Genomic DNA, 56,161 nt, shown 5'->3' with positions numbered 1-56,161 from the left:
CCTTCCTGCCCCGCGCTCGCGGCGCAGGTCCGCACCCACCGCAGAAGGACATGTCATGGGGTCTTCCCGAGCCAAGGAAGAGCGCGCCGCCCGCCGCGCGAAGATAGAGGAGATGCGCCGGGCCGAGGCGGCCCGCGAGCGCCGCAACCGGATCATCACCTGGACCCTCAGCGGTGTCGTCCTGGCCGCGGCCGCCGGCGGCGGCTGGTACCTCGTCCAGGACGCCCGCAAGGAACAGGACGCCAAAGCGGCCGCGGTCGCCGCGCCCGTGAAGGGCGTCAAGACCCTCAAGGACCTGACCCAGAACCACGTCAGCACCCCGGTCGACTACACGACGTCACCCGGCGTCGGCGGTGACCACAACCCGGTGTGGATGAACTGCGACGGCGACGTCTACACCGAGGAGATAGACGAGACCAACGCCGTCCACTCCCTCGAACACGGCGCGGTCTGGATCACGTACAACGATCAGGCGGCCGCCGCCGACGTCAGCACCCTCCAGGACCGGGTGGAGCGGACGCCGTACACGCTGATGAGCCCCTACGCCGGCCAGAGCTCCCCGATCACCCTGTCCGCCTGGGGCAACCAGCTCGGCGTCGAGACGGCCTCGGACCCGCGGGTGCGGCAGTTCCTCGACAAGTACGTCCAGGGCGAGCAGACCCCGGAGCCGGGCGCCGCCTGCACGGGCGGCAAGTCCGCGTGAGTCACGGCCCCGCCCGCCCCCGCGCCCCGGCGCCGGCGGGCGGGGCACGCCCGTCCCGCCGGCGGACACTTCGAGTACTTGAGTACGCATGTGATTACCCTGTGTGTCATGACAGCTGGACCGGCTCCACGCGGCCACCGCTCCGCACGGCCGGGTCCGCGATGGTCCACCCGGTCGAGACGGACACCGTCGTCACCCTGTCGGGTCGTCGCCTCGTCGCCACGCACCACGGCCTCCACCACACCGTCTCCGGCCTGGGCATCACGCTGGGGAACCTGGCCACCGGCGCCCTCCGTGACCTCGCCCGGCGCCATGACGCGCTCTGGCCGACCTGGGTCTTCCTGACCGTCACCGGCCTGGTCCGCGCGGCCTCGGTCGCGGCCCTCGCCCGCACGGGCCGCCCGGCCGCCCCGCGCCTGCGGCCGGCGGCCGCGTGAGCGACGACACCGGGCCGCACCCGCCCACCCCCTCCCACCCCGGGCCCGCGACCGTGCGTAACGTCCCGGATACACCGTCAAGACCATCCGTTTCCCTGGGCTTTGCCCGCGCCTGGTGGTCTTGCCTCGCTGCGTCCCGCACCACGAGCGGGACGCCGGACGCCCGAGGAGTCGTACCCATGGCCAGACCCACCCGCCGTCACCTCACGGTCGCGACCGCCCTGGTCGCCGCGACCACGGCCGCGGTGGCGGTCACCACCGCCGCCGGCGCCTTCGACAACGCCCAGCAGGCCAGGAACGCGATCCAGGGCGGGAAGGCGAAGAACGTCATCCTGCTCATCGGCGACGGCATGGGCGACTCCGAGATCACCCTCGCCCGTGACTACACGGTCGGCGCGAACGGCCGCCTGAACATGGACAGGTTCCCGCTGACCGGCGCCTACACCACGTACGCGGTGCACGCCGACGGCACCCCGGACTACGTCACCGACTCCGCGGCCAGCGGCACCGGCTGGGCGACCGGCGTCAAGACGGTCAACGGCCGTATCTCCAAGACGCCCGGTACCGACAAGGCCGTCCGCACCATCCTGGAGCTGGCGCAGAAGAACGGCTACGCCACCGGCAGCGTGACGACCTCCGAGCTGACCGACGCCACTCCGGCCGTGCTCGCCTCCCATGTCACCGACCGCTCCTGCCAGGGGCCGGCCGACATGGCCAAGTGCCCCACCGACAGCCTTGCGGCCGGCGGACCGGGCTCGATCGCCGAGCAGTCCGTCAACCACAAGGTCGACGTCCTGATCGGCGGTGGCAAGCAGCGCTTCGACCAGACGGTCACCGCCGGCGCGTACAAGGGCCTGACCGTCACCCAGCAGGCGCAGAAGCTGGGGTACCAGGTGGTCACCGACAGCGCCGGTCTGAAGAGCGCCAAGTCCGGCAAGCCGGTGCTCGGCCTGCTCGCCACCGGCAACGTCCCGGTCGAGTGGACCGGCAAGGCGGCCGCGGTGGGCGGCACCGACCCCCAGCGCTGCGTCACGTCGAACCCCAACCGCCCCGCCACGACCCCGAGCCTCGCGGACTCCGCCACGAAGGCGATCCAGCTCCTGGAGGCCAAGCAGAAGCACTCCGGCAAGGGCTTCTTCCTCCAGATCGAGGGCGCGTCCATCGACAAGCAGGACCACGCGGCCGACCCGTGCGGCCAGATCGGCGAGACCGCCGCCTTCGACAAGGCCGTCAAGGTCGCCCGCGCCTACGCCGCGAAGCACCCCGACACCCTCGTCGTCACCACCGCCGACCACGGCCACACCAGCCAGATCGTCCCGCTGGAGGCCACCCCGCCCGGCCTGTCCTCGACGCTGATCACCGACGAGGGCCAGCAGCTCAAGGTCAACTACTCGACCAACACCCCGGGCCAGTCCCAGGAGCACACCGGCACCCAGGTCCGGATCGCGGCGCAGGGCCCCCAGGCCTACCGCGTCCTCGGCGTCACCAACCAGACCGACCTCTTCACGACGCTCCGCGAGGCGCTGCGCCTGCGCTGACGTACAGAAGGGCTGACGTACAGAACGGCTGACGTACAGAAAGACCCGCCCCACGGCCTTGGCCGAACGGGACGGGAACCGGTGGAGCGGCGGCCGGGCTAGGCCGCCGTGGTCCGCGGGGCACGCACCCGCACACCAGGTGAGGCAGGCCGCTCCACCTCCTCGGTCAGGAAGGACTCGTCCTCCCCGAAGTCCGGGGCCTGGAAGGGGTTCGTCGCCGGAGGCGGCGATGCCGCAGCGCTCGAGCGAGGTTGCCCTTCCAGGGCGGAGAACAGAAACGTCGAATCGATGAGAGGACTCCTTGCGTGACAGGTCCCTGATGAGACCTTCTGCGCTTCTACAGCTTGGTCATCTTGGCGTACGGGCTCAGGATCCGCATTTGCGCCGAGCCGAAATCCACGAGCGCTGCGATTCCTTCCTCGACGCCGATCACTCGGCCGAGGCCGTACATGTCATGGGTGACCTGGTCGCCCACGGCGAAGTGCTTGGGAGCCGGCGCGACAGGGGCCTTGAAGGGACTGGTGGGCAGGTGACGCTTCGATGCAGCAGGCTTTGTCATTGCCCCCAGTATGCGCCTGCCGGGACCGCCCGGAGGTGCCGGAGGACGACAGCATCACCGAGCTGTGATCTGTCGACCCGTCGTTCGCTCATGTGCCCGTGCCGTCGGCGGCCGGCAGAAGCGCGGCCAGTTCGGCGTCGTCCGGGCGGTGGACCGCCTCGGCCGCCTGACGCAGAACGGCGCGGTCGACGTCGTCGGTGTCGGCGATCAGATGAACGACCACGCCGTCATCGGGCACCGCGTACTCGTGACGGGCACCTGCCGTGCGGTACCAGGCGTCGCCGTCGTGCTCACAGGTGACCTGCTCGCCCGACCCCTCGCCCAGCGGCTGCTCGGTGCAGTTCTCCGCGGTCAGCGTGCCGTGATCCACGAAGAGACCGAACGTGGCGGCACCCTTCTCGGACCGGTACGCGGCGGCGAACTGGCCGTCGTACTCGCCGACCGACGCCTGGAACACGCGGTAGCCGGAGACCTCGGTGACATGGACGAGCTCGGGCTCGACCCCCCAGTCCCGCGCGGCGTCATCGAGCCCGGCGGCAGCCCCGCCGTCCTCGCCCGCGCCACACCCCGTGAGAAGAACCGGCAACAGGAGAAGGGGGAGCAGCGCACGCGCGGGTCGCATCATGCACCCATCCTTCCGCATGCCCATGCCACACCCACAACCGATTTCCTCGACCAACACCAGAGGACCCTCACCGATCCGGTAAGGGCCCTCTGCAATGCCGTCCAACTGTCGGGGTGGCGGGATCTGAACCCACGACCTCTTCGTCCCGAAGCAACTTTGGAGAAGGCGGTACCTTGGGTTGACGTGGCTCTCACCTGCGCGGATGGTCCGCAGACGTTCGCGCTTGTTCGCCGATGTGCGTGGGCGTTGTCACGCAGTTAGACACCCAAGGTGCGGGCGAGGCCCCGTGGCAGGAAGACCGAGCTGGGACCCGCTCCCCCTCTAGATTGGAGTCTTGTTCCCCTTGCTCAGGGGAGCAACATCAGCTCACGTACGCGGCCGGTGTTGTCGACGATCTGCAGCCGGCCACCGTCGGCCGTCTCTCGGTCCACAAGGTCGTAAAGAGTAATGGCGCGGCGGACGACTTCAGTGATCGACAGGTTCTTCGCCTTCAGCCGCTCCAGAGCTTCTTTGGTCTCCTTGTTGATGTTCACGCTAAGACGCGTGACCGTCTGGGTGCCCGGCAGGCCTGTCGTGTCGCTCATGTCGGACCTTCTTTGATCGCTTTTAGTAACTGACCGAACTCGCATAGTCGCGACTTCGGTATATTTTCGTCCTGTTTCCACCATTAAGGTAGAGGCTGCCACAGGTTGGGCGCCTCCATGCTGCATGAGACCACACCAGATGTCAACATCTTACGCATCCGATGTGCATCTCGTGTGTACGGCGATAGCGTCCGGTTCCGATTGGTCATGTCAAGTGATAACATGAAAAGTGCGATATGCCCCTTTGGGTGGCCAAGGATGGCGCATATGACGACGCACTCAGGCGACCGCAGTGACGCGTCGAGAGATCCTTGCTATTACCGACACTACGTCCGTCATGGCCTGGGTGAAATTCCCGTGAAGGTGGAATTCGTCTGTCCTCGTTTTGGTAGTCCTGATCATGTACCAGAGATTCTCTTCTCTGATTCTTCGGCATGCGCAGATGGCGCCCCGGTGGACGATGAATATAGTGAGGATGTAGTTCCTCTCGGCGGAACCGACTGGTTCAAAATGGTCTCGGTGGAATCCTTGGTCTGCCCGGAAGGGAGCGGCTGTCGTGGGGAATCAAGATCACTCAGGAGCGGGAATCGATGAAGGTCACGAACCGGCAGAGGGAGACCCTTGGCAGCTGGGTGACGCAACGGGCAGCGCTGAAGATCCTGGTGGATGGGCTGCTGGAGAGATCAGTGAACACGTCGTTCCTGCTACTGGTAATTTTCTGGGACCCCGGCCGGGCGTTGCCTACGGTTTTAAGGATGGACCGCACCCGGATGAAACGAGACACCAGATCGCAATGAGGCTGCTTTGGCTAGTTGCGGCCCTTGCTGCGTTGCCCACCGTGGCCCTTATTCTCGGGCATTGGACCCATTTTACGGACGCCCAGTTGCGAGAGCTGAGTATCATTTTTACGCCGATCGTAGCCCTCGCCAGTGCCGCATTCGGATTTTATTTTGGCAGTGATCTAGACAAGAAGTAAGGAATTTTTCGAATCTTCTTTATCCTTGCCAGGTTGACCACCGTCGCCTGTTTGTGTGCCAGGTCAGGTATCCATCCCCGAGGCTGGTCGTCCCCTGTGAACCTCTTGCCGAGCCGACAGCTGCTTTTCTAACCTCAACTCACCACCCACCCAAGCTCCCATCCCGTTGCTCCCTCGCCCGCCACAGGGAACCTGCACTCGGGGACGGCGCCCCCTCCATCCCGGCGTTGGCCGATCCCCCGCCGGAGGCTTGTTCTGACCTCATGCCCGTGTGCTTGCCTCGTGGGCGGGAGCGGGCGGGCGGCGGTGCCGAGCGGGGCGGAGACATGAGCGCGGGCGCCGCTGGCTGCCCGCGCCCGCCCGGAGGAGCGAAGCGACGACGGGTGCTTGAACCCGTGAAGAAGGTTGTTACTCAGTCGGTGCTTGTGGCGGCTGTGATGCTGCGGGACTGGGCTGCTGCTCGTCGAAGCGCGTCCGCCACTTGTTCGGCAGCATCGGCCGACAAGAGGATCTCTTGGGTCCAGAGAATCGAGAGCCTGATGTCGCCGTTCAGCAGGTTGGTGGCAACGTCGACTTCTGTGCCGTTGCCGGTGAAGTCGTACACGTTGAGCTCTGGATCACTGGCGTAGGCACTCATGGTGTCCGGCTTGTGTGGTCGCTGTCGACGGCAGTGAGGCTCCACAACGGTGCTGCGTACTGCTCAGGGCGGCTGCTGATGAGCAGCCCGGCGCAGGTCATCGCGCTGCGAGCCGTCGAGGTTCAGGATCTCGGTGAGATGGCAGAACGTCGTGTGCGTGACCCCGCGGGCCTTGGGCCTCTGCCTCGAACTGGGTGAGCCCATGGAGTACTGCTTGGGCGTCGAGCCTCGCCGGCTGCTGCTCCTTCAGCCAGAGGGCCTTGTTGCGCTCGTAGTCGATTTCGGAGAAGCCGCAGACCTCTCCTCGTCCGCTGCAACAACCGGCGGGCCACGCGTTGTGCGGCCTGCGCAGAGGTCTACCGCCGTGACACCTACCAGCTGATCACCGCCGGACTCCGGGGCGGCAAGGGCACCGCCGACCAGGTCGCCAACCACCCGCGCGTCTTTGCCACCTTCACCGCCCCCGGGTTCGGGCCGGTCCACAACCGCTGGACGGACGGCCGTGCCTGTCGCTGCGGCCTCCATCACGACCAGGAGGACGCCGCCCTCGGCACTCCGCTCGACCCCGACACCTACGACTACGAAGCGGCCGTTCTTTGGAACGCGCATGCTGGCGCTCTCTGGCGGCGCTTCTCGATCTACCTCCGCCGTGAAGTCGCCAAGCGCGCCGGCCTCACCCAACGCACCTTCCGCGACCACGCCCGCGTCTCGTTCGCCAAGGTGGCCGAGTATCAGAAGCGCGGCGCGGTCCACTTCCATGCGGTGATTCGCCTCGACGGTTAGGAAGGCGGCGACACTTCCGCATGACCGCGGCCGCGCCCGAACTGCTCACTGTCCCGGAGGTCATGACCCGGCTCAAGGTCGGCCGCACCAAGGTGTACGACCTCATCCGCACCTGCTGCCTGGTCTCCATCAAGGTCGACGGATGCCGCCGCATCCCGGACGACGCCGTACGCGCCTTCATCCGCCACCAGATGGGAGAAGCGGCCTGATGACCAAGCGCCGTAGCCGCGGTGATGGCGGCCTGCACTGGGACGAGAAGCGAGAGCGGTGGATCGCCACGGCCAACCTCGGCTTCGACCCGAGCGGCAAGCCGATCGTGAAGCGGGGGAGTGGCAAGACCAAGACGGAGGCGAAGAACAAGCTCAAGGAGGTGTTGCGGGATCACGAAGACGGCCTCGCCATCTCACCTACCAACTACACGGTCAAGGACGCGGTCACAGACTGGCTCGCCTACGGCCTGGCCGGCCTCGACCCCAACACCCTCGAAACCACCACGCTCCTCAGCAAGAAGCACGTCATTCCGTCGCTCGGCGCTCGCAAGCTTCGCGACCTCAGTGCAGACGATGTTGACCGCTGGCTGGCCACCAAGGCCAAGACGCTCAGCACCCGCACCCTCCAGTCGCTCCACTCGTACCTGAACCGCGCGGTCAAGCGGGCCATGGCGCGGGACAAGGTGAAGCGCAACGTCGTCGAGCTGTGCTCGGTCCCTCAAGGCAGGCAGGGCGGCCGTCCAAGGCGCTCACCTTCGCCCAGGCTGAGGCCGTACTCAAGGGCGCCGAGGGAACCTCGATGCACGCGTACATCGTCCTCGCGCTGCTGACCGGGGCCCGGACTGAAGAACTACGAGCCCTCACCTGGGACCACGTCTTCCTGAAAGGCCGTCCCGAAAAGGACCCGCAGCAGCCTCCCCACATCGCCGTGCGGCGGTCGGTCCGGCGCACCGGGGACACCAAGACCCGGAAGTCCCGGCGCGCCCTCGCCCTGCCGGCGCGCTGCATCGAAGCCCTATGGCAGCAATTCGAAGATCAGGGCTGGGATCGGCTCGCCGCTGACGAGAAGTGGGAGGAACACGGCCTCGTGTTCTCCTCGGCCGTCGGCAAGCCGCTCGACGCTGCCAACGTCCGCCGCGCCTTCCGCCAAGCACTCAAGGACGTCGACGGGATCAACGGAGACGAGTGGACGCCGCGGGAGCTCCGGCACAGCTTCGTGTCGCTGCTCTCCGACCGGGGCGTCCCGCTGGAAGAGATCTCGCGGCTCGTCGGATACTCCGGGACGGCCGTGACCGAGGAGGTCTACCGGAAGCAGATCCGGCCCGTGATCCAGACTGGCGCCGTGGTCATGGACGGCATCTTCGGCACCGACCGACAGCGGCCGTAAGCACGCAGCCAAAGCACTCAAGAATCGATAGTCACGCAGTTAGACACGCAACAACGCCAGAGAGCCCTTACCGAGTCGGTAAGGGCCCTCTGATCTGCTACTTAGCTGTCGGGGTGGCGGGATTTGAACCCACGACCTCTTCGTCCCGAACGAAGCGCGCTGCCAAGCTGCGCTACACCCCGATGTCGCTGCTTGTCCTGCTTGTCGCGGCGACGTCGTTTACTTTAGCCCACTGGTGGCTGGAGACGAAATCCGGTTTTGGCGCGGTGGCGGATCGGGTTGGGGCGGGCGTGGTCGAGGGCCACGAGGAGGACGGCGAGGGCGTAGAAGGAGAGGCCGAGGAGGAGGGCGTTGGCCAGGGTGTGCTTGAAACCGTGGGCCTCGGCGTCGAGGAAGGGGTAGAGGTAGCGGCCCGGCGTGGTGGGGGTGATCAGCTGGGCGCGCAGGAGGAGGAAGAGCAGGTAGGCCGTGGGGTAGACCATCCACGTCGCCGCCCGGCGCAGGCGCAGGCGGCCCGGTGCGGTCAGCAGCAGCCAGTCGAGGACGGCGGCCGCCGGGGTGACCGTGTGGAGGAGGTGGCCGGTCAGCGATACCCAGACCGTCGGGGTGGTTGTTGAGTCTGTTGCGAGGAACCGGGGGGCCGGGTCGGTCAGGAGCAGGTGGTACACCAGGCCCGTGATGGTGATGTAGAGCAGCGCGGCGCCGGTCAGGGCGGAGGGGAGAGGGGCCCGGGCCGACCAGGCGCGGCGGGCCGAGAGGAGGGTGACCCCGGCCAGCAGCACGTTGCTCTGGAGGGAGAAGTGGCTCAGGGCGCGCAGGGGGTCGTCCGTGATCAGGAGCGCGAGGGTCACGCCTGCGGCTGCCGTGCAGGCCAGCACCAGGCGCAGCACGGCGGCCAGGGGGCGGCGTACGGGAGGCACCACCGCGGAGGCGGGGACGAAGGAGGGCAGGAGCGCGTGGGTCCGCGGAATCGCGGGCAGCTCCGGAATGTCCCGGGGTATCGGCGCGGTCATGCCCCCAAATTAGGCAAATGGGGGAAATGGGGCGATATGGGTGGGCCGGATGGGGGATACCGCCGCTCACCTTTCCGGCGGCCGCCCGGCTTTCCCGTTCCCCGGCTTTCCCGTTCCCCGGCCTTCTCTTTCCTTCGACCGGTTCCCTCGATCGGTTCCTTCGACCGGTTCCCTCGATCGGTTCCTTCGATCAGTCCTTTGCGACCAGCGTCAGCAGCGTCACTTCCGGCGGGCACGCGAACCGCACCGGTGTGTAGCGGCTTGTGCCGCAGCCGGCCGAGACGTGCAGGTAGGACGTACGGCCCTCCGCCGTGTGCGTCGACAGGCCCTTCACGCGGTCCGTGTCGAGGTCGCAGTTGGTGACGAGGGCGCCGTAGAAGGGGATGCACACCTGGCCGCCGTGCGTGTGGCCGGCGAGGACCAGGGGGTAGTCGTCCGCCGTGTACGCGTCGAGGACGCGGAGGTACGGCGCGTGCACCACGCCCATCGAGAAGTCCGCGGAGGCCGAGGGGCCGCCGGACACCTGGGCGTACCGGTCCCGCTTGATGTGCGGGTCGTCCACGCCGGTCAGCTCGATCGACATGCCGTCGATCTTCAGGACGCCCCGCGTGTTCGTCAGGTTGAGCCAGCCCGCCCCGTCGAAACCGTCCCGCAGGTCCTCCCACGGGTTGTGGACGACGCCGACGGCGGGCGGGTTGCCGTTCAGGCCGTGGCGGCCCTGGACCTTCTCCAGGAGGTAGCGGGCCGGGTTGCGCAGGGTGGGGCCGTAGTAGTCGTTCGAGCCGAAGACGTACGCGCCCGGGAAGTCCATCAGGGGGCCCAGGGCGTCCAGCGTCTCGGGGACGCCCTCCGGGTCGGACAGGTTGTCGCCCGTGTTGATCACGAAGTCGGGGCGCAGACCGGCCAGCGAGCGCAGCCAGCGCTGCTTCTTGCGCTGGCCGCCGACCATGTGGATGTCGGAGACCTGCAGTACGCGCAGGGGGCGCATTCCGGAGGGGAGGACGGGGACCGTCACCCGTCGGAGGCGGAAGGAGCGGGCTTCGAATCCCGCCGAGTACACCAGACCGGCGGCGCCAGCCGCCGCGATGGACAGAGGTACTGCGTATCGCGCGCGCATGCCTCCATCGTGTCAGACCCGTTGGGCCCGGCTGACACCCCGTCCGCCCTCGGCCCCGAAATGAGCGGGCGTCGGAGCCGGGACACCTGCGACAATCACACCCATGACCACGCTCAAGTCGAAGCTGCAGGAAGACCTCAACGCCGCGATCAAGGAGCGCGACGAGCTGCGCTCCTCGACGCTCCGGCTGACGCTCGCCGCGATCACCAAGGAGGAGGTCGCGGGCAAGGAGAAGCGCGAGCTCTCCGACGACGAGGTGCAGAAGGTGATCACCCGGGAGGCGAAGAAGCGCCGGGAGGCCGCCGACGCCTTCGCCCAGGGTGGCCGTCCCGAGTCCGCCGAGCGGGAGAAGGCGGAGGGCGTGGTGCTCGCCGCGTACCTGCCGAAGCAGCTCAGCGACGAGGAGCTGAACGACATCGTCGCCCAGGCCGTCGAGGAGGCGAAGGCGGCGGGCGCCGAGGGCCCGCGGGCCATGGGTGCCGTCATGAAGATCGTGAACCCGAAGGTGGCGGGGCTGGCGGAGGGCGGACGCGTCGCCGCGGTCGTCAAGAAGCTGCTCGCGGGCTGATCCCGGCCGCGGGTCGAGGGGCTGATCCCCGCCGCGGCTCACACCACGGCCTCCGGGCGCCGTACACGCGAAACGGCCCCTGTTCCTCCTCGTACCGCGGTACGAGGAGGAACAGGGGCCGTCCCCTTTGTCGCCTGACGGCGGCGTTCATGCCTGACGGCGGCTTCAACGCCTCACGGCGGCGTGGCGCTCAGCCCCGCCCGCCCCCGTTGCCGTTCCCGTTGCCGTTCCCCTGGAACAGGTTGCCGAAGTCGGTCGAGGTGTCCCCGCCCGTCGAGGAGGAGCCGCCGTCGGTCGAGGTGCCACCGTCGGACGTGCCGCCGTCGAAGAGGCCGCCGATGAAGCCGTTGTCGCCGCCGTTGTTCCCGTTGTTGTTGTCGTCGTTGTTGTCGTCGTCACCCTTGTCCTGGTTGTTGCGCGGGATCGAGACGATGTTGAAGTCCGGGGCGTCCTTGCCCTCCAGGGCGCCGTTCATCGCGTCGCGCCAGATCGGGCCGGGGGTGTCACCGCCGTAGACCTGGGAGTGGTAGACGCCGCCGATGTAGATGTCGGTCATCTGCACCTTCTGGGTGGCGCTGCCGACCCAGACGGCGCCCGCGAGGTTCGGCGTGTAGCCGACGAACCAGGCGTTCTTGCGGGAGTCCGTGGTACCGGTCTTACCGGCATTGTCCCGGCCGGAGAGGCCGGCCTGCTGGCCCGTACCGGAGTCGATCACGCCGCTGAGCAGGGTGTTGATGGTGTCCGCGGTCTTCTCGCTCATCGCCCGCGAGCAGGTCGACTTCGGGACCTCCAGCGACTTCTTCTTGCCGCCCGAGGTCTGGGTGATCGACTCGATGGCGACCGGGGTGCAGTACATGCCCCGGCTGGCGAAGGCCGCGTACGCGCTCGCCATGGTGAGGGGGGAGAGACCGGTCGAACCGAGGGTCATCGAGGACGGCACCTCGGGCACCTTGTCACCGTTGCCCTGGACCACGCCGAGCGCGTCGGTCATCTTCACCACGGGGCACATGCCGATGTCCGCGAGCATCTGCACGAAGTAGGTGTTGACCGACTTCGCCATGGCGGTCTGCAGGTCGTACGGGCCCTTCTCGGACTCGCTCTCGTTCTCCAGCTTGTAGCCGCCGTCGTTGCGCCAGGACTTGCCGCTGCACGTCTGGACGGTCTCCGGGTACGACATCTCGTACGGCGCCGAATACGTCTGGTTGGCCGGGCGGCCCTCCTCGATCGCGGCCGCGGCCACGAACGGCTTGAACGTCGAACCGGTCGGGAAGCCGAAGTTCGAGCCGCCCATGGAGGCGTTGACCGAGTAGTTGTACTCGGTCTCGTTCTTGCCGTAGCCGTACGGCTTGGACTGGCCCATGCCGAGGATCTTGCCGGTGCCGGGCTCGACGAGCGTGGCGGCGGCGGCGACCTTGTCCGACTTGTAGACGTGCTTCTTCAGGCTGGACTGGACGGATTTCTGGGCCTGCGGCTGGAGGGTCGTCCGGATGGTCAGGCCGCCCTGGTTCCAGAGCTTGGCCCGCGCCTCCTTCGTCTTGCCGAAGACCGGGTCGCTGAGGAAGACCCGCTCGACGTACTTGCAGAAGAAGCTGGCGCCCTGGACGGCGGTGATGCAGCCGTTCTTCGGCTGGGTGACCTTCAGACCCAGCGGGGCCTTCTGCGCCTTGGCGGCCTCGGCCTCCGAGATGTCGCCGACCTCGGCCATGCGCTGGAGCACGGTGTTACGGCGCTTGGTCGCCTCGGTCGCGTCGTTGACCGGGTCGTAGCGGCTCGGCGACTGGACGATGCCGGCCAGCAGGGCCGCCTGCGGGAGGGTGAGGTTCTTGGCGTGCGTGGAGAAGTAGCGCTGGGAGGCCGCCTCGACGCCGTACGCCTGCTCGCCGAAGAACGTGATGTTCAGGTAGTTCTCGAGGATCTTCTTCTTGCCGAGCTCCTCCTCGACCTGGATCGCGTACTTCAGCTCCTTGATCTTGCGGCCGATGGTCTGCTGGGTGGCCTGCGCGACCTTCGTCGGGTCGTCGCCGGCCTCCTCCACGAAGACGTTCTTCACATACTGCTGGGTGAGCGTCGAGGCGCCCTGGGAGACGCCGCTGCTCTGCACGTTCTTGTTGAGGGCGCGCAGGACGCCCTTCAGGTCGATCGCCCCGTGCTGGTAGAAGCGTGAGTCCTCGATCGCGACGATCGCCTTCTGCATGTACGGCGAGATGCTCTTGAGGTCGACCACCGTGCGGTCACGGGAGTAGACCGAGGCGATCTGGCCACCCTCGGAGTCGAGGATCGTGGTGCGCTGGCTCAGCGGCGGTGTCTTCAGGTTGGCCGGGAGTTCGTCGAACGACTCGACCGACCCCTTGGCGGCCAGCCCCAGCGCGCCGAACGCGGGCAGCGCGATGCCCGCCAGCACGGCTCCGGAGAGAACACTGACACCGAGGAACTTGGCGGCCTGCTGCGTGGCGGACAGGCCACCGCCCGAGCGCTTGTTTGGCATGAGGGCAGCCTACGTTCTCATTCGCCGGACACGCGTATATGCCTTGGCCTAAGCTGCTCCCAACTGTCACAGCAGTAGGGCCACGTATCAATACGTCCGGCGACCCCGAATCGTTCCGGAGGTTCCCCAACTTTTTTGGTGGGGGCGTGCCCGAATCCGCCTTGTGTGTCATCCGGCGTCCGTTGTGACCCAAGTGAACTGTCCCGTTTGCCGGGAAGGTCATGCATGTCGCAGGCTCACTCCCCCGGGTGATCTGCCGCTTACCCATAGTCCGTTCGGGCCATTCAAGATTGGGCCCGAAGGGGGTGTTGCGCTGTGCCCACCTTCCGTAACGTCCTCAACTGGCGGCGGTGAATATGCCGCTGCCGCCGTGGGGGAGCCTCGATTCGGGAGAGGACGGCGCCGGTATGGGCTGGGTTACCGACTGGAGTGCGCAGGCTGCCTGCCGCACTACCGATCCGGATGAACTGTTCGTTCAGGGAGCAGCGCAGAACAGGGCCAAGGCGGTGTGCACCGGATGCCCGGTACGCACCGAATGTCTGGCCGACGCGCTCGACAACCGCGTCGAGTTCGGCGTGTGGGGAGGCATGACGGAGCGCGAGCGCCGCGCCCTGCTGCGCAGGCGGCCGACCGTCACCTCGTGGCGCCGGCTGCTGGAGACCGCACGCTCGGAGTACGAGCGTGGTTCGGGCATCGTGTCGCTCGACGACGACGAGATGTACGAGAACTACGCGGCGGTGAGCTGAGAAGAGCCCTTCCGCACGGGGGATCTTCCTGTTCGGCGTAGGCGTTGGCGATGGCGTCGGCGGTTCTCGGAAGGCTTCGGTCTTCGGCGGTCTCGGGCGGCTTCAGCCGTCGGAGGTCTCGGGCAGCTCCGGCCGATTGGCCGCGAGCCGGCTGCCGATGTCCCGCAGTCCCACGAGGTCGTGTACGTCACCGGGCAGCGCCGCCACTTCGGCCACCGCCACCTCCGGATGGAGGGCGGTGAAGCGATCACGGGTGCGCTGCTCACGGGAGAGCAGATGCATACGCTCGGCGTGCAGCCTCAGCAGACCTGCGGTCAGCTGATCGGCGCTGGGGGAGCCGGACCCCGGATCGGTCGCGGGGCCGGTGGCGGGATCGGTTGCGGGTGGTTCTGAACTGCCGTGCGTGTCGGGAGAGTTACGAAGTCCAGCTTTCCCGCCGTCCTGATCCACAATGCGGGGCTCTTCAAGATTTTCCGCCGAGGGTGCATCGGTGGCGGGGGAATCAGGAGCGGCGGCGGTACGCCCGTCGTCGCTCGAGTCGGTCTCGGTGTTGGCGTCCGTGTCGGGCTCGGCGTCGGTGTCCGTGTCGGGCTCGGCGTCGGCCAGGTCGAGATTCTCCGCGGCGGCCAGTGCCCGCTCGGCGGACAGCTGGGCCGCGCCGCTGCCATGGACCCGGTTGAGCACCAGACCGGCCAGCGGCATGCTCTCGGCGGCCAGCCGCTCCACGAAGTACGCGGCCTCCCGCAGCGCGTCCCGCTCGGGGGCCGCCACGACGAGGAACGCCGTCCCCGGCGCCTGGAGCAGTTTGTAGGTGGCGTCCGCGCGCGTGCGGAACCCGCCGAACATCGAGTCCATCGCCGCCACGAACGTCTGCACGTCCTTCAGCAGCTGCCCGCCCAGCAGCTTGCCGAGCGCGCCGGTCATCATCGACATCCCGACGTTCAGGAACTTCATCCCCGCGCGGCCGCCGACCTTCGCGGGCGCGAGCAGGACCCGGATCAGCTTGCCGTCCAGGAACGAACCCAGCCGCTTCGGCGCGTCCAGGAAGTCCAGCGCGGACCTGGACGGGGGAGTGTCGACCACGATCAGGTCCCACTCGTCCCTGGCGCGCAGCTGGCCCAGCTTCTCCATCGCCATGTACTCCTGCGTGCCGGCGAAACCGGCGGAGAGCGACTGGTAGAAGGGGTTCGACAGGATCGCGGACGCCCGCTCCGGATCCGCGTGCGCCTCGACGATCTCGTCGAACGTGCGCTTCATATCGAGCATCATCGCGTGCAACTCGCCGTCGCCCTCGACGCCCTTGACCCGGCGCGGGGTGTTGTCGAGCGAGTCGATGCCCATCGACTGGGCGAGCCGGCGCGCCGGGTCGATGGTGAGCACCACCACCTTGCGGCCCCGCTCGGCCGCTCTGAGCCCCAGCGCCGCCGCCGTCGTCGTCTTGCCGACCCCGCCGGAACCGCAGCACACCACGATCCGGGTCGCCGGGTCGTCGAGCAGCGGGTCGAGATCGAGCACGCGCGCGGGCGAGAGCCGGTGCTGTGCCTGGCCCTGGTCCCGACTCATACCGTCCCCCTCATGCGATCTGCTGCTTGCGCAGCTCGGTGGCGAGGTCGTAAAGGCCCGCCAGATCCATTCCCTCGGCGAGCAGCGGCAGTTCGTGCAGCGGCAGGCCCAGCTCGCCCAGGACCGCCCGCTGCTCCTGCTCCAGCGCATGCCGCTCGGCGTACTCCTCGGCCTGCTGCAGGAGCGGATCCACCAGCCGCTCGGCGTGCCCGCCGCGCCGCGCCCCGCCCAGCCCGGCCGCCGACAGCGACCGCGCAATGGATGAACGTGTCACGGTTCGTACGAGTTCCAGCCCATCCGTGTCCAACACCTCGGGCCGCACCATGTTGACGATGACCCGGCCCACCGGCAGCTTCGCCGCCCGCAGCTCGGCGATGCCGTCAGCGGTCTCCTGGACCGGCATCTCCTCGAGCAGCGTCACCAGGTGCACGGCCGTCTCCGGCGACTTCAGCACCCTCATCACGGCCTGCGCCTGATTGTGTATCGGGCCGATCTTGGCCAGCCCCGCCACCTCGTCGTTGACGTTCAGGAAGCGGGTGACGCGACCGGTCGGCGGGGCGTCCATGACGACGTAGTCGTACACGAACCGTCCGCTCCTGTCCTTGCGCCGGACCGCCTCGCACGCCTTTCCGGTGAGGAGGACGTCCCTCAGACCGGGGGCGACGGTGGTGGCGAAGTCGATCGCGCCCAGCTTCTTCAGGGCCCGTCCGGCGCTCCCCAGCTTGTAGAACATCTGGAGGTAGTCCAGAAGGGCCAGTTCGGGATCGATGGCGAGCGCGTACACCTCACCACCGCCCGGCGCGACGGCGATCTTGCGTTCCTCATAGGGCAACGCCTCTGTCTCGAAGAGCTGCGCGATGCCCTGCCGGCCCTCCACCTCGACGAGAAGCGTCCGCTTCCCTGCCGTGGCGAGGGCCAGCGCGAGGGCGGCGGCGACCGTGGTCTTTCCGGTCCCGCCCTTGCCGCTGACGACCTGGAGCCTGCTCACGTCTTCGAGCGTAACCAGTCCGTGCCCGAGGCAATCGGGAGGCTGTGGACAACGGGGGGCGGTATCGGCCACATGGCCTGTGGACAACCGGGCCGGAACCGGCCGCCCGGCCTGTACGGAAGCCCCCGGTCGACAGCGGATACAGTCGCCCCATGACCAAGTGGGAATACGCAACCGTGCCGCTGCTCGTCCATGCCACGAAGCAGATTCTGGACACCTGGGGCGAGGACGGCTGGGAGCTCGTCCAGGTCGTGCCCGGGCCGAACAACCCCGAGCAGCTCGTGGCCTACCTGAAGCGGGCCAAGGCATGAGCGGCGTCGAGGCGAAGCTCGCCGAGCTGGGGCTGACCCTGCCGGCCGTGGTGCCGCCGCTCGCGGCCTACCAGCCCGCCGTGCAGTCGGGGCCGTACGTGTTCACCTCGGGTCAGCTGCCCATGGTGGACGGCAAACTGCCCGTGACCGGCAAGGTAGGCGCCGAGGTCACCCCCGAGGAGGCCAAGGAACTGGCGCGTACCTGCGCCCTGAACGCCCTGGCCGCCGTGAAGTCGGTCGCCGGTGATCTGGACCGCGTCGCGCGCGTGGTCAAGGTCGTCGGCTTCGTCGCCTCGGCCGCGGACTTCACCGGCCAGCCCGGCGTCGTCAACGGCGCGAGCGAGCTGCTCGGAGCCGTCCTCGGCGACAAGGGCGTGCACGCGCGCAGCGCGGTCGGCGTCGCGGTGCTGCCGCTGGACGCCCCGGTCGAGGTCGAGATCCAGGTCGAACTGGTCCCGTAGGGACACCCCGGGGGTGCCCTGACCTCGGGCACCTCTCGAACATTCGCTCACCAGGGGATAGCCTCGCGCCCATGGCGAATGGGCAGTGGTTTCCCTCGGACTGGCCGGAACGCATCCGCGCGCTCGCGGACGGGACCCTCACGCCCGTCACGCCCAGACGCGCGGCCACCGTCATGCTCGTGAAGGACGGGCCGGCCGGGACGTTCGTCCACATGCTGCGCAGACGCGCCTCCATGGCCTTCGCCGGAGGCGCGTACGCGTATCCGGGCGGCGGAGTCGACCCGCGCGACGACGAACGCCCGGTGCGCTGGGCGGGCCCCACGCGCGCGTGGTGGGCGCAGCGGCTCGGCGTCGAGGAGACGGTGGCCCAGGCGATCGTCTGCGCGGCCGTCCGGGAGACGTACGAGGAGGCGGGCGTCCTGCTCGCCGGCCCGGACCCCGACTCGGTCGTCGGTGACACGACCGGCCCCGACTGGGAGGCGGACCGCGCGGCCGTGGCCGCCCGTGAGCTGTCCTTCGCCGAGTTCCTCGACCGCCGCGGCCTCGTCCTGCGCGCCGACCTGCTCGGCGCCTGGACGCGCTGGATCACCCCGGAGTTCGAGTCCCGCCGCTATGACACCTGGTTCTTCGTGGCCGCGCTCCCCGAGGGCCAGCGCACCCGCAACGCCTCCACGGAGGCCGACCGCACGGTGTGGATCCGCCCGCGGGAGGCGGCGGACGGCTACGACAAGGGCGAGCTGACGATGATGCCGCCCACGATCGCGACCCTGCGCCAGCTGACCCCGTACGCCACGGCCGCCGAGGCCCTCGCCGCCGCCCCCGGCCGCGATCTGACAGCCGTCCTGGCCGAGGCGCGGCTCACCGACGACGAGATCGTCCTGAGCTGGCCGGGCCACGGCGAGTTCACCAAGCACATCCCGATCCCCGCCGGTGGAGGCCCCGCATGACCGACGCAGCAGCCCTCCCCGGCCAGCCCCGCGGCGGCGTCCTGACCGGACCGGCCACCGCGCGCGCGGTCAACGTCCTCGCGCCGAACGCCTCCGCGATGACCCTCGACGGCACCAACACCTGGATCGTCTCCGAGCCGGACTCCGAGCTGGCGGTCGTGATCGATCCGGGCCCGCTGGACGACGGCCATCTGCGGGCGGTCGTCGACACCGCCGAGCAGGCCGGCAAGCGGGTCGCCCTGACCCTGCTGACCCACGGCCACCCCGACCACGCCGAGGGCGCCGTCCGGTTCGCCGAACTGACCGGTACGCGCGTGCGTGCCCTGGACCCGGCGCTGCGGCTGGGCGACGAGGGACTGGGCCCCGGTGACGTGATCGCGCTGGGCGGCCTGGAGCTGCGGGTCGTGCCGACGCCCGGCCACACCGCCGACTCGCTCTGCTTCCACCTGCCGGCCGACGGGGCCGTCCTGACCGGCGACACGATCCTGGGGCGCGGCACCACCGTCGTGGCGCACCCCGACGGCCGGCTGGGCGACTATCTGGACTCCCTGCGGCGCCTGAGGTCCCTCACGGTCGACGACGGCGTCCACACGGTCCTCCCGGGCCACGGCCCCGTCCTGGAGGACGCCCAGGGCGCCGTGGAGTTCTACCTCGCGCACCGCGCCCACCGCCTCGCCCAGGTCGAGACGGCCGTCGAGGACGGCTTCCGCGCCGCCTCCGAGGTCGTCGCCCATGTGTATGCCGACGTCGACCGCTCCCTGTGGCCGGCGGCGGAACTCTCCGTACGGGCGCAGATCGAGTATCTGGAGGACCACGGGCTGATCTAGGCGCCGTCGAACTGGGCGCCGTCGATCGGGGCGCCGTCCTCCGGCCGGGGAGCCTTGATGCCGTGCACGCGCGCGTACTCGTCCGCGAGCCAGGGTCCCAGGTCGTCCACGAAGGACGTGAGGACGGCCGCGTCGCCCGTCGGCTCGTAGCCCAGCGCCGCCGCCCTACGCACCTGGCCGGCCCGTTCCGGGTAGTAGCCCGCGAACGCCTCGGCCATCTCGTGCAGATCGCTGGTCCAGCCGTTCCAGCGGGGCATGACCAGGGTGAACGCGGTGCGCACGAGGTGGCGGGACATGTACCGGACGAGGGGCCTGAGGGCCTCCTCCGTGCCGGCCGTCCCCGCGATGCGGGCCCGCCAGCGCGGCAGCAGCAGGGCGAGCTCGCCGTTCGTCTCGCGCGCGAGGAGCGAGTCGGGACGGTAGCGGGGCAGCTCCTCGGCGAGGTCCTCGCCGAGGAGCGGGGTGCACAGACAGGCGACGAAGAACCCCAGGTCGTACCGCTCCAGGTCGCTCAGCACGCGCCTGCGGCTCGACAGCAGCACTCCGCCGCCGTCGATCTGCGGGAACTCCCGGTCGAGGGCTTCGAGCAGGGCCCGGGCGCCGGCCCGGTCCGCCCCGGCCGGCTCGTCGTGCAGGACGGCCAGCAGGTCCAGATCGCTGCGCCCCACGCGCGCGGTGCCGCGCGGGATCGACCCGTAGAGGTACGCGCTGTGCAGCCGCGCCCCGAACAGCTCCAGGATCCCGTCCCGGGCGGCCGCGACGACGTGCCGGAAGGCGTCCGGCACGCGCGCGAGGGAGCCTTCGCGGACGAGGCACCCCTGGGCGTCGAGCCCCCGTAGAGGAACCGTTTCAGCCATGGGGCCACTCTGCCAGGGGCGCGGAGGCGGCAGCCCCCGACGGCCCTGGTGCCGTCGTTACCGCGACCGCTTGGCGAGCCGCTCCACGTCCAGCAGGATGACCGCCCGCGCCTCCAGGCGCAGCCACCCGCGCTGGGCGAAGTCGGCGAGCGCCTTGTTGACCGTCTCGCGCGAGGCGCCGACGAGCTGGGCCAGCTCCTCCTGCGTGAGGTCGTGGACGACGTGGATGCCTTCCTCGGACTGCACGCCGAAGCGGCGGGAGAGGTCCAGCAGGGCGCGCGCCACACGGCCGGGGACGTCCGAGAAGACCAGGTCGGACATGGCGTCGTTGGTCTTGCGCAGGCGCCGGGCGACGGCGCGCAGCAGCGCGGCGGCCACCTCGGGGCGGGCGTTCAGCCAGGGCTGGAGGTCGCCGTGGCCGAGGCCGAGCAGCTTGACCTCGGTGAGGGCCGTCGCCGTCGCCGTACGCGGGCCCGGGTCGAACAGCGACAGCTCGCCGATCAGCTCGCCGGGACCCACCACGGCCAGCATGTTCTCGCGGCCGTCGGGGGACGTGCGGTGGAGCTTGACCTTGCCCTCGGTGACGACGTAGAGCCGGTCGCCCGGGTCGCCCTCGTGGAACAGGGAGTCGCCACGGGCGAGGGTCACCTCACTCATGGAGGCGCGCAGCTCCGCGGCCTGCTCGTCGTCGAGTGCCGCGAAGAGCGGGTTGCGCCGCAGAACGTCGTCCACGAGTTCTCTCCTTGTCGCCTGCTCAGGGGATCTTGTCCCCCGCTTACCAGGGGACCTGGTTCCCCATTTTGCCGGACGGTCCAAACAGTGTGATCTGTCACAAGGATGCCGCACACATGTCCCGAGGTAAGCGGCAGGGGTCCAATTGGGGGCCGATCTTCGGGGTCCGGGGCGGATGTCGGTGCCGGGCTTTAGGCTGGCCGGGTGTCCAAATCGCCGGTGAGAGCACAGGCCAAGGGGGCTGGGCGGGTGGTTGTACGTCGGGATTCCGCTGTGGGCGAACAAGAATCCGGTGAGGGTAAGAAAAAGGCAAAAGTGACGGCAAAGGCAACAGCGGGTAAATCGGTAGGAAAGACCGAGTCGCGGACCGCGCTCGTCCGCCGGGCCCGCCGTATCAACCGGGAACTCGCGGAGGTCTACCCCTACGCCCACCCCGAGCTGGATTTCGAGAACCCCTTCCAGCTTCTGGTCGCCACGGTCCTGTCGGCCCAGACCACCGACCTCAGGGTCAACCAGACGACTCCCGGCCTGTTCGCCAAGTACCCCACCCCCGAGGACCTGGCCGCGGCCAACCCGGAGGAGGTCGAGGAGATCCTCCGCCCCTGCGGGTTCTTCCGGGCGAAGACCCGGTCGGTCATAGGGCTCTCCCAGGGCCTGGTGGAGCGGTTCGACGGTGAGGTCCCCGGCCGCCTGGAGGACCTGGTCACCCTGCCCGGCGTCGGCCGCAAGACCGCCTTCGTGGTCCTGGGCAACGCCTTCGGGCGCCCCGGCATCACCGTGGACACGCATTTCCAGCGGCTCGTACGGCGCTGGCGGTGGACCGAGGAGACCGACCCCGACAAGATCGAGGCGGCGATCGGCGCGCTCTTCCCCAAGGGCGACTGGACGGACCTCTCCCATCACGTCATCTGGCACGGCCGCCGCATCTGCCACGCGCGCAAGCCGGCCTGCGGGGCCTGCCCCATCGCCCCGCTCTGCCCGGCTTACGGCGAGGGCGAGACGGACCCCGAGAAGGCGAAGAAGCTCCTGAAGTACGAGAAGGGCGGCTTCCCCGGCCAGCGGCTGAACCCGCCGCAGGCCTACCTCGACGCGGGCGGGCGGCCGGCCCCGCCGCTGGGGGCCGGATGACCGGGGCGACGACGGAGGCGGAACCGGCGGCCGACGGGGCGCGGCCGACGGAACGATCTACGGGTCCTCGCGCGTTGGACCCGGCAGAACGGGGGGCGGTGCGGCGATGACACGGGTGAGTGACACGGCGAGCGGTACGGTGAACGAGACGGCCGACGGGACGGCGAGCGACGCGGTGGGGGGCGCGGCGGGCGCGATGGACGCCGGGGCCGGGGGCGCGGCGCGGGCCCGTTCCGGTGGTCCGGCGGGTGCCGGGGCGGAGGGTGCGACGGGAGCCCGTTCCGGTGGTCCGGCGGGCGGCGTTCGGCCCGGAGCCGGAGCCGGAGCCGGAGCCGGAGCCGGAGCCGCCGGTGGCGTTCGGAATGGAGTCGTGGGCGGTGCCGGGGAGGGTGGTTCGGGCGGAGTCCGGGGTGGCGCGGTGCCGCTTCGCAAGCACGGTCTGCCCGGCTGGCTCGACCCGGTCGTGACGGTCGTGGAGACGGTCCGGCCGCGCCAGCTCAGCCGCTTCCTGCCGCCGCAGGACGGCGCGGGACGCCAGTCCGCGGTCCTCGTGCTGTTCGGGGAGGGCGAGCAGGGCCCCGAGCTGCTGCTGATGGAACGGGCCGGCTCCCTGCGCTCGCACGCGGGACAGCCCTCCTTCCCCGGCGGCGCCCTCGATCCGGAGGACGGCGATCCGCAGGGCGACGGACCCCTGCGGGCCGCGCTGCGCGAGGCCGAGGAGGAGACCGGACTCGACCCTGCCGGCGTCCAGCTCTTCGGCGTCCTGCCCAAGCTGTACATCCCGGTCAGCGGTTTCGTCGTGACGCCCGTCCTGGGCTGGTGGCGCGAGCCGAGCCCGGTGGGAGTCGTCGACCCGGCCGAGACGGCCCGCGTCTTCACGGTCCCCGTGGCCGATCTCACGGACCCGGCCAACCGGGCCACCACCGTGCACCCCAGCGGCCACCAAGGTCCGGCATTCCTGGTCGAATCGGCCCTCGTCTGGGGCTTCACGGCCGGCATCATCGACCGTCTGCTGCACTTCGCGGGCTGGGAGCGCCCCTGGGACCAGGACAAGCAGGTCCCGCTCGACTGGCGGTCATGACAGGGTGAACCCCGTGAACGTGCTGGACATCTTGTTGCTGGTCGCGGCCGTCTGGTTCGCGGTGGTCGGCTTCCGCCAGGGCTTCGTCGTCGGCATCCTGTCGGTGATCGGCTTCCTGGGCGGCGGCCTGGTCGCCGTCTACCTGCTGCCGCTCATCTGGGACTGGCTCACCGACAACGCCGAGGTCAGCACCACGGCCGCCGTCGTCGCCGTCGTCGTCGTGATCGTCTGCGCCTCGGTCGGACAGGCCCTGACGACCCATCTCGGCAACAAGCTGCGCCGGTACATCACCTGGTCCCCGGCCCGCGCCCTGGACGCCACCGGCGGCGCGCTGGTGAACGTCGTCGCCATGCTGCTCGTGGCCTGGCTGATCGGCTCCGCCCTGGCCGGCACCACCCTGCCGACCCTCGGCAAGGAGGTCCGCAACTCCACGGTGCTCCAAGGGGTGTCCCGGGCGCTGCCCGCCCAGGCCGACACCTGGTTCGCCGACTTCTCCTCCGTCCTCGCGCAGAACGGCTTCCCCCAGGTCTTCAGCCCGTTCGCCAACGAGCCGATCACCGACGTCCAGCCGCCCGACCCGGCCCTCGCGGGCAGCCCCGTCGCCACGCGCGCGCAGCGCTCCATCGTCAAGGTGATGGGCACCGCCGAGAGTTGCGGCAAGGTCCTGGAGGGCACCGGCTTCGTCTTCGGCGAGCGCCGCGTCATGACCAACGCGCATGTCGTGGGCGGCGTCGACGAACCGACCGTCCAGATCGGCGGCGAGGGCCGCAAGTACGACGCGACGGTCGTCCTGTACGACTGGAAGCGCGACATCGCCGTGCTCGACGTACCGGACCTCGACGCGCCCGTGCTGAAGTTCACCACCGGCGTCGCGTCCACCGGCGCCGACGCGATCGTCGCCGGGTTCCCGGAGAACGGGTCGTACGACGTCCGTGCCGCGCGGGTGCGCGGGCGCATCACGGCCAACGGCCCGGACATCTACCACCGCGGCACCGTGCGCCGTGAGGTGTACTCGCTCTACACGACCGTCCGTCAGGGCAACTCCGGCGGACCGCTGCTCACCCCCGACGGGCGGGTGTACGGCGTGGTGTTCGCGAAGTCGCTCGACGACGCCGCCACCGGGTACGCGCTCACCGCGGAAGAGATCCAGCAGGACATCACCGAGGGACGTACCGCGGGTCAGCAGGTGGACAGCGACCGCTGCGCCCTCTAGGGGCGGGGCGGTCGGCTCGTCGAGACGGTCGGGGGCGTCAGCCTCGAGGGTGACGCAGGCGTACCGAGACCCAGCGGGCCCGGCGGCGCAGGATGCGCGGAATGCCCACCCGGAGGTCGGAGCCCGTCAGCTGCGGGTCTGCACCTCGTTGGTGGGAGCTCAGGCCAGCGGCCGAGCGGCGGTTGCGTGCTGCGTCACTGTAGTCGTGCGTCCAGCCCATACCCCGACGTCTGCCCCCGCCCCAAGGTCGATAACCGCCCCGAGGCCCGCCAATTGGCCTATGCGCCGGGCAATTGGCCGCTTGTCGTACAGGCGTTTCCCGCGGCATCCGGCGGTGGACACCGGGCGCGACAGGTCGGTCACCGATCCGGTTCCGGATCCTTCAGCCAATTGACCAGTTCTGTGGAGAAAGCGACCGGATCCTCCTCGTGGGGGAAGTGGCCCAGTCCGTCGAAGAGCCGCCAGCGGTACGGCGCCTCCACGTACTCGCCGGAGCCGGCCGCGCTGCGGGTGCGCATCACCGGGTCGAGCGACCCGTGCAGGTGGAGCGTGGGGACGCGCACGGGCCGCTTCATGCGCCGGTAGAACTGGACGCCGTCCGGCCGCGCCATCGAGCGCACCAGCCACCGGTACGGCTCCACCGAGCAGTGCGCGGTGGAGGGGATGCACATGGCGCGCCGGTACGTCTCCAGCACCTCGTCCTCCGGCGGCCGTGGCCCGGACCACTCCCGGATCAGCCGGGCCACCAGTTCGCCGTCGTCGGCGGTGAGCTGCCGCTCGGGGATCCACGGCCGCTGGAAGCCCCAGATGTGGGAGCTCGCGGCGGACTGCCGGACGTCGGCGAGCATCGCCGAGCGCCAGCGCCGCGGGTGCGGCATCGAGGCCACCGCGAGCCGCCGGACCAGCTTGGGGCGCATCACGGCGGCCGTCCACGCCAGATAGCCGCCCAGGTCGTGGCCGACGAGCGCGGCGTCCGGCTCGCCGAGCGAGCGGATCACGCCGGTGATATCGAGGGCGAGGTTGGCCGGGTCGTAGCCCCGGGGCGTGCGGTCGCTGCCGCCCACGCCCCGCAGGTCCATGGCGACGGCCCGGAACCCGGCGTCGGCGAGCGCGCCGAGCTGGTGCCGCCAGGTCCACCAGAACTGCGGGAAGCCGTGGACGAGCATGACCAGCGGTCCGTCACCGGCCTCCGCGATGTGGAAGCGGGCGCCGTTCGCGGCCACCTCACGATGGGTCACCTTGGTGCCGGCGGCGTATTCCGGTCGTACGACCGAGGTGGGCTGCGCCGAAGGGGTGGCGGGGTCCGTCATGACGTCGAGCGTGCCACAGCCTCGATGGCCGCGGGGACCCGGTCCTGGGGCAGCTCCGGCCGCGGGTGCGGCTTGGCGTTCTGCAGGACGCCCGCGCTCTCCTTCATCGACGCGGCCACCTTCTGCGGACCCTGGCTCTTCTTGGCCTTCTTCGCGAACACCACGCCGATCAGCACCAGGACGAGCGCGACGAGCACGTTCGCCGCGAAGGACAGCAGGAAGCAGATCGCGAGGTTCCAGTCGCTCCAGGTCCGGATGCCGTACGCCAGCGCGAAGTTCAGCATCGGCAGGGAGAACACCAGGACCGCGCCGGCCACCGTGAACGCCCCGCCGCTCGCCGCGCCGCGCTTCACGTCCTGCTTGAGCTGCGCCTTCGCCAGCGCGATCTCGTCGTGCACCAGCGCCGACATCTCGGTCGTCGCCGAGGCGAACAGCTGGCCGATGCTGGCTTCGGCGCCGACCGGGCTGCCGTCGGGTGCGCTCATCGCGGTCTCCCTCACTTCTTTTGTACCGTCCCGTCAGATCATGCCGGACTGCGGCCGTCCTCGCCCGCCCCGCCCGGCACTTCGGCCGCCATCCGGTGCGCGGGATCCGCCTCCGTGTCCGTTCCCGTGTCCGTTCCCGCGTCCGTTCCCGGGTCTGTTCCCGGGCTCGTTCCCGCGGCTGTCCCGGCGGCCCTCTCGCGGGTGATCTCCGCGGCGATACGGCGGTGCTCGGCGGCCTTGCGGTCATGGATCCCGGCCATCCGCAGGTGGTACGCCGGGTCGTCCTGCTCGTAGACGTCCGGGATGCCGTCGCTGTCCTCGTCGCGCTCCTCGGTCTCCTGGATCCGGCGGTAGCGGGCGTTGCGCAGCTTCAGCAGGACGGTCGCGCAGGTCGCCGCGATGAGTGAGCCCGTCAGGACCGCGGCCTTGACCTCGTCGGTGAGGGTCGGTTCGCCGACGAAGGCCAGTTCGCCGATGAGCAGCGAGACGGTGAAGCCGATGCCGGCGAGCGAGGCGACGGCGAGGACGTCCGCCCAGGCCAGGTCCTCGCTGAGGGAGGCCCGGGTGAAGCGGGCGGTCAGCCAGGTGCCGCCGAAGATGCCGACCGTCTTGCCGACGACGAGTCCGAGGACGACCCCGAGGGTCTCCGGCCGGGTGAACACCTCGCCGAGCGCCCCGCCCGAGAGCGTCACCCCCGCGCTGAACAGCGCGAACAGGGGCACGGCGAGACCCGCAGAGAGCGGGCGCACCAGGTGCTCGATGTGCTCGCCGGGGGAGTGCTCCTCGCCCTCGCGGGTGGTGCAGCGCAGCATCAGGCCCATGGCGACGCCGGCGATGGTCGCGTGGACGCCGCTGTTGTACATCAGCGCCCAGATCACCAGCGCGAGCGGGACGTACACGTACCAGCCGCGCACGCCCGTGCGCAGCAGCACCCAGAAGACGGCGAGGCCGGCGACGGCGCCGCCCAGCGCGGCGAAGTGGATCGTGTCGGTGAAGAAGACCGCGATGATCAGGATCGCGAACAGGTCGTCGACGACGGCGAGGGTGAGCAGGAAGGCGCGCAGGGCGCCCGGCAGCGAGGTGCCGATGACGGCGAGCACGGCGAGCGCGAAGGCGATGTCGGTGGCGGTGGGCACCGCCCAGCCACCCGTGTCGCCGCCTCCGGTGAGGTTGGTGACGGTGTAGACGAGCGCCGGTACGGCCATGCCGCACAGCGCGGCCGCGACGGGCAGGGCAGCGGCCCGAGGGTCCTTCAGCTCCCCGGCGACCAGCTCGCGCTTGAGTTCGATGCCGGCGACGAAGAAGAAGACCGCGAGGAGGCCGTCGGCGGCCCAGTGCTCGACCGACAGGTGCAGTCCGAGGGCCTCGGGGCCGAGGTGGTAGTGGCTGACGGTCTCGTAGCTGTCGTGCAGCGCGGGGACGTTCGCCCAGAGCAGTGCGGCCACGGCGGCGAGGAGCAGCAGGACACCGCCGACGGTCTCGGTCCGCAGGGCGTCCGTGACGTACGTGCGCTCGGGGAGGGAGAGCCGTCCGAAGAGTCGGCGGGCGGTGCTGCGGGGCGCGGGCACGGTGGTGACCTCCGGTCGTGGGCATGGCGGAACGCATGCCGACCAGACTTCCCGGCGCACCTGTTTTGTTTAGTTTACCTAAAGTGCGCGTGGTGCGCTCGGTGCGCGCGGTGGGCTCGGGTCTGTGGTCAGGTGATCCCCACGATAGGCGCGAAACAGGCACCCGGCGCGGTCCTCGCGTCGCCGGATGCCCGTCCCGGATGCCCGTCCCGAGGCGCTCGGCCCCGGGGTCGTACTCAGTCCTCGCTGGGTGCGGACGGGAGCTTTGCCTGGATAAGGGACATGACTGATGAATCGGTCAGGGTGGTCACGTCGCCGAGTTCGCGCTTCTCGGCGATGTCCCGCAGCAGCCGGCGCATGATCTTGCCGGAGCGGGTCTTGGGCAGCTCGGTGACCGGGTGGATCTCCTTGGGCTTGGCGATCGGGCCGAGGGTCGCGCCGACGTGGTTGCGCAGCTCGGCGACCAGGCCCTCGGACTCGGCGGCGGTGCCGCGCAGGATGACGAACGCGACGATCGCCTGTCCGGTCGTCTCGTCGGCCGCGCCGACCACGGCCGCCTCGGCGACCGACGGATGCGACACGAGCGCCGACTCGACCTCGGTGGTGGAGATGTTGTGCCCGGAGACGAGCATCACGTCGTCCACCCGGCCCAGCAGCCAGATGTCCCCGTCGTCGTCCTTCTTCGCGCCGTCGCCCGCGAAGTACTTGCCCTCGAACCGCGACCAGTAGGTGTCGAGGAAGCGCTGGTCGTCGCCCCAGATGGTGCGGAGCATCGACGGCCACGGCTCGGTCAGGACCAGGTAGCCACCGCCGCCGTTCGGGACCTCGTTCGCCTCGTCGTCGACGACGGTCGCGGAGATACCGGGCAGCGGGCGCTGGGCCGACCCGGGCTTGGTCTCGGTGACGCCCGGCAGCGGCGAGATCATCATCGCGCCGGTCTCGGTCTGCCACCAGGTGTCCACGACGGGGGTCAGGTCGGCGCCGATGTGCTTGCGGTACCAGACCCAGGCCTCGGGGTTGATGGGCTCGCCGACCGAGCCGAGCACCCGCAGGCTGCTCAGGTCGAACTTCGCGGGGATGTCGTCGCCCCACTTCATGAACGTACGGATCGCCGTCGGGGCGGTGTACAGGATCGTCACCCCGTACTTCTGCACGATCTCCCAGAAGCGCCCCTGGTGCGGGGTGTCCGGCGTGCCCTCGTACATCACCTGCGTCGCGCCGTTCGCCAGCGGCCCGTAGACGATGTACGAGTGCCCGGTGACCCAGCCGACGTCGGCGGTGCACCAGTACACGTCGGTCTCCGGCTTGAGGTCGAAGACCGCGTGGTGCGTGTACGCCGCCTGGGTGAGGTAGCCGCCGGAGGTGTGCAGGATGCCCTTCGGCTTACCCGTCGTGCCGGACGTGTAGAGGATGAAGAGCGGCTGCTCGGCGCCGAAGGCCTCGGGGGTGTGCTCGGCGGACTGGCGCTCGACGATCTCGTCCCACCACACGTCCCGGCTGTCGTCCCAGGCGACCTCCTGGCCGGTACGGCGGACCACCAGCACGTGCTCGACGTCGCCGGCCTTGCGGATCGCGTCGTCGACGGCCGGCTTGAGCGCGGACGGCTTGCCGCGCCGGTACCCGCCGTCCGCCGTGATGACCACCTTGGCGTCCGCGTCCTGGATCCGGGTCGCCAGCGCGTCCGCGCTGAAGCCGCCGAAGACGACGGAGTGTGCGGCGCCGATGCGGGCGCAGGCCAGCATCGCGACCGCCGTCTCCGGGATCATCGGCATGTAGACCGCGACCCGGTCGCCCTTGCGGACGCCCAGTTCCAGCAGCGCGTTGGCCGCCTTCGACACCTCGTCCTTGAGCTCGGCGTAGGTGAGCGCGCGGCTGTCGCCCGGCTCGCCCTCGAAGTGGATCGCGACCCGGTCGCCGTGCCCGGCCTCCACATGACGGTCGACGCAGTTGTACGCGACGTTGAGTTCGCCGTCCTCGAACCACTTCGCGAACGGCGGGTTCGACCAGTCCAGCGTCTGCGTCGGCTCCTTGGCCCAGGTCAGCCGACGGGCCTGCTCGGCCCAGAAGCCGAGCCTGTCAGCCTTGGCCTGTTCGTACGCCTCCGCCGTGACGTTGGCGTTCGCGGCCAGGTCGGCGGGCGGCGCGAACCTGCGCTCTTCCTTGAGCAGGTTGGCCAGGCTTTCGTTGCTCACGACATCTCCCTCTCGAAGGGTGTCCGTTGTGTCCCAGGCCACAGCTCATCAGAACCGGGGGCCCGGTGACAAGGCCCGACCGAAAATTGGTTTAGACCTATTCGTGTGTGTCGGGTCATCCGTACCCACGGACGGGGGCCGGACGGAGTTCAGCCGGTGTAACGCCTTTCACACTCGATGGCCGACATGATCGAACAGCTCGCTGCCGTCGTTCCCGGTGAGCAGATACGTCTGGGCCTCGCCCACATGGAAGTACAGCCCGTGCAGCTCCAGCGCCCCGGCCCGCAGGGCGCGCGCCACCGATGTGTGGGCCCGCAGATGATCCAGCTGCTGGACCACGTTCGTCAGACAGAGCTGCTCGACCGCGTCCGCCGGTGACCGGCCGGCCAGCCGGGCCCAGGGCCGGTCGTCGTCGGCCATCCGCTCCAGGCTCGGCAGCCCGTGCCGCAGCCACCGCTTCAACGGCGTCTGCTCCCCGCCGGGTTCGGAGCCGAGCAGCGCCTGCATGGCCCCGCACCCGGAGTGCCCGCACACCGTGATGGACCGCACCTTCAGCACGTCCACCGCGTACTCGATGGCGGCCCCGACCGAGTCGTCCCCGCTCTCCTCGTCCGGCGGTGGCACCAGGTTGCCCACGTTGCGCACCACGAACAGGTCGCCCGGACCACTGGAGGTGATCATCGAGGTGACCAGCCGCGAGTCGGCGCACGTGAGGAACAGCTGCGTCGGCTGCTGCCCCTCCCGGGCCAGCCGCGCCAACTCCCCGCGCACCAGCGGAGCGGTGTTCCGCTGGAAGGCGCTGATGCCGCGGACCAGGGGGTGACTCCCGTCGGCCCCGGGTCCTGCGGGCCCGGCCGTGCCGCTCGCCCGGGTCGGCTCGTGCGCCTCACCCGGCTCATGCGGCGTGTCGGGTCGGACGGGCGCGCTGGGCCCGCCCGGCCGGCTCGAGGCCTCGGAGGCGGAACCCGTGGCCGGTGCGGGGCGCGGCAGCTCGCACTGGTGGTTGCGCCAAGGCGTCCAGGGCCGGCAGCGGCAGTCGGCACCGGCGCCGGTGGGGGGCACGGCGGTGGCCGCCGTGCCGAGTCTGCGGCCGGTCAGTTCGACGGTGCCGCCCTGGGCGGTATGGGTCTTCTGCCAGTCCTGGAGGGCCTCGTACGCCGCGTGGTCCATGAAGGAGCCGTCCAGCTCCACCACGACGGGGGTGCCGTGGGGTACGAGGTGCAGGGCCCGGCTCAGCCGTGGCACCGCGAGGAACGTCAACTGGCCGCGCACATGGACGTGATGGACTCCTTCCTGTTCGTCGTGGGTGATGCGGGTGTGGGTGAGGCGGTTGAGGGCGACGGCGACGGCGACCGCGATCCCCAGCGTCACGCCCTGGAGGACGCCGAGGAACACCACGCCGAGGGTGGTGACGGCGTACACCAGCACCTCCCGGTGGCGGGTCACCGTACGGATGTGGTGCAGGGACACCATCTGGATGCCGACGGCCATCACCAGGGCGGCGAGCGAGGCGAGCGGGATGAGCTCCAGGACCGGGACCATCAGCAGCGCGGCGATCACTACGAGAACGCCGTGCAGCATCGTGGAGTTCCGGCTCACGGCCCCCGATTGGACATTCGCCGAACTGCGCACGGCCACACCGGCGACGGGCAGTCCGCCGAGCGCGCCGGAGACGATGTTGGCGGCCCCCTGACCGAGCAGCTCACGGTCGAGGTCGGAGCGGCCGACACGCGGGGCGCGGCCCGTGGGTGAGGAGATGAGGTCGGCGCGGGAGGAGATCAGCTTGTCGACGGCGACCGCGCCGAGCAGCGACTGCACGCTGCACACCAGGGTGATGGTGAGGACGGCCGCCGCGACGCCGAGCGCCGGACCCTCGGGAAGACCGGCCAGGGCGTGGCTGCGCCAGGCGGGGAGGTCGACCTTGGGCAGGGTGAGGCCGGCCAGGGACGCCGCGACGGTGGCGCCGGCGACGGCGACGAGTGCGGCGGGCACCCTGCGCAGCAGCCGGCCCGCCCGGCCGGGGATCCGTGGCCAGAGCATGAGCAGGCTCAGGGTCAGGGTGCTCACGGCGAGAGCGGCGGGCTGGAGTCCGGCCAGCTGGGCGGGCAGGGCGCGGAGGTTGGCCGGGACGGAGCTCTGTGGGGTGCCGCCCAGGACGATGTGCAGCTGGGCGACGGCGATGGTGACGCCGATGCCGGCGAGCATGCCGTGCACGATGGCGGGGCTGACGGCGAGCGCGGTGCGTGCCACGCGCAGACAGCCGAGGCCCAGTTGGGTGAGTCCGGCGAGCACGGTGACGGCACAGGTCGTCCGCCAGCCGTAGCGCTGGATGAGGTCGGCCGTGACCACGGTGAGCCCGGCGGCGGGGCCGCTGACCTGGAGCGGGGAGCCGCCGACGCAGCCGGCGACGATCCCGCCCACGGCGGCGGCCACGAGACCGGCCTGGAGGGGGGCTCCGGTGGCCAGGGCGATGCCCAGGGACAGGGGGAGGGCGATCAGGAAGACCGCGATCGAGGCGGACACGTCGGCGCCCGCGAGGCGGAAGCGGCGGTGCGGGCCCGGCGGGGGGCTGTGGGGCGGGTGGGCGCGCCGGGCGCGCGTCGAGTCGGACGTACGAGTGGGGACGCAGGCTGACATGTTCCCGTCTCCTCCGGGGCAGCGCGGTCGCGGAACTGGTGGTCCCCCGTCGATGGCGGGGGCGGTCGCGGCCGTGGGTCACGGCGTACAGCGGCGGGATGAAAATTCAACGCTCGGTAAAACGATCGTAATGCAGAGTAAAGGTCAGGCATGGATTTATGTGGCAAATAGGGCAATGAATCACCCCCTTGGGTGAAGTGGTCATTTCATCGGCTTGTCGTATTAATTCCTTCTCGGTCCCGTGCGACCTTGACCGCGCTGCCGGCTCGCCCCGGCACGCACCGACAGAACGCCCTCGTCGGCGTGGGCCGAGAGAAGGAAGAAGGTGGGCGGAACATGACCGCCACCCAGAGAATCGCCGCGGCCGTCGTGGTCGCCGCGACGGCCGCCGCATCACTCGCCGGTTGTGCGACGGGAACCGACGCCTCCAAGACGGCAAAGCCGACCCCGCGCAAGGGCGCCCCGGCGCCCAAGCACGTGGTCCGGCTGATCGGCGACGGCTCCACCGCGTACACCGGACCGCAGCCGCACCTGCCCCGACCGCAACGCCTGAAGCCCGGTCAGAAGCCCCCGCAGTTCGTGGTGTTCTCCTGGGACGGGGCCGGGGAGGACAGCCAGAAGCTGTTCTCGCACTTCCGCAAGGTGTCCAAGGCCAACCACGCGACCATGACGTACTTCCTCAGCGGCGTGTACATGCTCCCGGAGGAGAAGGCCGACCTCTACCGGCCCCCGCAGCACTCGCCGGGCCGCTCCGACATCGGCTTCAACGACGAGCAGGGCATCGCCGACACGGTGGAGCAGCTCCGGCTGGCGTGGCTGGAGGGCAACGAGATCGGCACCCACTTCAACGGCCACTTCTGCGGAAAGAACGGCGGGGTCGGCGAGTGGTCCCCGGCGGAGTGGCGGGACGAGATCGCCCAGGCCAAGCAGTTCGTGAAGACCTGGAGGACCAACACCGGCATGACGAAGGCCGCCCCGCTGCCCTTCGACTACGACAAGGAGCTGATCGGCGCCCGCACCCCCTGCCTGGAGGGCCAGAAGAACTTCATGCGGGCGGCGAGCCGCATGGGCTTCCGCTATGACACGAGCGGCGTCAACCAGCAGGTCTGGCCCCGCAAGCGGATGGGTCTGTGGGACCTGTCGATGCAGCTCGTGCCCTTCCCGGGACACACCTACGAGCAGCTCACCATGGACTACAACTTCATGGTCAACCAGTCCGGCACCAAGACCCAGGGCGACCCCGCCAAGCGCGCGTACTGGGGCGAGCAGATGCGGGACGGCCTGCTCCGGGGCTTCCATCGCGCCTACAACGGCAACCGCGCTCCGCTGATCATCGGCAACCACTTCGAGTCCTGGAACGGCGGAACGTACATGCGCGCCGTCGACGAGGTCGTGGAGACCGTCTGCAACCAGGCCGACGTGCGCTGTGTGTCCTTCCGGCAGCTGGCCGACTGGCTGGACGCCCAGGACCCGCAGACCCTGAGCAAGCTGCGCTCGCTGGACGTCGGCGAGACCCCGAGCCAGGGCTGGGCGTCCTTCCTGGCCGACGGGCCCGCTCCGGCCCCCAAGGGCGTGCCGGGCGCCCCGACGGCCCGGCGGTAGCCGCCGTCCCGGTAGCCGCCGTCCCGGTGTGTTGGGCCGGGGTGCTAGACGGCGGCGGCCACGCCCTCGCCGAGGACGAAGTCGGGGTCGACCTGGGCCGCCAGGTCGGCCCCGGTGCGTTCGTTGCCCCAGGACTGGGCGTTCTTCAGGTGGAAGTGCACCATCTGGCGCGTGTAGCGGTCCCGGTCGCGGCGCTCGTGGGCGGCGTCGACGGTCGTCCGCAGCAGGCGCAGGGCGTCGCGGTCGGCCGCGTCCAGGTGGTGGAACCGGGGCGGCCGGCCCTTCTCCATGGCGCGCACCCAGTCCGAGTGCCCGACCGTGACGAGCAGGTCGTCACCGACTTCGGCGCGGAGGAAGTCGAGGTCGTCCTGCCCTTGCACCTTGTTGCCGACGACCCTCAGCTCGACGCCGAAGTCGCGGGCGTACTCCTTGTACTGACGGTAGACGGAGACCCCCTTCCGGGTCGGCTCGGCGACGAGGAACGTGACGTCGAAGCGGGTGAACAGGCCGGAGGCGAAGGAGTCCGAGCCCGCCGTCATGTCGACCACGACGTACTCGTCGAGGCCGTCCACCAGGTGGTTCAGACAGAGCTCCACCGCTCCCGTCTTGGAGTGGTAGCAGGCGACCCCCAGGTCGGCGTCCGTGAAGGGGCCCGTGACCATCAAACGGACGGCGCCGCCGTCGAGTTCCACCGGCCGGGCACAGGTGTCGTAGACCGGATTGTCCTCGCGCACCCGCAGCAGCCGGGAGCCCCGGCCGGGCGGGGTCGTCTTGATCATCGAGTCGGCGGAGGCGATGCGCGGGTTGGAGCCGCGCAGATACTCCTTGATCAACGGCAGGTGCTCGCCCAGCGCGGGCAGGGCGGCGGCCTCGCTCTCGTCGAGGCCGAGAGCGGGTCCCAGATGCTGGTTGATGTCCGCGTCCACGGCGAGCACGGGAGCGCCCAGGGCGGCGAGATGGCGGATGAACAGGGACGACAGCGTGGTCTTGCCGCTGCCGCCCTTCCCGACGAAAGCAATTTTCATGTTCACCAAGAGTAGTGCGACGATAGCTGTGCGTGGCAGCGGTGCGTGAAGAAGACCACTCCTTCGAGGGGTGCGGCCGCAGGGTGCGTAATGTCGTACTCATGAGTACGACAGGCGCGTCCGCCGATCCGCTCGCGGCCCTGGGCTCGCTGCCCGGTGTGGCCGAGTCCGTGGAGTCCGTGCGCAAGGCCGTGGACCGGGTCTACGGACACCGGGTCATGCGGCGCCGCAGCAACGCGGTCACCTCCGAGGCCGCCCTGCGTGGCGCCCGTGGTTCGGCGGCGCTGTCCGGCGCGGACTGGGCCCTGGAGGAGGTGCGCCGGCGCAGCGACTTCGGCGTCGACGACGAGGCACGGGTGATGGGTGCCGCCCTGCGGCTGACCGCCGAGGCGGGGCAGCTGCTGTCCATCTGGCGGCAGTCGCCGCTGCGGGTGCTCGCGCGGCTGCATCTGGTGGCCGCGGCGGGCGGCGGCGACGAGATCGGACGGCCGCGGCAGGCCGGGGAGCCGGTCGACGAGCCGCTCGTCGAGCTGCCGCTGCCCGGAGCCGGTGAAGTGGCCGGCCGGCTGGACGGGCTCGCTGAGCTGATCATCGCGGGGAGCTCGGCGCCCGCCCTGGTGACGGCCGCCGTGGTGCACGGCGAGCTGCTCGCCCTGCGCCCCTTCACCTCGCGCAACGGCCTGGTCGCGCGCGCCGCCGAGCGCATCGTGCTGATCGGCAGCGGTCTCGACCCCAAGTCGGTCTGCCCGGCCGAGGTGGGTCACGCGGAACTGGGCCGCGCTGCCTATCTGGCGGCGCTGGACGGCTATGTGTCCGGGACCCCGGAGGGCATGGCGGCCTGGATCACGCACTGCGGCAGGGCCGTCGAGCTGGGCGCCCGCGAGTCGACGGCGGTGTGCGAGGCGCTGCAGCGCGGCGCGGCGTAGAGGCGGGAAAGTCCCCGGAAACGGGTTGCGGCGGTACGAGAATTCGTACCGCCGCTGGCATGTCCACCGGGTTACCAAGCGTCCTCGATATGGTGCCCATCAGGCCGGGATCCTTGCCCGTGACCTGGTGCGGCTGGCCCGTAATCGACGGGTCGACGTCGCGTGGGTGCTCGATGTCCATACATCGGTCCGTGGGGCCAAATGCGTTATTAAGGTGATCCTTTCGGATGTCCTTGGTCTCGCGGGCCGTTGAGTCCTTTCTACTCCAGGACCAGGACAAGCGGAACCCCCGCCGCCAGTTCTTTACTTTTACCGCCAAACAGGTTGGAAACGGTCTTCGCAGCTCAGACGGTCGCCGCCCGGCGCCGACTCGCGTACCAGACCAGGCCCGCCGTCGCCGCCGCCGCGCCTATGGCGGCCGCCGCGACAAGGGCCGGGCGCGGCGGCACGGAGAACGAGGGGATCCGCTGCTTGAGCCGTACGGGCCGGTGGAAGTCGAGAATCGGCCACCCGCGCGCGACGGCCTCGCGCCGCAGGGCCCGGTCCGGGTTCACGGCGTGCGGACGGCCCACCGCCTGGAGCATCGGCAGATCGGTCGCCGAGTCGCTGTAGGCGAAACAGCGCTCCAGGTCGTACCCCTCCGAAACGGCCAGCTCCTTGATCGCCTCCGCCTTCGTCGGGCCGTAGGCGTAGTACTCCACCTCGCCGGTGTAGCAGCCGTCCTCGCCGACCACCATCCGGGTGGCCACCACACGGTCCGCGCCCAGCAGTTCGCCGATCGGCTCGACCACCTCCGCGCCCGACGTGGACACGATCACGACATCGCGGCCGGCCGTGTGGTGCTCCTCGATGAGGGAGGCCGCCTCGTCGTAGATGAGCGGGTCGATCAGGTCGTGCAGGGTCTCGGCGACGATCTCCTTCACCTGCTGCACGTTCCAGCCGCGCACCATCCCGGACAGGTACTCCCGGGTCCGCTCCATCTGGTCGTGGTCCATACCGCCCACGAGGAAGACGAACTGGGCATATGCGGTCCGCAAGGCGGCCCTGCGGTTGATCAGACCGCCTTGGTAGAAGGACTTGCTGAAGGTGAGCGTGCTCGACTTCGCAATGACCGTCTTGTCCAGGTCAAAGAAGGCCGCTGTGCGGGGCAAGGAGTGGTTTTCCACAACCAAGAGCATAGGGGCAGCCCATTCGGCGTAAGGTGGGCGCGTGGGTTTGCCTGAGAGGGCTCTCGGGTACACCATGGAAGTCACGGATCGTTCGCGACCGTGCTAACCCGGTCCGGCTCCTCCCCCCCCGAGTCGGCCGTGGAGACGACCCCCGCTCTCCCCCCCGGCGGGGGTCGTCGCATGTCCGGGTGTATTTTCCCCTTCTTCGCGCGGTGTGGCCGCGTCTGCGAGGCGGCTCAGGCCGCCCCTTCGGCATGTCCGTGATCCGTCACGTTGGGTAGCGATCGGACTGCTCTACGGGAGTCGCACAGGAGACGGATGGCCATCACCGGTAGGGGTGACGGCGATATTCACAACCGGCCACTCGTCCACAGATTTTCACCAAGATCCACAAGATTTCCGGGTTCGTCGCACCGTGATTCCGACGCGTCCGCTCGGGCCGGGAGTTCATGACCGGTTCCGTTTGCCGGGTGCGCGCGGCCGGTTTCCGTCGGCCGTTCTCGCGGAGGCCGGTTGTCCGGTTCTTCGCACGCTCGGGAATCGCGGGGCCGCAGCGGCCGCGCGACCCACGACAAAGGGGGACGAAAAACATGGCCGGAGCCGTCACGCACGACCCGCCGCCCGCCGCTTCCCACCGGCAGGGCAAACCGCTCATCGTCACGGAGGACGCCGACCTCCTCGACGACCTGCTGCGCCTGTGCGCCGCCGCCGGCGCCACCCCCGAGGTGCATCCCTCGGTACCGGAGCGCCGCGGCAGCTGGGAGAGCGCACCGCTCGTCCTCGTCGGCGACGACGCCGCCCGCCGGGTGCGCGGAGCCACCCGCAGACGCGGAGTGGTCCTCGTCGGACGCGACCAGGACGACCCCGGCGTCTGGCAGCGCGCCGTCGAGATCGGCGCCGACCACGTCCTGATGCTGCCCGACGGCGAACAGTGGCTCGTCGACCGCATCGCCGATGTCGCCGAGGGCGTCGGCCGGCCGGCGCTCACCGTCGGCGTCATCGGCGGCCGCGGAGGCGCCGGAGCGTCCACGCTCGCGTGCGCCCTCGCTGTCACCTCCGCGCGCGAAGGCCTGCGCACCCTCCTGGTGGACGCCGACCCGCTCGGCGGCGGACTCGACGTCCTGCTCGGCGGAGAGGCGACCGAAGGCCTGCGCTGGCCCGCCTTCGCCTCCTCACGCGGACGGGTCGGCGGCGGCGCCCTGGAGGAGTCCCTGCCCGAACTGCACGCGCTGCGCGTGCTCAGCTGGGACCGCGGCGACTGCGTCGCCGTCCCGCCGCAGGCCGTCCGCGCGGTCCTCGCCGCCGCCCGCCGCCGGGGCGGCACGGTCGTCGTGGATCTGCCGCGCCGCATCGACGACGGGGTTGCCGAGGCACTCGCCCAGGTCGACCTCGGACTCCTCGTGGTCCCCGCCGAACTGCGCGCCGTCGCGGCCGCCGGCCGGGTGGCCGCCGCGGCCGGGATGGTCCTACGGGACCTCAGGGTGGCGGTACGGGGCCCGTACGCCCCCGGCCTCGACGACCGCGAGGTGGCCACACTGCTCCGGCTGCCCCTGGTCGGCGAGGTGCCCGTGGAGCAGGCACTGCTCCGCCCCGACGGCGGCAAGGCGCCCCCGGGCGCTGCCGCGCGCGGGCCCCTCGCCCGCTTCTGCAAGCAGTTCTGGGAGCGGGCGCTCATCGAGGCGGGTGGCGCGTGAGCACCGAACGTGTGAGTACGGCACGCCTCGGCGCGGCACGCGTCAGCACGGCACGCCTCAGCACGGCACGCGTCAGCCCGGCACCGGCGCTGGAAGGCGCGCTGCTGGACGGCGTACGGCAGTGGCTCGCCGCGAGCGGGGCCGAGCCGACGCCCGCGCGCGTGGCACAGGCCCTGCGGGAACAGGGGCGGGTGCTCGGGGACGCCGAGGTGCTCGTCGCGGCCGAGCACCTGCGCTCCGAGCTGATCGGCAGCGGACCCCTGGAACCGTTGCTCGCCGATCCCTCGGTGACCGACGTCCTGGTGTCGGCCCCGGACCGGGTCTGGGTCGACCGGGGCGGCGGCCTGGAGCTGACCGCCGTCACCTTCCCCGACGCCGCGGCCGTACGACGTCTCGCGCAGCGCCTGGCCGCCGTGGCCGGACGGCGCCTGGACGACGCCCGGCCCTGGGCCGACGCCCGGCTGCCCGACGGGACCCGGCTGCATGCCGTGCTGCCCCCGGTGGCCGTCGGCTGCGCCTGTCTGTCGCTGCGCGTGGTCCGGCCGCGGGCGTTCACGCTCGACGAGCTCGTGGCCGCGGGCACCGTGCCGCCGGGCGGCGACCGGGTGCTGCGGGCCCTGCTCCGGGCACGGCTGTCCTTCCTGGTCAGCGGAGGCACCGGCAGCGGCAAGACGACCCTGCTGAGCGCACTGCTCGGCCTGGTCGGCCCCGGGGAGCGGATCGTGCTCGCCGAGGACTCCGCGGAGCTGCGACCGGACCATCCGCACGTGGTCCGCCTGGAGACCAGACCCGCCAACCAGGAGGGCGCCGGGCTAGTCACGCTCGAGGACCTGGTGCGGCAGGCCCTGCGGATGCGCCCGGACCGGCTCGTCGTGGGCGAGGTGCGCGGACCGGAGGTGGTCCATCTGCTGGCCGCGCTCAACACGGGCCACGAGGGCGGCTGTCGGACGTCACTAAAGATTTCAGTAGCGCAAGATTCATTTCAGTGAAGATTTCAGTAGCGCACGAAAGATTTCAGTGCGCTCACCCTGTGTGATTGTGGTCCGCCGGGCGTAGTGGCGTCTCATTCGGGGCCTGCCGGCGGCCATGTTGTGGCGACTGTCCGCGGGTGGCGGGGTAGAGCCGTCCTCTCGTGCGCCAGTTCGCCGAGGGTGGAGGTGAGCACCGGTGTCGGCGATGCCGCTCGGCGCTGTGATCATGGTGTGGACCTGGTTGAACTGCTCTGCGGCAGCGTCCGCGGAGAAGATGACCGTGGTCCGCCTTACAGGCCGGCTCCGGGGGCCTGGGGAGGTTGTCAACGACAGGCGGTTTGTTCTGGTTGGTCTGCTGACCGCTTACGTGGCCTACAAGTGGAAGGGACTGGCGACGCCCGTCACCGTGGGCGCCGTCGTCGTGACACTTCTCGTGCTCCTCCTGCAGGGACAGGACGAAGGAAGCGCCGAGCACCAACTACCGCCGGCCTCCTGCGTGTATGAGGCTGAGCGCTGCCACCGAGGTGGAGGAAGGGACACTATGACGCCGACGATCAGCACTCAGGATCCTGTCCGCCAGTGACTTCGCGGATGAGATCGGGGCGGGATGGTTAGGCCGTGTCTCGAAGATCGCCGCCCTTCTTGACGATCTTCGTGTTGGGCCGGGCGATCTGCCAGATGATCGATGGGCGGTCCTGGGGTCGCTTCTGTCGGCCGCAGCTACCGGGTTGTCGCGGCAACGACAGCTTGTAGGCCGCAGATCACGCCGACAGGTGAACAAGAATGCCGGTACGTCTAGGCGTCGGGGGAACGCGGACTTGGAGTGTGCGGCCTCCAGTCGCTGCTTTCCATCGTGTGCTGTAGGAAGCTCGGGTCGACCCGTACGTCTCCGGTCAGCCACCAGGCTCGGCGCTCGAATGCCAGGTCACCTGTGACGGTGAATGGGAGCTTGTGCTGGTAGGCGAGGATGGCCCACTGGTGGCCCTCCCCGGTGAGCTGCATCCGGACGTTCCTGACGCGGCCGCGTACATCGGCTTTGACGATGACCTCGGCGGTCTCCTCGTCGTCGGACACTTCCTGGTGGAGGCTTGTCACCAAACCCCGGAGGGTCTCTTCGCGTGGGGGTTCTTCCTGCCGCACGAGGCGTTCGCGGACGGCGGGCAGGGCGGCGATGACGTCCCGGTCGAGAACGATGGATGAGCCGTCCACCTGCGGCGGTTCTTCGCCGGCGGCCCATTGGAACGACAGGTCCAGCGCGCGTAGTCCCTGGGGCTGCGTCATTTCTTCGAGAGACTCGACGAGGCTGGCGCTGATACCGAAGTCGCCAGGGGCATCGAGCACTTGTGCGTTCCAGTGCTCGGCAAGGCCCCGTGTGGTGTGCAGACCTCGTGCCAGGGTCTCCATTACCTTGCGCGGGAAGCCCTGTACCACAGGGTCTTGCTCCGGTTCGGTGCTCTCGGGATCACTCAGCCGGGTGACCACGGTGAAGACGAAACTGCCCTTCTTGGTGTGGCCGAGCCGGACATCGTCCTCGAGGAACTCGCTGACACGCGCCGGACGTCGACCGACGTGAGAGTGGTACGGGTCGGCTGCGGTGGTAGCTGCGGCCTTGAGCATCTTGTGGAGGGACTCGATGGTGGCCTCGGCCTGGCGGAAGGGGATGGTTCCGTCGAGCACAACCTGGTCCAGCCGGACGAAGAAGAGGTCGGCGTGGGTGGCGACGATGCGCTCCTGCAGTTCGCCGGGATCCGAGTCGTAGATCCTTCCGAGTGCCAGGAGGGTATCGGTGAAGCGCTGCCGGAAGTCCGCGAAGTCCGTGGCCAGCGGCAGCATGATGCGTGCGCGGTCACCGCCTGTGTCGCCGGGGAGACGCCAGACCTCCCTGACGTTGCGCTGGCTGGCCTCCAGGACCCACCGATGAGCAGCGAGGTACTGGGAGACCGCGGAAGGAGTGAGCAACTCGCTGACCTCGCGGTAGCCGTCGCGTGTCGAGGTATTCACCAGTCACCCCCTTCTCCGATGGCTGCCATGATGTCCTGAAGCTGAGCAACGTCGAAGAGGTTCGCCCGCGGCAAGTGGACTGTCTTGGACTCCTGCCCGTCGGGCAAGGGGCTGAGCTGGTTCGCCCACTCCCAGTACATGCGACTTCGCGTCAGCAATGCGGCCTCGTCCTGCTCCAGTAGGGCGTCCTGTTCGTCAGGGATGAGCAGCACTCCCAGAACAGCCGGATTGTACCGCTTTGGATGGGTGAGCTTTCGGTATGGCTTGGCCTCCAGGGGCCACGACATGTGGTCCTCCTTGAGGAGGTGATGCTGCGTCGTGCACTTGAGCTGGAGCTCGAACTCCGGGCAGTAGTACGTCTCGTACTCCGCAGACGACACGATGGTGATGTCGACCCCGTCGAAGTCCGTCTGGTGGCTCTTGATCGAGAAGCCGGCCGCGTACGTCACCATGTGGGTGAATGCCAGGCTGAAGTGCTCCTGCTGGGCTGTGATGGGCAGGCTCCCGCTCTCTGCCCCGACAACCGGCACACGATGATTGGGCAGACCTGACATTCAACCCCCCCGAGCCTGGTCCAGATCCGCACCGTAGCTGCCGCCACGCCTCGACTGAAGTCTGTGGTCGCCAGTTCACCAGATCGAGACCGCACGCCGTCGCCGGGCAGTCGCTCGCGGCCGCGGGCCGAGGCGCCGCGTGGGGCGAGTGCCCGAAGCCTCGCGCTGCACAGTTATCCACAGGCTGGCGCGTAACCGGCGGGAGGCCCGTACGGTGTGGGCTTCGCTGATCACGAGCACGGGGGTGCGTTGTGCCGTACGAGGTTGATCTGGCTATCCGGGCGGAGGATGCGCTGGATGAACTGCCGCCGGAGGGACGGCAGGAGGTCATGGAGACGATTGCCGCGGCGCTGGTGCGGCCGTGCGGGTGGCCCACGCCCGGCGGGTGGCATGCGGCGGTGGTGTTCGGGCCCCGCTCGTGGGTGTCGTTCACCGCGTTCCTCGGCGGCATCGAGGTGATCGACGTGGGCTGGGCGGGCTGACGCAGTCCGGCGTCCTCGAAAGGAGCGCGGCTGCGCAGGCCAGCACGTCCTGCGGAGTGTGATGGGCGAGCAGAGCGTGCAACTGCGACTCAAGACGGTGACGCCTCTCGCGTCGCTCGCGCGCGAGACCGGTCGTGATCCGCTCACCAAGGACGTCCCGAGGACGCCGGCCGCTGGCGCCCGCCTCCCGGCGGATCGCGGCATCGACGTCCTGGGGGAGGTCGACATTGAGCAGGACGCGGCCATCACGATCGGGGTAGTGCGTGGTCAGCACGTCGATCGGCAGAACATCGTCCAGCCGGCGCCGCAGCCGGTGCAGCGCGCGGCCCGGACTCGTGCCGCTGTGCACCGTCATCAGCCGGGTGCGGTCGGCGTTCGCCGCGAACAACATCCTGCGACGGGCCCGGTCGAGCTCCCGGGCGGTAGCGGGTCTGGTCAAGGAGATCTCGACAGCGTACTGGCGCATCGTCACGAGTGGGCCTGCCGCGGTGCGGGACTGCCGGGACCGGGACGGCGCCGGTGAGCGGGCAGGCGCGTGTGGATGTGTTCGTGGTGGCGGAGCGGGTCGAAGGGCTCCCAGTCCGCCACAGCGAGATCACCGGCCGTAGGGGTGGCGTCATGCTGAAGACACCGCTGACTGCGCCAGCGCAACTGCTCCTGATACGGCAGCGCGGACAGGCTGTAGACGGCCATGACGTCCGACGGCAGCGCCAGTTGACCGCGCTGCACGCTCACGGGCACCAGATTCCACACGCCACGCAGAGCACCAGGGCCGAGCACCTTGGCGCTGCAGCGCACCCGTCGCCGGGTCTGGGTGACGCACTGGATCTCCTCGATGGGGCAGGACGCCAGGTAGCGCAGGTACAGCAGTTGCACCACGGGCCTGGCCGGGCGGCAGACCTCCTCATCCGGTCGAGGGCCGTTCTGCGGCGGGGCCGCGGACGGGGCGAAGACCCCGGCATCCAGCAGTCTGCGCGTTCGCAGCGCAAGAGACCGACGCAGCCCCGAGAGCTGGAGCGCGTCCGGCGGCGCCGGACGCGCGGGACACAGTACGGCGTGCGGCAGGCGGCACCAGCTGCTTCCGTCGCCCGAGGGATGAGCGACGCCGGAGCTGACGTGCCAGCGGCAGGACTCCGGCACCCGGCTGGCGGGCATCTCGTGCGGATGCAGTCGCACCCGGCGCTCGTTGCTGCGCACGTACCACTCGACCGGATTGCCGCACTCGCGGCAGGACGCGGTCTGGCCGCAGCGCAGCAGCCGGCTGACGCCCTCCGGGTCGACCCGCAGGGACCTGCGGGGTGGGGCGCTCACGCGGCTGCCGTCCCAGCGTCGCGCAGAAGGATGAGGTGAAGAGCACATGCGGGCGAAGCTGCCAGCCAACACGCCGCGCCGACAGCACCCGGCCCGCCGGATCCCCCGGGCAGACCAACAAGGAGCGACAGGAGTACGAACGACTGATCACCTGTTCGGTGAGCTGTCGCCGGTTCAGGTGATTCGCGGCAGCCCGCGCCGTCCTCTGATCAGCCGCCGGCGCCCCGGGGTGGTTCGTGTCCGCGGCAGAGGGTGGCGAAGAGCTCGTCGAACGGCGTGCCAAAGGCATGGGCGAGGGCGTGCCACGTCTTGAGCGTGCCGACGGTGCGCCCCTGCTCGATCTCGATCACGGTGCGCCTGGCCAGGCCGCTGCGGGCCGCGAGCTCGTCGTAGCTCCACCCGCGGGCGGCCCGCAGCCGCGCCAGTTCCAGCCGTAGCTCGTCGAGGTCCGGATCGGGCGGCAAGATCGTCACCCGACCATCCGACGGTGCAGACCCCTGCCCTGTCAGTGCAGACCTCTGCCCTATTTCTCCCGGCTGTCCCGCAAGCGGGAGGGCAGAGCTCTGCACTACGGTGACGGCCGCCCGCCACAAGAGAGGAGCGGCCGGTGCGTGATCGGGAAGGAGGGCCGCTTGTCCATGCCACTACGCACCGCGCGTCCTGCGCCCCCGCGCGCCTGGACGGTGGAGCTTCGGTCCCAGGCAGGCCGACTGCTTCTGACATGCCAGCAGTGCCCTCTGGCTGGCTGGCCGGTCAGTGCGGCCTCCGCCCGTTCGGCCGCGCTGGCCCACCTCGCCCGGCACGCCCGCGGTGATCTGCGAGCGCCTCATCTGCGGACGTGTCACTGCCATGAGCGCGGCTGCCGCTGGCACCGCCGCCACCGGGGGTGCGACGGGCCCATCCGCCTGCTCCTGGCCTGCGAACGCGGTGGCCGGGTGTGGCGCCTCGTCGACGCCTGCGGAGCTTGCGCCGCTGCAACCGACCAGGCCGCCGTTGTTCCAGACACCGCTCTTGTCAGCTCCCGCCACCCGACTTCCATGCGTCTGCGCCGTCCCCGGCTTACGAGAGGGCCCGGCGAGCGCGTGCGCGTGAGCGAGATTCTCAGCTACCTCGCCGCGGCCCTTCCTTCGGAGGTGTCCGCCGAAGCAAGGCTCCTCGCCCTGCAGTGCGCGCTGCGCATGAACGCACAGATGAGGGTCACCCTCCCCGCAGGCGTGCCGCACAGCCTTAGCGTCGGCGCCGCACAAGCCTGTCGGGAGCTGGAGCAGGCGCGCTGGCTGCGTCTCGATGCCCCGCCCGGAGCGGCCGGAACCGCCGCGCAACTGCTCGATGCTGCGCTGCTTGCCCAGCCGCCCGCCCGTCCGGACCGAAGACGCGCCGCCGACTGGGCGCTGCGCACTGGGTGCCCGGCACGGATCGGGATGGCAGAGCCACGGATGCAGCTCCTCGGTACCTCCCTCGTTGCCCACAGCGATCCGTCCTCGGGAGATGGGGTGCGCGAAAGCGACCGTGTCCTACGTGACTGCGGTTTACCAGAACGCGAACTTGCTCATGGTCTGGACCGTTTGGCGGGCAGCGGCGTTCTGGAGATGTGGCAGATCTGTCCGCACTCAGGCGACGTGCACTGGACTCTCGAGCGGAGCCGGTGAACTTGCGCTCGAACCATCTCTGTAGGTTCCGCGCTTCGGTGTCACATGCCGACGCTGTGAGCTGGTCGTTCTGACGGTTCCACGTTCTTTGCCCCCTTGATCGTTCCGCGCTCGGTGTCCATTCCCTGACGGCCTTGAGGTCCTAGCTCAGACACCAGCCGCAAAGTAGCGGCTTGCTCGTCGCCCTAGTTGCAATCGTCGGCCATCCACATCCTCACCGAAACGATGGAACCCGCGGCGGGGGCGCTGCTTGCTGGGCGTGCCAACACTTTATTCCTGGCTTCAAGTGACTACGGTATGGACACCGCCCACGCCCAACAGGTGAAGGACCGGGGATGCAGGAAAAGACGGCCCGAGACATCACAGTCTGGTGCGCGGTGATTGGCCTGCTCCTCTTCCTGTGGTTCAGCACTCCCCTCGGAGGTTGGGTGAGCAGGCACGTATCGGGTCATTCAACATCGTCGACGTCACCGACCCCATCAGTGACGTTAGAAGGTCTCGGCCTCAACATGCTGGCCTACTGCCGGGCACACGGCTTTGCCGGGTCCCGCCGTGAAGGCCCGGACCTCAAAGTCGTCAAGGACTGGACATGCGTGTCTCGGCGACGGTTGAACGCTGACCCTCTGACGGCGGATCAAAAGTGACCCACTTGGTGATCTTCGTCTGACTCTGGCCTTGGTGATCAAGGTCAGGAGGGAAGGTGATCCTCGTGGAGGACTGGGCAGAGATCCGCCGACTGCACCGGGCCGAGCAGATGCCGATCAGGGCGATCGCACGGCACTTGGGCATCTCGAAGAACACCGTCAAGCGTGCCCTGGCGAGCGATCGGCCGCCGCAGTACCAGCGGCCGTCCAGGGGCTCAGCGGTCGACGCGGTCGAGGTGCAGATCCGGGAACTGCTGCGGGAGACCCCGACGATGCCCGCGACGGTGATCGCCGAGCGGATCGGCTGGGAGCGAGGCATGACGATCCTCAAGGACCGGATCCGGGAACTTCGCCCTGCCTATCTCCCCATCGATCCGGTCTCGCGCACGGTCTATCGGCCCGGTGAGCTGGCCCAGTGCGACCTGTGGTTCCCCGACGCGGAGATCCCTCTGGGCTATGGGCAGACCGGCCGCCCGCCGGTGCTGGTGATGGTCTCCGGCTACTCCCGCGTGATCACCGCGCGGATGCTGCCGTCACGCAGGACCGGCGACCTGATCGACGGCCACTGGCGGCTGCTGAGCGAGTGGGGCGCCGTCCCCAGGACGCTGGTCTGGGACAACGAGGCCGGCGTCGGCCGCGGCCGCCCGACGTCCGAGTTCGCCGCGTTCGCGGGCCTGCTCGCCACCAGGATCCACTTGTGCCGTCCCCGGGATCCTGAGGCGAAGGGGCTGGTGGAGAGGGCCAACGGCTATCTGGAGACCTCGTTCCTGCCCGGGCGGCACTTCAGCGGACCGGACGACTTCAACACCCAGCTCGGGACATGGCTCAAGGTCGCCAACCGGCGCATCCACCGCACCCTCGGGACCCGTCCGGCCGACCGGTGGGAAGCAGACCGGGCCCAGATGCTCACCCTGCCCGCGGTCGACCCACCGGCCTGGTGGCGGTTCTCGACCCGGCTGGGCCGAGACCACTATGTCCGCGTCGACACCTGCGACTACTCCGTCGACCCCACCGCGATCGGCCGTCAGGTCACCGTGCTGACCGACAACGACCAGGTCATCGTGCTGACGGCCGACGGCGAGATCGTCGCCCAGCATGCCCGCTGCTGGGCCCGCCACCAGACCCTCACCGCCCCCGAGCACGCCGAGACCGGCCGCACGATGCGCGAGGAGGCACGCCGTCGGCCCACGGGTCATGTCCAGGCCGTCGACTCCGCCTCTGGCCCGCTCGTCGAGGTCGAACAGCGCGAGCTGGGCTCGTATGACCGGCTGTTCACCGTCATCGACGGCGACGCCGGCAAGGAGGCCGGCTGATGCCCCGCGCCTCCGCCGCCGGCCGCGAGGCGCCCGCACCGGCTGCGACCACGAGCCGCAGGACCGGCCAGCAGACCGCATCCGACCTAGCCTTTCTTGCCAGAGCGATGAAGGCGCCGGCCCTGCTTGCCGCTGCAGACCGGCTCGCCGAACGGGCCCGCAAGGAGTCCTGGACCCACACCGAATACCTCGTCGCCTGCCTCCAGCGCGAGGTCTCCGCCCGCGAATCGCACGGCGGCGAGGCACGAGTACGCGCCGCGCGATTCCCCGCGATCAAGACGATCGAGGAGCTCGATGTCACCCATCTGCGCGGCATGACGCGCCAACAGCTCGCGCATCTGGGCACGTTGGACTTCATCGCGGGCAAGGAGAACGTCGTCTTCCTGGGTCCGCCCGGCACCGGCAAGACGCACCTGGCAATCGGCCTGGCAGTGCGGGCCTGCCAGGCCGGACACCGCGTCGCCTTCGCCACTGCAGCCGAGTGGGTCGACAAACTCGCAGCCGCCCATGACACCGGCCGGCTGTCGGCCGAGCTCACCAGGCTCGGCCGCTATCCGCTGATCGTGGTGGACGAGGTCGGCTACATCCCCTTCGAAGCGGAGGCCGCGAACCTGTTCTTCCAGCTCATCTCAAACCGATACGAACGCGCGTCCGTGATCGTCACCAGCAACAAGCCCTTCGGACGCTGGGGAGAGGTCTTCGGGGACGAGACCGTGGCCGCCGCCATGATCGACCGCCTGGTCCACCACGCCGAGGTCCACTCCCTCAAGGGCGACTCCTACCGGATGCGAGGACGCGAACTTGGACGCGTCCCCAGCGACACAACCGACAACGACTGAACCACCACCAACCGGGTCAGAACTCAACCGCCCAAAGTGGGTCAGAGTTCAACCGACGCCGACATCGTGCGCGGGGACGGAACCGCAGAACCGATTACGACTAGCGGTCCTCTCTCATTCAATGAGACCTGCCGTGAGCAGCACGGCCCCGATTTCGTCGCCGTGAATACCGACCCCAACGGGCCATGGAACTCGCCTCGCTGCGTAAAATCGTGAGACGGGGTATGAAGCCGCGCCCCAGCAGGATGTGCCTCTGCTGGTGAGAGCCCGACGCTAAGCACCACGGGTGTGCATGGTCCGCGGCATGCTGAAACGCCCCGCTACTTTGCGGCTGGTGTCTGAGCTAGGACCCCAGGGCCCTGACGGTGCGGGCTCCGGACGAGTCGCAGTGTCCACAGCCCAATGCTCTGACCAGCGGTTCCACGAGGCTCTGTCCAATCGGACATCCGTTGGACAGGGCGGCCCGGAATTGGACGCCGGAACGCGGAACCTACAATCTCGACGAGCAGGATGCAGGAAGGCGCTGGGGGTCGTCGTTATCTAGGGTTGTCAACCTAGTCTCCCATGTCAGAGCGTTAATCAGGCTTCTGGCACGTTAGGCACGTAGGTCCAGCGATGTCCGGAGACCTCGGGCGTTCGCTTCGCTCGGTCGGTGCCATCGGCGCCAGCCCTGACGGAGCATGACCCTCAGCCTCATGGGGTTACGGGACAGCTCATTAGTGGGTGCCGCTCGGGGCGATTCTCAAAACCCTGCTGAGCAAGCCTTCGCCTTGTCAGGATGTGCGCATGGACACTTCGCCCGCTCTGCCGGATCCTCTCCGCGCGATCATCTTCGACGCTAACGCGCTCGGCAACGGACTCCCTCATCTAGGGAAGGTGCGGCGAATCGCGGCCCTGGCAGCAGACGCAGGAGTCGAGACATGGGTTCCGGAGCTCGTGGCCCTGGAGTGGGCGGAGCACCTCGTCCGCGAGGTCGAGACCTTCCGCGTCGCAGCGAAGTCCGCAGTGAAGACGATGTCTGCGGCAGGCATCAAGGTGCAGCCCCCAGTACTCCCTTCGGACGGCCAGGGTGTCGCCGAGGACTTTCTCAGGGAGCTGGAAGCCGTGCCGGGCGTCACGATCGTGGAGCTAAGCGGAGACGCGGCACGCGCTGGACTGAGGGACCAGATCATGCAGACTGGGCCCGGCCGGAAAAAGCAGGGAGTCAAGACCGGGGGTTCCGACTCCGCCTGGCTGCGGGACGTCCTAGTAAAGGCTGGTGGCTCGTTCGACGGTGTCGCCCTGCTCAGCCAGGACGGCGATGTACAGGTCGCCTGCAAGGCTCTCGGAGTGGCTCCTCCCCAGATGATGAACTGGAAGGACTTCAACCAGGCGCTGTTCAGGCTGGTGAAGAGCCCGCAGGTACTGGAGCGCAGGATCACCCACTACTTCTCCTCGCTGGTGGGCGACTCAAAGGGAACTCATCACGACTGGGCCGAACCGGACTTGGATCTCGGCGGCTTCGAGGCCGATGAGGCGCTCCTGCTGGCCGGCAGCCACCAACACCAGCCCGAACTGGATGACGTCACCCTGCGCCAGGTGTATGAGGTGCTCGATGTGTCGGACATCCGCATTGAGTACGCGACGACGGGCGAGGAAGCTGGCGATGACCCTCGAAACGCCACGCTGGAGGCGACCGTTGCGTTCCGTGCCGACCTAAACGTCTCTACCTATGAACTCACAGTGGATGGCGGCGTCGAGATGGGCTGGCACCCCGTAGACGACGTACGCGTGACCAGTTCGCTCATCATCGAGGTCTCCGAAGGAGAAATCCGCTCTTACGAGCCGGTCGATAGCTCCCGCGTGACGCGTATGTGATCCGCGCGTATACGGCCGGGCACCCGTTCGAAGAAGGTCTTAAAAAGGGCGTTCAGCGCGCCGTGCTCGGCATCGTCCGCCTTAACAACCCCCGAGCCTCCTTCGGGGACGGTGCCGCATTGAGGGGCTCCTGCACTATTCAGGCCAGACGCGAGTACCTGTGACTACGTGAGCAGGGCGGCGAGTGCTGCGGTCACGGAGGCGGCGAGGGTGAGGACCGCGGCGAAGGTGATGGCGGCGCGAGTGAGGGCGGCGGGGTAGGTGGCGCCGTCCATGCGGGCGAGCTTGCCCGCGCCCGCCGCAGCGAGCAACGCGACGACGATGACGAGTGCAGTGGTCAGCAGGACGACGGCCACGACGGGCTCCCTGTACATGGTGGGGTGTTGACGTGCTCGAAGGTCGCGGAAACGGTGTGCGCCGTGGTTCGCCCGGACGAAGATGAACACCGGCGAACACACCACGGCCCCGGGGGCGAGCACGTGCACGACGAACAGGGCGGTCACACTCCGGACTCGGCTCTGCGGGAACTACGCAGGAGACTGGATGACGGTTTGGCCCAGGCCAGGCTGAACAAGACACAGCTCGTCCAGCGCACCGGGCTGGGGCGTACCTCCGTGTCGAATGCGTTCTCGCCCCGACTGCCTGGGCCGTCGGCGGAGACGGTGGTGGCGCTGGCCCGCGAACTGAAGCTGCCGGTGCAGGAGCTGCTGGCGTTGCAACGGGTCGCGGCCGGGAAGTTGGACGCGGCCGAAGCGGGCAGGTCGGCCCCGGGCAGGCCGATCGGTGAGTGGGAGCCCCATGCCCTGGAGGTCCACCCGGCCGGGCCCGGCTCCGGGTCGCCCGGGCGGCGGGTGCTGCCCGGATACGTGCCCCGGCCGCATGACGAGGTGCTGGCCGATGCGGTGCGTGTTGCCGCGGGCGGCTTCAGCCGGATCGTGGTGCTGGTGGGCACCTCGTCGACGGGGAAGACACGGGCGTGCTGGGAAGCCGTCCAGCCGCTGGCGGCCGAGGGGTGGCGGTTGTGGCATCCCTTCGCCCCGCCCCGGGCTGAGGCCGCGCTGGAGAAGCTGGCCCGGGTCGGGCCGCGCACAGTGGTGTGGCTGAACGAGGCCCAGCACTACCTCGGCGACCGGACAGTTGGCGAGCGGATCGCGGCGGACGTGCACGATCTGCTGGTCAGCCCGGAGCGTGGGCCCGTTCTCGTGCTGGGCACGCTTTGGCCCGACTACCTCAAGCAGTACACAGCCCTGACGATGCCGGGCGAGGTAGACCTGCACAGCCGGGTCCGGGAACTGCTCTCTGGCCGCACCGTGAAGGTCCCTGACGAGTTCGATGCCGAGGCGCTGGCCAGCGCGGCCGCCCTTGCCAGGGGCGGCGATGCGCTGCTGGGCGACGCACTGAGACGTACCCGCGCCGACGGGCGCGTCACCCAGGACTTGGCCGGCGCCCCCGAACTCCTGCGCCGCTACGAGCACGCCAGCCCTGCCGCCAGAGCACTACTTCAGGCGGCGATGGACGCACGCCGCCTCGGCGTCGGTCTCCACCTTCCCCAGACCTTCCTCACCTCTGCCGCCCCCGAGTACCTCAGCCAGGCGGACTACGACGACCTCACCGACGACTGGGCGGAACGGGCCTACGCCGAGCTCGCCGAACCCGTCCACGGCAAACAAGCCCCGCTGCGCTGCACCATCCCCCGGCCCCTGCGCCGCCCGCCCACCCTCTCCAGCACCATGCCCGCACCGGTACAGCCTCCGGCGGCACCGGTGTTCCGGCTCGCCGATTACCTGGAACAGCACGGCCGCACCACACGCAACCACTGCTGCCCGCCCGCCTCCTTCTGGCACGCCGCGCAAAGCTTCCTCACCCACCCCGATGACCTGTACAACCTGGCTACGGCGGCCGAAGCCCGGAACCGCCTGCAAATCGCCCACCACCTCGACCACCGCGCCGCCGACCATGGCAGCACCGCTGCCCTGGTCCGACTGGCCCTGCTGCGAAAGAGCACCGGGGACCGGGAGGGCGCCGCGGCACTCCTCCAACACGCTGCCGATCGCGGCAGCACCGACGCCCTGGTCCGCCTGGCCGGGATGCGGCAGGAGGCCGGGGACCGGGAAGCCGTCGATACCCTGTCCGAGCAGGCCGCCGACCGCCGGGACACGGACGCCCTGGAGCACCTGGCCGGGATGCTGGACGAGGCCGGGGACCGAGAGAGGGCTGAGGCCCTTCACCAGCTGGCGGCCCAGCACGGCAGCATCACCGCCCTGAGACGCCTGGCCATGATGCGGGAGGCCGCGGGGGACCGGAAGGCCTCCGAGGCCCTGGCCCGCCAGGCTGCCGAGCACGGCAGCACCGACGCGCTGGTCAGCCTGGCCGTGGAGCGGGAGAAGGCCGGCGAACGCGAAGCCGCCGAGGCCCTTCACCAGCAAGCAGTCAAGCACGGCAGCGCCATGGCCATGACCCGGTTGGCCATGATGCGGGAGGCGGCCGGGGACCAGAAGGCAGCCGAAGCCCTGGCCGGGCAGGCCGTCGATCAGGGCAGCGCCATGGCCCTGATCAAGCTGGCCATGATGCGGGAGGCGGCGGGAGACCGGAAGGCAGCCGAAGCCCTGGCCGGGCAGGCCGCCGAGCACGGCGCCGCCGTCGCTCTGGTCAGCCTGGCCAGAATGAGGGAGAGGGCCGGGGAGCCGGAGTCCGCCGAGGCTCTTCTCCAGCGGGCGGCCAGGTACGGCAACACCATGGCCCTGACCCGCCTGGCCGACCTGCGGGAGGCGGCAGGGGACGCTAAGGGCACCGACGATCTTCTCCAGAGGGCGGCGGACCACGGCGACTCCGACGCCCTGGTCCGTCTGGCCGGAATGCGGGAGAGGACCGGGAACCGGGCAGGTGCCGATGCCCTGGCCCGGCAGGCCGCCGGCAACGCCCACGATCTGGCCCGCCTGGCCATGATCCGGGAGGCGGCGGGGCACCGGAAAGCCGCCGAGGACCTGGCCCGGCAGGCCGCTCAGCACGGCAACATCCAGGCCCTTATCGACCTGGCCGAAAAGCAGGACGCAGCGGGGGACCACCAGGCTGCCGTGGCCCTGGCCCAGAAGGCCGCCGACCACGGCACGGGTACCCAGCACCATCTGCCCGTGCACCGGGGGATGCTCAGCAGACTGTGGCCGTATGGCCTGGACCCGGACGGCACGCCGATGCCTGCATGGCAGCAATCCATGTGCTGCAGCCAGGAAGGACTGCGACCCAGCTAAGACCGTGTCCTACGTGGTGAGGCGGACGAGGCGCTTGTAGCAGCACAAGGCCGCAGCGAGACCGAGAAAGGCCAGGTAGTTGCGGGGATTGCGTTCGTAGCGGGGGCTGAGCCTACGGTAGCCGGACAGCCACGACATCGTCCTTTCGATCACCCACCTGCGGCGGCCCAGCCGTTCACTGGACTCGATGCCTTTGCGGGCGATCCGGACTCTGATGCGCTTGCCGCGTAACCATTTCCGCAGGTCCGGGCGGTCGTAGGCTTTGTCGGCGTGGAGGCGCTGGGGCTTGAAGTACCGGCCGCGATGGGGGTCGTGTCTCGTTTGGTGACCCGCCACCATCGGCTTCAGACCTTCGCTGTCGTGGGTGTTGCCGGCTGAGACGCCGACGAGTAGGGGCAGTCCGTTCGCGTCCGACAGGACGTGCATCTTGGAACCCGGCTTGCCCCGGTCCACGGGGCTCGGACCTGTGTGTTCGCCCCTTTTTTAGCCCTGACGTGGGCGGTGTCGAGGACGACGCGGGTGACGTCGATGAGGCCGGCGTCGTCGAGCCGGTGCAGTACGGCTTCGTGGAGGCGGCCCCAGACACCGGCTCTGGACCAGATCAGAAATCTGCGGTGGGCGGTCGACTTCGATATCCCGAAGCAGGGCGGCAGAGCCCGCCAGGCACAACCACTGACCAGCACGTAGACGATCGCCGCGAACAGCGTCTCATCAGGCGTGTCCTGCGTCCCGCCGCCCTGCGGACGCACCTTCGACGGCGGGATCAGCGGCTTCGCGATCTCCCACAGCCCGTCCGGAACAATCCAACTCCACGTACCCCGCCCCATGAACAGACCAACGACCGCCTCACCACGTAGGACACGGTCTAAGAAGTCATCTCATTTGGTGAGTCGGCGGTAGCAGATGAGGGTGCAGGCGATGGCGGCGAAGGCGAGGAAGTGGTCGGCTTTGCGTTCGTAGCGGCGGTGGAGTCGGCGGCAGCCGGCGCTACGGACCGCTCCACGACCCAGCGGTGGCGGCCCAGGCGGGTGGAGGACTCAAGCGCCCCCCTCCACGGCGAACTGCCCTGCTTACCCGGCACAACCTCGCCCACTGGCGCGGGCGGGAATGAGGCATGGGGCAGAGCGGTCGAGTGACTGTACCCGGCGTTGGGAAAGAGATCCGCGGCGCTGATGATCAGCTCCCGGCAATGCGTGACTTCCGCCCGATGCGGCAGACATGGCTGCCCAGTTCGGTTCAAGCCCGGCGACATGCTGTCAGACGTTCGTGCGATGATCCCCCGTCATGGGGAGATACAGGTGGGGGACAGCAACCGTCGGAGCGCTCCTGACGGTGACCATGGCGGCAACGAGCGGCTGCGGCGGCGACCCGAAAGCCTCGGCCGCCGATAGCAAGCCTGCCGCCGTGGCGCCCAGCTTCAGTAAGGCGGCTGCGGCTTTCCAGGACGAGGCCGCGAACGCTTACCTGGACGACGAGTGCACGGAGGAGGCTGGGACGTGCTGGGACAAGATGAAGCACATCGTGGCCTCCGCCCGGGTCCTGCGGAAGGCCATGAACGGCGAGGAGAGCGTGGGCCCCGAGTTCTGGACCGACGCCTACGCTCTGATCGACAAGATGGAGAAAGGCCTCGAGCCCGGCGAAGACCTGGGCGTTAACGATATGACGTCCAACCGGCCGGCGGTCTTCGGCTCTGCTCACGATCTGGCCGACTGGCTCGACGAGCATCCGATCAAGTAGCACCCGACTCCGCTTCACACAGGGGCCCCGCACGCGCCGTGCGGGGCCCCTGTGGCGTTCTCAGACAGACTCGGCCGAGCTCTCGTAGTTTGCAAGGAGGAAGGATCTCCCAGGGCTTCGGGGGGAAGGCAGGTAACGGCAGCCCGCATGATGATGTCGCTGACACGCGGACGCGGCCTGAGTGACTGGAGGAGATGACGGACACCGCGCCCGGCTGCGCTGGTGATCCCGTACAACTGGATTGCGCTCTGATGCATTGTCAGTGGCGCCCGCCACACTGGCCTTCTCAGCGATGTAGCAGGGGGGCCGATGGCGTTCCGGGCCGTGCACGCGCAGTGGGGGACGGTCTTCGCGCACTTACCCGATCTCGGGTGCGGGCGGTCGTGGGAGGCGGTGTGGAGAGTCCGGCCGCTCGCACCGATCACCTGCGACGAGTGCCGGCACCCGATGCACGCCAAGCGGTCCCCCAGCGGCCTGCGGTTCTTCGCCCACGCCCCAGGGGCCCCGGAATGCGCGCTCGCCGGGGAGACGTTGGCGCACCACCTGCTGAAGCTAGAGCTGGCAACCGCCGCCCGAGAAGCCGGAGCGTATGCGGAGTTACTGACTTTTGCGACGTAATGTCGTTGGGGGCTGACGATGTGTGATCGTTGCGGTATGCCGGTTGTGTGAGATATCCGCAGGGTGGTGGGCT

Annotated in this window: 50 protein-coding genes, 1 tRNA gene and 6 pseudogenes; 29 read left to right on the top strand and 28 right to left on the bottom strand. The window is 69.6% G+C overall.

The window, feature by feature from the left end; genetic code table 11:
* The first annotated feature begins 55 nt into the window (after nt 1-55).
* From ABZ490_RS38690 to ABZ490_RS38680, 3 genes and pseudogenes are all read left to right on the top strand, one after another.
* Nucleotides 56-703 carry a DUF3105 domain-containing protein gene (locus ABZ490_RS38690; protein ID WP_359001492.1) on the top strand — a complete coding sequence of 216 codons (648 nt, stop codon included), beginning with the start codon at nt 56-58 and terminating at the stop codon, nt 701-703.
* A 149-nt stretch (nt 704-852) separates the two neighbouring features.
* Nucleotides 853-1,140, top strand: a pseudogene (locus tag ABZ490_RS38685) (MFS transporter); the annotation flags it as partial.
* Nucleotides 1,141-1,319: 179 nt separating this feature from the next.
* Nucleotides 1,320-2,678 (top strand): alkaline phosphatase, encoded by a 1,359-nt coding sequence (locus ABZ490_RS38680; RefSeq protein ID WP_359001490.1) that lies wholly within the window; start codon nt 1,320-1,322, stop codon nt 2,676-2,678.
* A gap of 337 nt (nt 2,679-3,015) precedes the next feature.
* Here the strand turns inward: ABZ490_RS38680 and ABZ490_RS38675 are convergent, their stop codons facing one another.
* The 3 genes from ABZ490_RS38675 to ABZ490_RS38665 all read right to left on the bottom strand — a co-directional run bounded on the left by ABZ490_RS38675 (nt 3,016) and on the right by ABZ490_RS38665 (nt 4,446).
* On the bottom strand, nt 3,016-3,237 hold the full coding sequence (locus tag ABZ490_RS38675; protein WP_359001487.1) for a hypothetical protein: 222 nt from the start codon (nt 3,235-3,237) through the stop codon (nt 3,016-3,018).
* Between the two features lie 88 nt (nt 3,238-3,325).
* Entirely contained in the window at nt 3,326-3,862 is a 537-nt protein-coding gene (locus tag ABZ490_RS38670) for a hypothetical protein (RefSeq protein ID WP_359001484.1), read from the bottom strand.
* Nucleotides 3,863-4,209: 347 nt separating this feature from the next.
* Entirely contained in the window at nt 4,210-4,446 is a 237-nt protein-coding gene (locus ABZ490_RS38665; RefSeq protein ID WP_359001481.1) for a hypothetical protein, read from the bottom strand.
* A gap of 590 nt (nt 4,447-5,036) precedes the next feature.
* Between ABZ490_RS38665 and ABZ490_RS38660 the strand changes: the two genes are divergently transcribed.
* Entirely contained in the window at nt 5,037-5,243 is a 207-nt protein-coding gene (locus ABZ490_RS38660; RefSeq protein ID WP_359001478.1) for a hypothetical protein, read from the top strand.
* A gap of 591 nt (nt 5,244-5,834) precedes the next feature.
* Here ABZ490_RS38660 and ABZ490_RS38655 read toward each other — a convergent pair.
* Both ABZ490_RS38655 and ABZ490_RS38650 read right to left on the bottom strand, forming a co-directional pair.
* On the bottom strand, nt 5,835-6,059 hold the full coding sequence (locus ABZ490_RS38655; protein ID WP_359001475.1) for a hypothetical protein: 225 nt from the start codon (nt 6,057-6,059) through the stop codon (nt 5,835-5,837).
* A pseudogene (locus ABZ490_RS38650) lies at nt 6,056-6,360 on the bottom strand (hypothetical protein); the annotation flags it as partial. The gene ABZ490_RS38655 and the pseudogene ABZ490_RS38650, both read right to left, overlap by 4 nt.
* On the opposite strand from ABZ490_RS38650, the pseudogene ABZ490_RS38645 reads away from it, so the two are divergent.
* From ABZ490_RS38645 to ABZ490_RS38635, 3 genes and pseudogenes are all read left to right on the top strand, one after another.
* Nucleotides 6,360-6,839 (top strand): annotated as a pseudogene (locus tag ABZ490_RS38645) (replication initiator); the annotation flags it as partial. The pseudogenes ABZ490_RS38650 and ABZ490_RS38645 overlap by 1 nt on opposite strands.
* A 23-nt stretch (nt 6,840-6,862) precedes the next feature.
* A complete protein-coding gene (locus ABZ490_RS38640) occupies nt 6,863-7,051 on the top strand; it encodes a helix-turn-helix domain-containing protein (RefSeq protein WP_359001472.1) in 189 nt (62 codons plus the stop codon).
* Nucleotides 7,051-8,219, top strand: a pseudogene (locus ABZ490_RS38635) (tyrosine-type recombinase/integrase). Before ABZ490_RS38640 ends, ABZ490_RS38635 begins: the two are co-directional and overlap by 1 nt.
* A gap of 108 nt (nt 8,220-8,327) precedes the next feature.
* Here ABZ490_RS38635 and ABZ490_RS38630 read toward each other — a convergent pair.
* From ABZ490_RS38630 to ABZ490_RS38620, 3 genes are all read right to left on the bottom strand, one after another.
* Nucleotides 8,328-8,401, bottom strand: a tRNA-Pro gene (locus ABZ490_RS38630).
* A 42-nt stretch (nt 8,402-8,443) separates the two neighbouring features.
* Nucleotides 8,444-9,232 carry a Pr6Pr family membrane protein gene (locus ABZ490_RS38625; protein WP_359001469.1) on the bottom strand — a complete coding sequence of 263 codons (789 nt, stop codon included), beginning with the start codon at nt 9,230-9,232 and terminating at the stop codon, nt 8,444-8,446.
* 190 nt (nt 9,233-9,422) lie between these two features.
* Entirely contained in the window at nt 9,423-10,349 is a 927-nt protein-coding gene (locus tag ABZ490_RS38620; protein ID WP_359001466.1) for a metallophosphoesterase, read from the bottom strand.
* Between the two features lie 103 nt (nt 10,350-10,452).
* Between ABZ490_RS38620 and ABZ490_RS38615 the strand changes: the two genes are divergently transcribed.
* Nucleotides 10,453-10,917 carry a GatB/YqeY domain-containing protein gene (locus ABZ490_RS38615; protein WP_067256541.1) on the top strand — a complete coding sequence of 155 codons (465 nt, stop codon included), beginning with the start codon at nt 10,453-10,455 and terminating at the stop codon, nt 10,915-10,917.
* A 190-nt stretch (nt 10,918-11,107) separates the two neighbouring features.
* On the opposite strand, the gene ABZ490_RS38610 is transcribed toward ABZ490_RS38615, so the two are convergent.
* Nucleotides 11,108-13,402 carry a transglycosylase domain-containing protein gene (locus tag ABZ490_RS38610; protein WP_359001462.1) on the bottom strand — a complete coding sequence of 765 codons (2,295 nt, stop codon included), beginning with the start codon at nt 13,400-13,402 and terminating at the stop codon, nt 11,108-11,110.
* 407 nt (nt 13,403-13,809) lie between these two features.
* On the opposite strand from ABZ490_RS38610, the gene wblA reads away from it, so the two are divergent.
* Nucleotides 13,810-14,148 (top strand): transcriptional regulator WblA, encoded by a 339-nt coding sequence (gene wblA, locus ABZ490_RS38605; RefSeq protein WP_055634507.1) that lies wholly within the window; start codon nt 13,810-13,812, stop codon nt 14,146-14,148.
* A 102-nt stretch (nt 14,149-14,250) separates the two neighbouring features.
* Here the strand turns inward: wblA and ABZ490_RS38600 are convergent, their stop codons facing one another.
* Nucleotides 14,251-15,711: an ArsA-related P-loop ATPase gene (locus ABZ490_RS38600; RefSeq protein WP_359001459.1), complete on the bottom strand. Its 1,461-nt coding sequence runs from the start codon at nt 15,709-15,711 to the stop codon at nt 14,251-14,253.
* A gap of 10 nt (nt 15,712-15,721) precedes the next feature.
* A complete protein-coding gene (locus tag ABZ490_RS38595) occupies nt 15,722-16,699 on the bottom strand; it encodes an ArsA-related P-loop ATPase (RefSeq protein ID WP_359001456.1) in 978 nt (325 codons plus the stop codon).
* 152 nt (nt 16,700-16,851) lie between these two features.
* On the opposite strand from ABZ490_RS38595, the gene ABZ490_RS38590 reads away from it, so the two are divergent.
* From ABZ490_RS38590 to ABZ490_RS38575, 4 genes are all read left to right on the top strand, one after another.
* Nucleotides 16,852-17,010, top strand: coding sequence for a DUF4177 domain-containing protein (locus ABZ490_RS38590; RefSeq protein WP_020129281.1), 159 nt, complete (start codon nt 16,852-16,854; stop codon nt 17,008-17,010).
* Nucleotides 17,007-17,471, top strand: coding sequence for a RidA family protein (locus tag ABZ490_RS38585; RefSeq protein WP_359001452.1), 465 nt, complete (start codon nt 17,007-17,009; stop codon nt 17,469-17,471). The genes ABZ490_RS38590 and ABZ490_RS38585 overlap by 4 nt, the downstream gene beginning before the upstream one ends.
* 71 nt (nt 17,472-17,542) lie before the next feature.
* A complete protein-coding gene (locus ABZ490_RS38580; protein WP_359001449.1) occupies nt 17,543-18,418 on the top strand; it encodes an NUDIX hydrolase in 876 nt (291 codons plus the stop codon).
* Entirely contained in the window at nt 18,415-19,245 is an 831-nt protein-coding gene (locus ABZ490_RS38575; RefSeq protein WP_359001447.1) for an MBL fold metallo-hydrolase, read from the top strand. Before ABZ490_RS38580 ends, ABZ490_RS38575 begins: the two co-directional genes overlap by 4 nt.
* Here the strand turns inward: ABZ490_RS38575 and ABZ490_RS38570 are convergent.
* Both ABZ490_RS38570 and ABZ490_RS38565 read right to left on the bottom strand, forming a co-directional pair.
* Nucleotides 19,242-20,102: a nucleotidyltransferase domain-containing protein gene (locus ABZ490_RS38570; RefSeq protein ID WP_359001444.1), complete on the bottom strand. Its 861-nt coding sequence runs from the start codon at nt 20,100-20,102 to the stop codon at nt 19,242-19,244. The genes ABZ490_RS38575 and ABZ490_RS38570 overlap by 4 nt on opposite strands.
* Before the next feature lie 57 nt (nt 20,103-20,159).
* On the bottom strand, nt 20,160-20,834 hold the full coding sequence (locus tag ABZ490_RS38565) for a Crp/Fnr family transcriptional regulator (protein ID WP_029382547.1): 675 nt from the start codon (nt 20,832-20,834) through the stop codon (nt 20,160-20,162).
* A gap of 273 nt (nt 20,835-21,107) precedes the next feature.
* On the opposite strand from ABZ490_RS38565, the gene nth reads away from it, so the two are divergent.
* The 3 genes from nth to ABZ490_RS38550 all read left to right on the top strand — a co-directional run bounded on the left by nth (nt 21,108) and on the right by ABZ490_RS38550 (nt 24,256).
* Entirely contained in the window at nt 21,108-21,962 is an 855-nt protein-coding gene (gene nth / locus ABZ490_RS38560) for an endonuclease III (RefSeq protein WP_359001440.1), read from the top strand.
* Nucleotides 21,963-22,380: 418 nt separating this feature from the next.
* Nucleotides 22,381-23,043, top strand: coding sequence for a CoA pyrophosphatase (locus tag ABZ490_RS38555; protein ID WP_359001437.1), 663 nt, complete (start codon nt 22,381-22,383; stop codon nt 23,041-23,043).
* Between the two features lie 13 nt (nt 23,044-23,056).
* The gene (locus ABZ490_RS38550) at nt 23,057-24,256 is read left to right on the top strand and encodes a MarP family serine protease (protein WP_359001435.1); all 1,200 of its coding nucleotides are present in this window, start codon (nt 23,057-23,059) and stop codon (nt 24,254-24,256) included.
* A gap of 37 nt (nt 24,257-24,293) precedes the next feature.
* On the opposite strand, the gene ABZ490_RS38545 is transcribed toward ABZ490_RS38550, so the two are convergent.
* From ABZ490_RS38545 to ABZ490_RS38520, 6 genes are all read right to left on the bottom strand, one after another.
* Nucleotides 24,294-24,476: a hypothetical protein gene (locus tag ABZ490_RS38545; protein WP_359001433.1), complete on the bottom strand. Its 183-nt coding sequence runs from the start codon at nt 24,474-24,476 to the stop codon at nt 24,294-24,296.
* 139 nt (nt 24,477-24,615) lie between these two features.
* The gene (locus tag ABZ490_RS38540; protein ID WP_359001431.1) at nt 24,616-25,566 is read right to left on the bottom strand and encodes an alpha/beta hydrolase; all 951 of its coding nucleotides are present in this window, start codon (nt 25,564-25,566) and stop codon (nt 24,616-24,618) included.
* Nucleotides 25,563-26,051, bottom strand: a complete 489-nt coding sequence (locus ABZ490_RS38535) for a phage holin family protein (protein WP_359001428.1) — start codon at nt 26,049-26,051, stop codon at nt 25,563-25,565. Before ABZ490_RS38535 ends, ABZ490_RS38540 begins: the two co-directional genes overlap by 4 nt.
* A gap of 38 nt (nt 26,052-26,089) precedes the next feature.
* Nucleotides 26,090-27,619 (bottom strand): Na+/H+ antiporter NhaA, encoded by a 1,530-nt coding sequence (gene nhaA / locus ABZ490_RS38530; protein WP_359001425.1) that lies wholly within the window; start codon nt 27,617-27,619, stop codon nt 26,090-26,092.
* 236 nt (nt 27,620-27,855) lie between these two features.
* The gene (acs, locus tag ABZ490_RS38525; protein ID WP_359001422.1) at nt 27,856-29,811 is read right to left on the bottom strand and encodes an acetate--CoA ligase; all 1,956 of its coding nucleotides are present in this window, start codon (nt 29,809-29,811) and stop codon (nt 27,856-27,858) included.
* Between the two features lie 168 nt (nt 29,812-29,979).
* The gene (locus ABZ490_RS38520; protein WP_359001419.1) at nt 29,980-32,448 is read right to left on the bottom strand and encodes a SulP family inorganic anion transporter; all 2,469 of its coding nucleotides are present in this window, start codon (nt 32,446-32,448) and stop codon (nt 29,980-29,982) included.
* Between the two features lie 336 nt (nt 32,449-32,784).
* Between ABZ490_RS38520 and ABZ490_RS38515 the strand changes: the two genes are divergently transcribed.
* The gene (locus ABZ490_RS38515) at nt 32,785-34,050 is read left to right on the top strand and encodes a hypothetical protein (protein WP_359001416.1); all 1,266 of its coding nucleotides are present in this window, start codon (nt 32,785-32,787) and stop codon (nt 34,048-34,050) included.
* 44 nt (nt 34,051-34,094) lie between these two features.
* On the opposite strand, the gene ABZ490_RS38510 is transcribed toward ABZ490_RS38515, so the two are convergent.
* Nucleotides 34,095-35,075 (bottom strand): ATP-binding protein, encoded by a 981-nt coding sequence (locus ABZ490_RS38510; RefSeq protein ID WP_359001412.1) that lies wholly within the window; start codon nt 35,073-35,075, stop codon nt 34,095-34,097.
* Nucleotides 35,076-35,176: 101 nt separating this feature from the next.
* Here ABZ490_RS38510 and ABZ490_RS38505 point away from each other — a divergent pair, with 101 nt between their 5' ends.
* Nucleotides 35,177-36,001, top strand: a complete 825-nt coding sequence (locus ABZ490_RS38505) for an oxidoreductase (RefSeq protein WP_359001409.1) — start codon at nt 35,177-35,179, stop codon at nt 35,999-36,001.
* Between the two features lie 344 nt (nt 36,002-36,345).
* Here ABZ490_RS38505 and ABZ490_RS38500 read toward each other — a convergent pair whose 3' ends face one another.
* Complete coding sequence (locus ABZ490_RS38500) at nt 36,346-37,179, bottom strand: HAD family hydrolase (protein ID WP_359001406.1); 834 nt, start codon at nt 37,177-37,179, stop codon at nt 36,346-36,348.
* Nucleotides 37,180-37,760: 581 nt separating this feature from the next.
* On the opposite strand from ABZ490_RS38500, the gene ssd reads away from it, so the two are divergent.
* From ssd to ABZ490_RS38485, 3 genes and pseudogenes are all read left to right on the top strand, one after another.
* Nucleotides 37,761-38,864 carry a septum site-determining protein Ssd gene (gene ssd, locus ABZ490_RS38495; protein WP_359001403.1) on the top strand — a complete coding sequence of 368 codons (1,104 nt, stop codon included), beginning with the start codon at nt 37,761-37,763 and terminating at the stop codon, nt 38,862-38,864.
* Nucleotides 38,865-38,965: 101 nt separating this feature from the next.
* Nucleotides 38,966-39,808, top strand: a pseudogene (locus ABZ490_RS38490) (TadA family conjugal transfer-associated ATPase); the annotation flags it as partial.
* Nucleotides 39,809-40,031: 223 nt separating this feature from the next.
* A complete protein-coding gene (locus tag ABZ490_RS38485) occupies nt 40,032-40,418 on the top strand; it encodes a hypothetical protein (protein WP_359001399.1) in 387 nt (128 codons plus the stop codon).
* Between the two features lie 212 nt (nt 40,419-40,630).
* Here ABZ490_RS38485 and ABZ490_RS38480 read toward each other — a convergent pair whose 3' ends face one another.
* The gene (locus ABZ490_RS38480; protein ID WP_359001397.1) at nt 40,631-41,836 is read right to left on the bottom strand and encodes a hypothetical protein; all 1,206 of its coding nucleotides are present in this window, start codon (nt 41,834-41,836) and stop codon (nt 40,631-40,633) included.
* A complete protein-coding gene (locus tag ABZ490_RS38475; RefSeq protein ID WP_359001394.1) occupies nt 41,833-42,366 on the bottom strand; it encodes a DUF4365 domain-containing protein in 534 nt (177 codons plus the stop codon). Before ABZ490_RS38475 ends, ABZ490_RS38480 begins: the two co-directional genes overlap by 4 nt.
* A gap of 275 nt (nt 42,367-42,641) precedes the next feature.
* Here ABZ490_RS38475 and ABZ490_RS38470 point away from each other — a divergent pair, with 275 nt between their 5' ends.
* Nucleotides 42,642-42,872, top strand: coding sequence for a hypothetical protein (locus ABZ490_RS38470; RefSeq protein WP_359001391.1), 231 nt, complete (start codon nt 42,642-42,644; stop codon nt 42,870-42,872).
* Between the two features lie 61 nt (nt 42,873-42,933).
* Entirely contained in the window at nt 42,934-43,395 is a 462-nt protein-coding gene (locus ABZ490_RS38465; protein WP_359001388.1) for a hypothetical protein, read from the top strand.
* Here ABZ490_RS38465 and ABZ490_RS38460 read toward each other — a convergent pair.
* A complete protein-coding gene (locus ABZ490_RS38460) occupies nt 43,341-44,183 on the bottom strand; it encodes a DUF6083 domain-containing protein (RefSeq protein WP_359001385.1) in 843 nt (280 codons plus the stop codon). The two genes, ABZ490_RS38465 and ABZ490_RS38460, sit on opposite strands and share 55 nt — an antisense overlap.
* A 209-nt stretch (nt 44,184-44,392) precedes the next feature.
* A complete protein-coding gene (locus ABZ490_RS38455) occupies nt 44,393-44,656 on the bottom strand; it encodes a helix-turn-helix transcriptional regulator (protein WP_359001382.1) in 264 nt (87 codons plus the stop codon).
* A 615-nt stretch (nt 44,657-45,271) separates the two neighbouring features.
* Between ABZ490_RS38455 and ABZ490_RS38450 the strand changes: the two genes are divergently transcribed.
* The 4 genes from ABZ490_RS38450 to ABZ490_RS38435 all read left to right on the top strand — a co-directional run bounded on the left by ABZ490_RS38450 (nt 45,272) and on the right by ABZ490_RS38435 (nt 50,485).
* A complete protein-coding gene (locus ABZ490_RS38450; protein ID WP_359001379.1) occupies nt 45,272-45,832 on the top strand; it encodes a hypothetical protein in 561 nt (186 codons plus the stop codon).
* Nucleotides 45,833-46,532: 700 nt separating this feature from the next.
* On the top strand, nt 46,533-47,789 hold the full coding sequence (gene istA, locus ABZ490_RS38445; protein ID WP_359001376.1) for an IS21 family transposase: 1,257 nt from the start codon (nt 46,533-46,535) through the stop codon (nt 47,787-47,789).
* Nucleotides 47,789-48,628: an IS21-like element helper ATPase IstB gene (istB, locus tag ABZ490_RS38440; RefSeq protein ID WP_359001373.1), complete on the top strand. Its 840-nt coding sequence runs from the start codon at nt 47,789-47,791 to the stop codon at nt 48,626-48,628. The genes istA and istB overlap by 1 nt, the downstream gene beginning before the upstream one ends.
* A 786-nt stretch (nt 48,629-49,414) precedes the next feature.
* Entirely contained in the window at nt 49,415-50,485 is a 1,071-nt protein-coding gene (locus tag ABZ490_RS38435) for a hypothetical protein (protein ID WP_359001370.1), read from the top strand.
* Nucleotides 50,486-50,649: 164 nt separating this feature from the next.
* Here the strand turns inward: ABZ490_RS38435 and ABZ490_RS38430 are convergent, their stop codons facing one another.
* Nucleotides 50,650-50,859, bottom strand: coding sequence for a hypothetical protein (locus ABZ490_RS38430; protein WP_164296120.1), 210 nt, complete (start codon nt 50,857-50,859; stop codon nt 50,650-50,652).
* A 177-nt stretch (nt 50,860-51,036) separates the two neighbouring features.
* Between ABZ490_RS38430 and ABZ490_RS38425 the strand changes: the two genes are divergently transcribed.
* Entirely contained in the window at nt 51,037-53,733 is a 2,697-nt protein-coding gene (locus tag ABZ490_RS38425; protein ID WP_359001365.1) for a hypothetical protein, read from the top strand.
* Nucleotides 53,734-53,742: 9 nt separating this feature from the next.
* Here ABZ490_RS38425 and ABZ490_RS38420 read toward each other — a convergent pair.
* Nucleotides 53,743-54,560 (bottom strand): IS5 family transposase gene (locus tag ABZ490_RS38420; RefSeq protein WP_359001362.1). Its coding sequence is split into 2 segments (ribosomal slippage): nt 53,743-54,212 and nt 54,212-54,560, totalling 819 coding nucleotides; the frame shifts between segments, so codons are not numbered across the junction.
* Between the two features lie 51 nt (nt 54,561-54,611).
* Nucleotides 54,612-54,775: pseudogene (locus ABZ490_RS38415) on the bottom strand (IS5/IS1182 family transposase); the annotation flags it as partial.
* A 290-nt stretch (nt 54,776-55,065) separates the two neighbouring features.
* Between ABZ490_RS38415 and ABZ490_RS38410 the strand changes: the two are divergent.
* Nucleotides 55,066-55,470 (top strand): hypothetical protein, encoded by a 405-nt coding sequence (locus ABZ490_RS38410; protein WP_359001359.1) that lies wholly within the window; start codon nt 55,066-55,068, stop codon nt 55,468-55,470.
* The last annotated feature ends 691 nt before the right edge of the window (nt 55,471-56,161 follow it).

Origin of the sequence: Streptomyces sp. NPDC005811 (assembly GCF_040630405.1) — a bacterium.
Taxonomy (GTDB): Bacteria; Actinomycetota; Actinomycetes; order Streptomycetales; family Streptomycetaceae; genus Streptomyces.
Note: the sequence above shows the minus strand (reverse complement) of the source record. Positions and strands in the feature narration are given on the sequence as shown.

Coding starts and splice junctions, on each gene's coding strand:
- ABZ490_RS38690 (WP_359001492.1), top strand. CDS start 56: ATGGGGTCTTCCCGAGCCAAGGAAGAGCGCGCCGCCCGCCGCGCGAAG.
- ABZ490_RS38680 (WP_359001490.1), top strand. CDS start 1,320: ATGGCCAGACCCACCCGCCGTCACCTCACGGTCGCGACCGCCCTGGTC.
- ABZ490_RS38675 (WP_359001487.1), bottom strand. CDS start 3,237: ATGACAAAGCCTGCTGCATCGAAGCGTCACCTGCCCACCAGTCCCTTC.
- ABZ490_RS38670 (WP_359001484.1), bottom strand. CDS start 3,862: ATGATGCGACCCGCGCGTGCGCTGCTCCCCCTTCTCCTGTTGCCGGTT.
- ABZ490_RS38665 (WP_359001481.1), bottom strand. CDS start 4,446: ATGAGCGACACGACAGGCCTGCCGGGCACCCAGACGGTCACGCGTCTT.
- ABZ490_RS38660 (WP_359001478.1), top strand. CDS start 5,037: ATGAAGGTCACGAACCGGCAGAGGGAGACCCTTGGCAGCTGGGTGACG.
- ABZ490_RS38655 (WP_359001475.1), bottom strand. CDS start 6,059: ATGAGTGCCTACGCCAGTGATCCAGAGCTCAACGTGTACGACTTCACC.
- ABZ490_RS38640 (WP_359001472.1), top strand. CDS start 6,863: ATGACCGCGGCCGCGCCCGAACTGCTCACTGTCCCGGAGGTCATGACC.
- ABZ490_RS38625 (WP_359001469.1), bottom strand. CDS start 9,232: ATGACCGCGCCGATACCCCGGGACATTCCGGAGCTGCCCGCGATTCCG.
- ABZ490_RS38620 (WP_359001466.1), bottom strand. CDS start 10,349: ATGCGCGCGCGATACGCAGTACCTCTGTCCATCGCGGCGGCTGGCGCC.
- ABZ490_RS38615 (WP_067256541.1), top strand. CDS start 10,453: ATGACCACGCTCAAGTCGAAGCTGCAGGAAGACCTCAACGCCGCGATC.
- ABZ490_RS38610 (WP_359001462.1), bottom strand. CDS start 13,402: ATGCCAAACAAGCGCTCGGGCGGTGGCCTGTCCGCCACGCAGCAGGCC.
- wblA (WP_055634507.1), top strand. CDS start 13,810: ATGGGCTGGGTTACCGACTGGAGTGCGCAGGCTGCCTGCCGCACTACC.
- ABZ490_RS38600 (WP_359001459.1), bottom strand. CDS start 15,711: ATGAGTCGGGACCAGGGCCAGGCACAGCACCGGCTCTCGCCCGCGCGC.
- ABZ490_RS38590 (WP_020129281.1), top strand. CDS start 16,852: ATGACCAAGTGGGAATACGCAACCGTGCCGCTGCTCGTCCATGCCACG.
- ABZ490_RS38585 (WP_359001452.1), top strand. CDS start 17,007: ATGAGCGGCGTCGAGGCGAAGCTCGCCGAGCTGGGGCTGACCCTGCCG.
- ABZ490_RS38580 (WP_359001449.1), top strand. CDS start 17,543: ATGGCGAATGGGCAGTGGTTTCCCTCGGACTGGCCGGAACGCATCCGC.
- ABZ490_RS38575 (WP_359001447.1), top strand. CDS start 18,415: ATGACCGACGCAGCAGCCCTCCCCGGCCAGCCCCGCGGCGGCGTCCTG.
- ABZ490_RS38570 (WP_359001444.1), bottom strand. CDS start 20,102: ATGGCTGAAACGGTTCCTCTACGGGGGCTCGACGCCCAGGGGTGCCTC.
- ABZ490_RS38545 (WP_359001433.1), bottom strand. CDS start 24,476: ATGGGCTGGACGCACGACTACAGTGACGCAGCACGCAACCGCCGCTCG.
- ABZ490_RS38540 (WP_359001431.1), bottom strand. CDS start 25,566: ATGACGGACCCCGCCACCCCTTCGGCGCAGCCCACCTCGGTCGTACGA.
- ABZ490_RS38535 (WP_359001428.1), bottom strand. CDS start 26,051: ATGAGCGCACCCGACGGCAGCCCGGTCGGCGCCGAAGCCAGCATCGGC.
- ABZ490_RS38520 (WP_359001419.1), bottom strand. CDS start 32,448: ATGTCAGCCTGCGTCCCCACTCGTACGTCCGACTCGACGCGCGCCCGG.
- ABZ490_RS38515 (WP_359001416.1), top strand. CDS start 32,785: ATGACCGCCACCCAGAGAATCGCCGCGGCCGTCGTGGTCGCCGCGACG.
- ABZ490_RS38510 (WP_359001412.1), bottom strand. CDS start 35,075: ATGAAAATTGCTTTCGTCGGGAAGGGCGGCAGCGGCAAGACCACGCTG.
- ABZ490_RS38505 (WP_359001409.1), top strand. CDS start 35,177: ATGAGTACGACAGGCGCGTCCGCCGATCCGCTCGCGGCCCTGGGCTCG.
- ABZ490_RS38500 (WP_359001406.1), bottom strand. CDS start 37,179: ATGCTCTTGGTTGTGGAAAACCACTCCTTGCCCCGCACAGCGGCCTTC.
- ssd (WP_359001403.1), top strand. CDS start 37,761: ATGGCCGGAGCCGTCACGCACGACCCGCCGCCCGCCGCTTCCCACCGG.
- ABZ490_RS38465 (WP_359001388.1), top strand. CDS start 42,934: ATGGGCGAGCAGAGCGTGCAACTGCGACTCAAGACGGTGACGCCTCTC.
- istB (WP_359001373.1), top strand. CDS start 47,789: ATGCCCCGCGCCTCCGCCGCCGGCCGCGAGGCGCCCGCACCGGCTGCG.
- ABZ490_RS38435 (WP_359001370.1), top strand. CDS start 49,415: ATGGACACTTCGCCCGCTCTGCCGGATCCTCTCCGCGCGATCATCTTC.
- ABZ490_RS38430 (WP_164296120.1), bottom strand. CDS start 50,859: ATGTACAGGGAGCCCGTCGTGGCCGTCGTCCTGCTGACCACTGCACTC.